Origin of the sequence: Streptomyces sp. NPDC126497, assembly GCF_040302425.1 — a bacterium.
Taxonomy (GTDB): domain Bacteria; phylum Actinomycetota; class Actinomycetes; order Streptomycetales; family Streptomycetaceae; genus Streptomyces.
This window is the reverse complement of the sequence record NZ_JBEORT010000054.1, coordinates 1-46,283: the sequence shown is the minus strand read 5'-3', so window position 1 is coordinate 46,283 and position 46,283 is coordinate 1. Positions and strand designations below refer to the sequence as shown.

Genomic DNA, 46,283 nt, shown 5'->3' with positions numbered 1-46,283 from the left:
GACAACATCACGCCCTTCCCCCGCAGCAACGTCTTCATCGTCTTCAACAGCGTGGAGAACACGGCGGTCGAACCCTTCGCGGCCCCGGTCCGACGCCCCGAGTTCATCGGAGCCCGGGACTTCACCCCGGTGAGGTGAACCGGCCCCGGCCGGGGGTCCGGGGGTCGTCCCCCGGGCGACACGGCATCGGGGCCCGGGACTTCACCCCGGTGAAGTAGCCGCGTGACACAGGCTGCGGGCCGGCGCCTCCCCGTGTGGGACAGGGAGGCGCCGGCCCGCTGCCGTGCGCTCAGCCGGACAGCGCGTCCAGCAGCCGGTCCACGTCGGCGGCCGTGTTGTAGAGGTGGAAGGACGCCCGCAGGTTGCCCGCGCGGTTCGACACCTGGATGCCCGCCTCGGCCAGCTCCGGCTGGAGGCGGCCGAGTCCCGGCACGGACACGATCGGCGAACCGGGCGCGGGCACCGGCGTGTGGCCCAGGGTGGCGAGCCCCGCGCGGAAGCGGTCGGCGAGGGCCAGGTCGTGGGCGCGGACGGCGTCCACGCCGAGCTCCTCGACGAGTTCGAGGGAGGCCCGCAGTCCCGCGTAGTCGAACAGGGCTGGGCTGGAGTCGAACCGCCGGGCCGAGTGGGCGAGTTCGGCGACGGGTCCGTAGCAGCTGTCCCACGGGACCTCCCCCGCTACCCAGCCCGCCTGCACCGGCGTCAGGTCGCCGAAGTCCTCGGGGACGACGAGGAAGGCCGCACCGTGCGGGCCGAGCAGCCACTTGAAGGTGATGGAGACGCTGTAGTCGTACGCGTCCGCCGTGACCGGGAGCCAGCCGGCCGCCTGGGAGAAGTCGACGTAGGTGCGCGCCCCGTGGCCGCGGGCCGCCTCGCTCAGCGCGGGCAGGTCGGCGATCCGGCCGTCGGCGGACTGCACGGCGCTGACCGCGACCAGCGCGGTGCCGGGCCGGACCGAGTCGGCGAGCCGCTCCAGCGGCACGGCCCGCACCTTGAGGTCGCCGCGCGCGTGGAACGGGTTCAGCACCGAGGTGAAGTCGCCCTCCACGGTGAGGACTTCGGCGCCCGGCGGCAGGGAGGCCGCGACCAGCGAGGTGTACAGGGCGACCGTGGCCCCGGCCGCCACCCGCTCGGCCGGGACGCCGGCCAGCCGGGCGTAGGCGGCCCGGCAGGCCTCGACGTCGGCGAAGAGCGGGTCCAGCGGACGGCCCTGCGCGCGCAGCCGCGCGGCGTCCTGGAGCGCGGCCAGGGTGCGGGCCGGCAGGAGAGCGTTGCTCGCGGTGTTCAGGTAGGTGTTCTCCGGGGCGAACTCGGCACGGACGAGGTTCTCGAAGGTCTCCATGGGACCACTCTGCGGCCCCGGGACCTCCCCGTCCATCGCCGAGTTCTGCGCGATACCGCGAAGGAAGGCTTATGGGTACGCGCCGACCTGCGCGTTCTACTTCCGCGGCACCGCGCATCCGTCCGGGCCGCAGGCCTCCGCGTCGCCGTCGACCGTCGTCAGCGGCGGGCGCTCGCCCCAGGCCTGCGTCAGCGCCCGGGCGAACACCTCGGCGGGCTGGGCGCCGGAGACGCCGTACGTGCGGTCCAGCACGAAGAACGGCACGCCGCTCGCGCCGAGCCGCGCGGCCTCGCGCTCGTCGGCGCGGACCTCGTCGGCGTACGCCTGCGGGTCGGCGAGGACCTCGCGCACCGCGCCGGCGTCGAGACCGGCCGCTTCGGCGAGCTCGACGAGCCGTGCGTCGTCGTTGAAGACGGACCGCTCCTCGGCGAAGTTCGCCCTGTACAGCAGATCGAGCAGCTCCACCTGGCGGCCCCGCTCGCGGGCGAAGTGCAGCAGCCGGTGCATGTCGAAGGTGCTGCCGTGGTCGCGGCCCCGGGTGCGGTAGGGCAGCCCCTCGGCGGCGGCCTGGGTGCCCAGGTTGTCCTCGCCGGCCTCGGCCTGCGCCTCGCTCATGCCGTACTTCCCGGTGAGCATCGAGATCACCGACTGGACGTCGTCCTTGGCACGGCCCGGGTCCAGCTCGAAGGAACGGTGCACGACCTCGACCTGCTCACGGTGCGGGAAGGCGGCCAGCGCCTTCTCGAAACGGGCCTTTCCGACATAGCACCAGGGGCAGGCGATATCGGACCAGATTTCGACGCGCATCGTGATCGGCACTCCAGGTCGTACGGGTACGGAGGCTCCCTCCGGCGGCTACGTGAACATTCAACCAGCAGCTTCCATTCCCTCAGCCGCCGTCCCGCAGGCCACTCGGCCAGGGGGCCGGTACTCGATGTGGTCGTACGTCACCGCACATCCCTCGCCCGTCGGCGACCGGGTCATGAAGCCGACCGGGGCGGCCCCGGTCTCCTTCTCGCCGCCGAGGGTGAAGAGGCGGACGAAGGTCCGGCGTGCGCCGTCCCGGGAGGCGTGGAAGGCGAAGGCGCGCCCGGTGCGGCTCACCCGGAGCCGGACGGAACCACCGTCGGCGGTGAAGGAGTCGGCGTCGTCGGAGTGGTCCCGGGCGACCACCGTGCAGACGGTGGGCACGTCCGGCGAGTACTCCGGGCAGGGCTTGGCCCACGCCCGCTCGCCCACGTGGACGTGGAGGACGCCGGCGTCGAAGGAGGCGGTGAAGCCGACCGTGACGCGGGCGATCAGCCGGAAGTCGCCCTCGGGCGCGCCCAGCAGGCGCGGCGCTTCGGAGGCGGGGTCCAGGGACTCGCCGATGGGCGGCACGAGACGGTCCCGCCGGGGCCCGGCCCAGCCGGTCAGCACCCCGTCCTCGTAGGACCAGTGTCCGCCGGGACCGTACGTACGCAGGGCGAAGGGCAGTGCGGGAACGTCGACGCCCATCGGCCGATGACCTCCGGGGCGGGGGCGTGGGGCACGGGGCCGCGCCGGTCGCGCCCCGCGCCCCACGACGCTACCGCTCGAGGACCCCGTTGAACCGGCGGGGCAGTCCCAGCGGGTTGTCGTCCCTGAGTTCCGCGGGCAGCAGGGCCTCGGGCGTCCCCTGGTAGACGACCGGCCGCAGCCACCGCTCGATGGCCGTGCCGCCCACCGACGTGGAGGTGGAGGTGGTCGCCGGGTACGGGCCGCCGTGGTGCTGGGCCGGGGCGACCGCGACGCCCGTCGGCCAGCCGTTGACCAGGACCCGCCCGGCCAGCGGCGTCAGCTCCTGCACCAGCTCCGCCCCGCGGCCCTCGCCCGCCGCCTCCTCGGCGGACAGCTGCACGGTCGCCGTGAGGTTGCCCGGCAGCCGCGACAGCACACTCCGCACCTCGGCGTCGTCCTCGTAGCGGGCCACGACGGTGACCGGTCCGAAGCACTCCTCGAGCAGCAGGTCGTGCTCGCCCTCCTGGGCCAGCCGGCTCGCGGGGACGGTGAGGAAGCCCGCGCTGACGGTGTGCTCGCCGCCCGCGCCCGGCGTCACCGGGGACTCCACGTCGGGCAGCTGGGCGCGCTCGGCGACCCCGGCGACGAAGTTGTCGCGCATGCGGTGGTCGAGCAGGACACCGGCGTCGGTGTCGCTGACGGCGTCCGTCAGGGACTTGACCAGCGCGTCGCCGGCCGTGCCGGCCGGCGCGAGGACCAGGCCCGGCTTCACGCAGAACTGGCCGACGCCCAGCGTCATCGAACCGGCGAGCCCGGCGCCGATCGCCTCACCGCGCTCGGCGGCGGCGGCCTCGGTGACGACGACCGGGTTCAGCGAGCCCAGCTCGCCGTGGAACGGGATCGGGACGGGCCGGGCGGCGGCCGCGTCGAAGAGGGCGCGGCCCCCTCGGACGGAACCGGTGAAACCGGCCGCCGAGACCAGCGGGTGCTTGATCAGCTCGATGCCGGCGTCGAAACCGTGCACCAGGCCGAGCACGCCCGCGGGGACGTCGTGGCGGGCGGCGGCCCGGCGCAGCACCTTGGCGACCAGCTCGGACAGTCCGGGGTGGTCCGGGTGGGCCTTGACGACGACCGGGCAGCCGGCCGCGAGCGCGCTCGCGGTGTCGCCGCCCGCCACGGAGAAGGCGAAGGGGAAGTTGGACGCCGAGTAGACGGCGACGACGCCCAGCGGGATCTTGTAGCGGCGCAGGTCCGGGACGGGCGGGGTCGCGGTGTCGTCGGGATGGTTGATGACGACGTCGAGGAAGGCGCCCTCCTCCACGATGCCGGCGAAGGCCCGCAGCTGGTAGCAGGTGCGGGCGAGTTCGCCGGTGAGCCGGACCGGGCCGAGCGCGGTCTCCGCGTCGGCGACCTCGACGAGCTGGTCCCGGGCCGCCTCGAGCTCGTCGGCGGCCGCGCGCAGGAAGGAGGCGCGGACGGTGCGGTCCGTCAGCGCTCCGCGCGCCTCGTGCGCGGCGCGGACGGCGGCGTCGACCTCCTGGGCTGTCGCCTCCACCGCGACCTGTTCACGCTGCTTCCCGGTTCGGGGGTCGACACTCCAGACTGGTGCTGCTGCCACCGCGGGTCCCTCCACTTGATTGCCGCATGCAATGCCGCAGTATGTACGTCACCCCACAGCGTTGTTCGATATGCTGAACAGCGTCTCTGTGGGTGAATGTGCTTCGGAGACTATTTCCCGGCGAACGAAGGGGTCAAGGGCGATGTCGGCTGGCGAGACGGGCGGCGGGGCGCAGGTCAAGTCCGCGGTGCGGACCGTTGAACTGCTCGAATACTTCGCCGGGCGCCCCGGCATGCACTCCCTGGCGGCGGTCCAGGAGGCCGTCGGCTACCCCAAGTCGAGCCTGTACATGCTGCTGCGCACCCTCGTGGACCTCGGCTGGGTGGAGACGGACGCGACGGGCACGCGGTACGGCATCGGCGTGCGGGCGCTGCTGGTGGGCACGTCGTACATCGACGGCGACGAGGTCGTCGCGGCGGCCCGCCCCACGCTGGACCGGCTCTCCGACGACACCACGGAGACCATCCACCTCGCCCGGCTCGACGGCACCAACGTGGTCTACCTCGCCACCCGCCAGTCGCAGCACTACCTGCGCCCGTTCACCCGGGTCGGCCGCCGGCTGCCCGCGCACTCGACGTCACTGGGCAAGGCGCTGCTGAGCACGTACCCGGACGAGCAGGTGCGCAAGATGCTCCCCGAGACGCTGCCCGCGCTGACCGAGAACACCATCACCGACCGGGAGAAGCTCATCGAGGAGCTGCGCCTGGTGCGGGAGCAGGGCTTCGCCGTGGACCGCGAGGAGAACACCCTGGGACTGCGCTGCTTCGGCGTGGCGATCCCGTACCGCACCCCCGCGCGGGACGCGATCAGCTGCTCGGTGCCGGTGGCGCGGCTCACGCCCGCGCACGAGCAGATGGTCAAGGACGCCCTGTTCGACGCCCGCGACCGGCTGACCCTGGCCACCCGGAGGCTCTGACCCGTGGACATCACCCTGCGTCCGGTGCACGACAGCGACCTGCCGGTCTTCTACCGGCAGCTGAACGACCCGGAGGCGCTGCGCATGGCGGCCTTCACCCCCGAGGACCCGGCCGACCGGGACCGCTTCGACGCCCACTGGGCGCACCTGCGCGACTCGCCGGAGAGCGTGGTGCGCACGGTACTGGGCGACGGCGACGTGGTGGGGCACGCGTCGGTGTACGGGGAGGCCGGCGAGCGCGAGGTGACGTACTGGGTCGACCGGACCCACTGGGGCAGGGGGATCGCCACGGCCGCGCTGCGCGCCCTCCTCGCGGAGGTGGGCGAACGCCCGCTGTACGCGCGCGTGGCCGCCGACAACGCGGGATCGCGGCGGGTGCTGGAGCGGTGCGGTTTCGAGCTCTCCGGACGGGCCACGGCGTACGCCCCGGCGCGGGGTGCGGAGGTCGACGAGCTGGTGCTCGCACTGGACCGCTGAGGTCCGGGCGGCACGGCCGTTCGATGAGCATCCGATGAGAAAACGGGGCGGAAGGGAACGATCCGACGCCTCCCGTTCGTCTGTCCGGACGCGATGAACAGGACGATCAGGCGTGCCTCCGTCTTCACGCTGCTCCTGGTGCTCGCCCTGCTGGTCAGGGCGACCTGGGTGCAGTTCTACGAGGGCCGGGCACTCGCGGACGACAGTGACAACCGGCGCAACGCGATCGAGACGTACGCGGAGCCGCTCGGGAACATCGTCGTGGCCGGTGAGCCGATCACCGGCTCGGCGCGGACGAAGGGGAGCGACCTCGCCCACAAGCGCACGTACGAGGACGGCCCGCTGTACGCGGCGGTGACCGGCTACGCCTCGCAGGCGTACGCGCCGACGCAGCTGGAGGGCATCTACCAGGACCTGCTCAACGGCACGGACCCGCGGCTGAAGACTGTGACGGACACCGTCACCGGCCGGCGTGCCGCCCCGGGCACGGTGGTGACGACCATCGACCCGGCGGTGCAGAAGGCCGCGTACGAGGCGCTCGGCGACAAGAAGGGCGCGGCGGTCGCGATCGACCCGAGGACCGGCCGGATCCTCGCGGTGGTGTCGACCCCGTCGTACGACCCGGCGTCGCTCACCGACGCCAACACCGCGGGCGGGGCGTGGAAGGAGCTCACCGCCGATCCGGACAAGCCGCTCGTCAACCGGGCGCTGCGCCGGCCGGTGCCCCCGGGCTCGACGTTCAAGCTGGTCGTCGCGGCGGCGGCGCTGGAGGACGGGCTGTACGCGTCGGTGGACGAGAGGACCGAGAGCCCCGATCCGTACACGCTGCCGGGCACGGTCACGGACCTCACCAACGAGAACCCGGACGCCCCCTGCGAGAACGCCTCGATCCGGGTCGGGCTCCAGTACTCCTGCAACAACGTCTTCGCCAAGATGGCCGTCGACCTGGGGCAGGACACGGTGCGGGCGATGGCCGAGCGGTTCGGCTTCGGCGACGAGACGCAGGACGTGCCGGTGCGCGCCCACACCAGCGTCTACCCCTCGGACATGGAACCGTCGCAGACCGCTCTCACCGGGATCGGCCAGTTCGACGTGACCGCGACCCCGCTGCAGATGGCGATGGTGTCGGCGGCCCTGGCCAACGACGGGAAACTGGTGTCGCCGCACATGGTCAGCCGGATCACGGACGGCGGCGGCGACGTGCTGGAGGACTACGACGAGAAGGCCGGGACGCAGCGGATCGTCAGCTCCTCGACCGCCGAGCAGCTCCGGTCGGCGATGGAGACGGTCGTCGAGGAGGGCACGGGGTCGAACGCGCGGATCTCCGGCGCCACCGTGGGCGGCAAGACGGGCACCGCGCAGCACGGCGAGAACAACAGCAAGACGCCGTACGCCTGGTTCACCTCGTACGCCGAGGCGGACCGGGGCGACGAGGAGGTCGCCGTGGCGGTCGTGGTGGAGCAGTCCGACGCGGCCCGCTCGGAGGTCAGCGGCAACGGTCTGGCGGCCCCGGTCGCCAAGGCGGCGATGGAGGCGGCGCTGGAGGACTGAGCCCTCCCCGGCCGACCGGCCGCCCGCGCGCGGACGGGCCGTCCCCTTCCTCCCGGGGGGCGGCCCGTCACCTCGTGCGGACGGCCGTTCCGCGTCGGGTGCCCGCGCGACCGGGCCCGCGGTGAACCCCGCCCCGCCGCGGTCCGTGGTACGGATGCGTACACCGGCCTGCCAGACGTCGTTCGACCCTCCGCACGGACCCATGGATGATCACTGCTACGCTCCGGAACTCACGCCGGTCGTTCCGGATTTTCACATGTCATCTACATGACACACACCGTCACCGGTGCCCGTCGGGCGCCCGACACCGCTGTGAGGGGAGGTCGCCCGTGGCCACCGTCGTCGACGACGCCGCCTCCGTGGAGTTCCACGCGTTCTTCGAACGCCACTACGCCGAACTGTCCCGGCTGGCCCATCTGCTGACGGGCGAGGCGGACGCCGCCGACGATCTGGCGGCGGACGCGCTGCTGGCGTTGTGGCACCGCTGGGACCGGGTGCGCGCCGCCGACCATCCGGTGGCGTACGCCCGGGGCGTGGTGGCCAACCTGGCCCGTACCCGGATCCGCAGCGCGGTGCGCGAACGGCGGCGGATCGCGCTGTTCTGGTCGCCGCGCGAGGAGCGGATCGAGAACCCCGACGTGCCGGGGGTGGTGGACGTGCAGGAGGCGTTGCGCCGGCTGCCGTTCCGCAAGCGGGCGTGCGTGGTGCTGCGACACGCCTTCGACCTGTCGGAGAAGGACACCGCGCTGGCTCTGGGCGTCTCGGTGGGTACGGTGAAGAGCCAGACCTCGAAGGGGATGGCCGAACTGCAGCGGCTGCTGGGCACGCGGGAGGTGCCGCGGCAGGTGCACGCGGCGGTGGCGGCGACCGCGGGCGGGGAAGCGGTCGGGAACGCGCGAGAACGCCCCCACGGGGCCAGGGGAAGGAAGCGATGACGATGCGGCGGGACGTGCACGAGGAGCTGCGCGCCCGGCTGCAGGAGGCGGCCGGGGCGCACGAGCCCGACCGGGAGCGCATGCTGGCCCGGGTGGAGCGCGGCATGGCCGGACCGGCCCGCCCCGAGCACCGGGCCGTGCGTCCGCCGGTGTTCGGCTGGTTCCGGGTGGCGGGCGCGACGGCCGCGGTGGCCGGGGTGCTGGCGGTGGGCGGCTACGCGGTCGCGTCGTCGGTGCAGGACGAGAAGCCGCCGCAGCGGCAGGTGGCCGTCTCGCCGACGCCCACGCCGTCCCCGGAGGCGACGAGCCGGCCGCCCGGGCCGTCGGCGGATCCCGCGCCGGACACCTCCGAGCGGCCCCGGAACACGGCCACCGGCCCCACGGGGACGCCGGGTCCGCCGAAGGCGTCCTCCCGGCCGCCGGCCGGGGTCGAGGACGGGCCGCTGTGGTCGGACGGCTCGGTCGACCCGCACAGCAACGAGTTCTGGGCGCAGAGCAACGTCACCCTGAAGACCACCGAGCGGCTGACCTCGCTCACCGTGGAGCTGCGGATCGCGCAGACCGGCGGGGTGACCTCCACGGGCGCCTGGCGCTCGCTGCCCGAGGACGACTTCGCGCTCTCGGTGGACGAGCGGGACGGCTTCCTCGTCTACGTCTGGACGCTCAAGGACGGCCGCACGGTCGAGCCCGGCGAATGGGTCTTCGCGGGGCAGTACGACCACGAGCGCGGCGGCCGGGACGCCGGGGACGACACCTACACGGCGAGGGCCGGCACCGGCTCAGGACAGCTCGCGGTCGGCGGCGACTTCGCGGCGCAGGACGACGAGGACGAGGCGGACGCGGCGGACGACGAGGATTCCTGAAAAAAGATCGTCCGGGCGGCAACCCTTTTCCCGGCGGCGGCGACCAGGAGACGCAAAGACCCTCTCCACGCAAGGACATGGCGCATGACTGCACGACCCGAACAGCGCGTCTCCCACCGCCGCCGGACCACCAGGCGGCGGGCCGTGATCGCCGGAGTCTCCGCGCTCGGCATCACGGGGGCGGCGGTCGTCACCACGACGATGCTGTCCACCGCGGGCGCCGCCTCGGCCTGGCCCTCCGACACCGGCGGCAAGCCGGTGTCCAAGACCGTCCCGGTCTCCGGGACGTACGACGGCGGCATGAAGAAGTTCTACGGCACCGGCGCCCTCGGCGGCGACGGCCAGGACGAGGGCCAGGACCCGATCTTCGAGCTGGCCGACGGCGCCACGCTGAAGAACGTGATCATCGGCACCCCGGCCGCCGACGGCGTGCACTGCAAGGGCAGCTGCACCCTGCAGAACGTCTGGTGGCTGGACGTCGGCGAGGACGCCGCCAGCTTCAAGGGCAAGTCGTCGTCGGCCCAGTACAAGGTGATCGGCGGCGGCGCGAAGAAGGCCGACGACAAGGTGCTGCAGTTCAACGGCGCCGGCACGCTGACCGTGAGCGGCTTCCGGGTCGAGGACTTCGGCAAGCTGGTGCGCTCCTGCGGCAACTGCAAGACGCAGTACAAGCGCACGATCGTGCTGAAGGACATCGACGTCGTCGCACCCGGCAAGTCGCTCGTCGGCATCAACACCAACTACGGCGACACCGCCACGCTGTCGCAGATCCGCATCCAGGGCGACAGCAAGAAGAAGATCAAGACCTGCACCCGCTACCAGGGCAACAACACGGGCAAGGAGCCGAAGGACCTCGGCTCCGGCGCCGACGGCAAGTACTGCAAGTTCTCGTCCTCGGACATCACCTACAAGTGATCCCTCCGGGCCCCTGACCCCGGGCCGCCGTCTCGACGTCCGGCGGCCCGGTGACCGGTGCCGTCCGAGCCCCCCTCGGACGGGCCGGAACCCCCCGGCGGTCCGGACCCCCATCCGGCCCGCCGACCAGGACGCCCCGCCGACTCACCCGGCGGGGCGTCCGCCTTGTGTCCGGGCCTCCGCGCGGCGAAAACACCCGAAACTTTCGGCGTTCCCCGCCGCGTCCGCATCGGTTGACGCCCCGCGCTCCCCTGGTGACACTCCGGGAAACAACAGAACCCCTCAGGCTCCGACAGGAAGTGTCATGCGCCGCCACACCGCACGTCGCACGCTTCTCGTCCCGTTCCTCGCCCTCCTCCTCGCCCTGCTCGCCGCCCCGCCGGGCACCACACACCCCGGAGCGCCACCCGTGAAGAAGCCCCCGTACGCCGGTTACCTCTTCGCCTACTTCACCGGCGAGGGCACCGCCGACGGCGAGCAGATCCGCTACGCCCTCAGCCGCGGCAACGACGCCCTGCACTGGCGCGGACTCAACGCCGGCAAGCCGGTGCTGACCTCCACCATCGGCGAGAAGGGGCTGCGCGACCCGTTCGTGATCCGCTCCCCCGGGGGCGACCGGTTCTACATGATCGCCACCGATCTGCGGATGTACCGCGGCAGCAGCGGAAGCTGGGACGAGGTCCAGCGGCACGGCAGCAAGTCGATCATGGTGTGGGAGTCCACCGACCTGGTCCACTGGACCGACCGGCGCCTGGTGAAGGTGTCCCCGGACAACGCGGGCAACACCTGGGCCCCGGAGGCCTACTGGGACGACGAGCTCGACGCGTACGTCGTCTTCTGGGCGTCCAAGCTGTACGCCGACGACGACCCGGACCACGCCGGCTCGACGTACAACAGGATGCTGTACGCGACCACGGAGGACTTCCGCACCTTCAGCGAGCCGAAGGTCTGGAACGACCCGGGTCACTCGGTCATCGACTCGACCGTCGTCAAGCACGAGGACACGTACTACCGCTACACCAAGGACGAGCGCGACCCGTCCTCCGGCTCGCCCTGCTCGAAGTTCGTCACCGGCGAGAAGGCGGCGTCGCTGACCGACACCTCCTACGACTTCGTCGCCGACTGCATCGGCAGCGGCGCGATGAGCCGGGGCGAGGGGCCGACGGTGTTCAAGTCGAACACCGAGGAGAAGTGGTACCTGTTCATCGACGAGTACGGCGGCCGGGGCTACCTCCCCTTCGAGACCGCCGACCTCGACTCGGGCGTGTGGACCCCGTCGACGGACTACCAGCTGCCCGCCAGCCCCCGGCACGGCACCGTCATCCCGGTGACGCGGGCCGAGTACGACCGGCTGCTGGCCGCCTACCCGGAGAGCCCCACGTCGATCGTGGACGCCACGGCCCCCGGCCAGAAGGGGTACGCCGTCGTCAGCGAGGAGACGAGCAGGGTCGTGCTGCCGATGGAGCCGGACGCGGACCTGCGGCGCCTCGCGCCGAGGCTGTGGCCGGCCGAGGGCGCGACGGTCGGCCCGGGGCCCGGTGCGCGCCGCGACTTCCGCAGGCCCCAGGCGTACACGGTGACGGCCGCCGACGGCACCCGACGCACCTGGACCGTCGAGGCGGTGCCCACCCGCAGCCCCGTGCTGCCGGGCCTGTACGCGGACCCGGACGTGCGGTACATGGACGGCCGGTACTGGATCTACCCGACCACGGACGGCTTCCCCGGCTGGGGCGGCACGCGGTTCAAGGCGTTCTCGTCGAGGGACCTGGTCCACTGGGAGGACCACGGGGTGATCCTCGACCTCGGCCCCGACGTGTCCTGGGCCGACCGCAACGCCTGGGCGCCCGCGATCGCGGAACGCGACGGGAAGTACTACCTCTACTTCTGCGCCGAACAGCAGATCGGCGTCGCGGTGGCCGACTCCCCGGCCGGCCCCTTCACGGACGCGCTCGGCAAGCCGCTGATCAGCAGGACGCAGTTCGACGGCCAGATGATCGACCCGGCCGTGTTCACCGACGACGACGGGCGGTCGTACCTGTACTGGGGCAACGGGCACGGCTACGTGGCCCCGCTCGACGACGACATGGTGTCCTTCGACGCCGCACGGGTGAAGGACATCACCCCGCGGAACTTCCGCGAGGGCTCCTTCGTAGTGAAGCGCGACGGGACCTACTACCTCATGTGGTCCGAGGACGACACCCGCAGCGAGGACTACCACGTGGCCTACGCGACCGGTCCGTCCCCGCTCGGCCCGTGGACCGGGCGCGGCACGATCCTGTCCAAGCGCCCCGAGTACGGCATCCTCGGCACCGGTCACCACTCCGTGGTCAACGCCCCCGGCACCGACGACTGGTACATCGTCTACCACCGGTTCGCGCTGAACGGCCCCGGGAAGCCCGGCGGGGACGGCACGCACCGCGAGACCACCGTCGACCGGCTGGAGTTCGCGGCCGACGGCAGCATCGAGCCGGTGGTGCCGACCCTGGAGTCGGTCAGGCCGGTGCGGCGGTGACCGACTCCAGCCAGGCGTAGGCCTCGTCCTGCATCGCGGCGTCGAAGACGTGGCCGCGCTCCGGCCACGTCTTCAGCCGCAGCCGCTCCCCGGCACCGCACGCGCGCCAGACGGCCCGCAGCCTGTCGTACGCGACCCGCACCCCGTCGGCGGGGAACAGGGCGTCGCGCCCGCCGTGGAAGAACAGCATCGGCTTCGGCGCGGCGACACTCGCCACGTCGGGGATGTCGAGGTGCCGGGCGAGCCCCGGGTGGAGCATGTGGAACGCCGACTGCCCGCGCAGGGTGTTGTTGCCCGGCACCATCATCTCCTTGAGGCCGGTCATCCAGCACACGCTCACCGCGGCGGCGACGTCGTCGCTGAGCGCGGCGGCCTGCCAGGCCCGGTAGCCGCCCAGGGAGAAGCCGACGGCGGCGATCCGGCGGGCGTCCACCCGGTCCAGGCCGGCCAGGAAGGCCGCGGCCCGCTGGTCCTCGCGGGCGTGCAGTCCGGCGAGCGAGGAGCCGAGGTGGTAGAGGTTGCTCGCCAGCGCCTGCTGCTCCTCGTAGGCCAGAGGTCCGCGCTCGCCCCAGCCGAGCGCGTCCGGGCAGAACACCACGTACCCCCGCCGGGCCAGTTCGTCCCCGACGAAACGCCCGTCGAAGCACCGGCCGGCCCACTCCTCGGCGGAGGCGAGGCGGACGTCGTCGTACCAGGGCCGGACGCCCTTCTCCTTGCCGATGTCGAACCGGGACCCGTGGTCGTGCAGCAGCAGGACCGCCGGGAACGGGCCGGCGCCCCGCGGGGTGAGCAGGGCGCCGCGGACCCGTCCGTAGCGGGTGAGGGAGAGGGTGACCAGCTCCCGCGTGTAGCCGTCGCCGTCCGCACGGGCGGTGAACTCCGGGGCGTACGGCGTCCCGTCCTGCCGGTCGACGAGGAGGTGCTCCTCGACCACCGCGCGGGCCGCGCGCCGCCACGCGTCGAAGTCCCGGAGCGGCGAGGTGCCCCAGGCGAGCGGGAAGGTCAGCTCGTCCTTGAGCACCGTGTGGAATCCGGGCAGGTCACCGGTGGCGGGCATACGGCCGCCAGTCGCCGAGGTACGTCTCCCGGGTGTGCGAGGCGGCCTGTGCGCGGGTGAGCTGGGGCCGGTTGCCGGGCACGGTGATCACCGCGCCGGGGCCGGTGTTGCGGTACTCGGCGAAGCGCTGCTCCTGCCAGGGGTGGCCGCTCGCCATGTCGGTGTACGGCGCGACCGCGTCGATGCCGGCGCCGAGCCGGGTCTCCCGGACCGTGAGCATCGGGCGGGCGGTGGGGTCGGAGCTGGGCACCCAGGGGCGGGCCAGCTTGTAGTGGCCGTCGGGGGCCTCGCTGCTGATCCTGCTGTGGGTGACCAGGTAGCCGCGCGGGTTGGCGCCGGCGGTGGACGGCGCGAAGACGAAGCCGTACGGCGCGGCCGTGAGGTCGGGGCGGACCAGGGTGCGGAAGTGGCAGTGCTCGAAGACGGCGGTGGCCCGGCCGAAGACGAAGTCGACGTCGCCCTCGGCGTAGCAGTGGGCGAAGTACTGGCGGGCGAAGGCGTCCAGGGAGCGGGAGTCGGCGTACAGGGTGTCCTGGTGGCCGAGGAAGCGGCAGTGGGTGAAGGCGCTGCGGTCCCCCTGCACCTTGAGGGCGACGGCCTGGGTGCCGCTGGTGCCGGGGAGGTCGGTGCGCAGCCAGTCGTTGGCGAAGGTGATCCAGCGGGCGGTGAAGCCGTCGGGGCGCACGGTGGTGGTGGCCGAACCGGAGGTGCCGTGGGTGCCGGAGCCGTCCGGCTTGGGGGTGCCGGCCGCGTTGTCGTAGACGATCACCACGTCGTGGGGGTCCTCGGAGGCGCCGAGCCAGGTCATGTCGGTGCGGTCGGCGTCGACGGAGACCGTCTCGCGGTAGGTGCCCGGGGCGATGACGAGGGTGCGTCCGGTGCCGGTCGCGGCGGTGACGGCGGCCTGGACGCTCGTGAAGTCGCCGGCGCCGCGCGGGTGGACGTACAGGGTCCCCGGGGTGAGCCGGGCGGACGGCGAGCCGTACCGGCCGAACGGGCGGCGGGGCCGGCGGGCGGCCTGTGCGGGGACGGCGGCCAGGGTGAGCGCGGTGGCGGCCGTGGCGCCGGTGAGCAGGAAGTTCCTTCGGGACAGGGGCGAGGGCATGCGGGTGCTCCTTGGGGGACGTCGGACGGGCCGGGGCGGTCCGCAGTGGGGGCGGACCGCCCCGGCCGGCCGTCGGGGAGGGTCAGCGGACGCGGCCGGCGCCCGCGCCGTGCTCGACCAGGAACGGCACGACCCGGGCCGGGTGGACGGCGGTGCGCAGGGTGGGCGTCCAGCCGGCGCCGGACTGGAGGGTCTCGGCCGGGATCTCCGCGTTGTGCACGGCGATCAGGTCCGTGCGCTTGCCGTTGACCACGTTGTGGGCGGCGGTGAGCGGTGCCTCGCTCCACTTCTTGAGGATCTTCGCCGGGCTGATGCCCTTCGCCAGGGTGAAGGCGTTGTGCTCGGCGACGAGCTGGGACTCCTTGCCGACGCCGAAGCTGTAGGAGTAGCCGTCCTTCGCCACGAAGTGGTTGTTGTACACGTCGACCTGTCCGAAGCGGACGCGCGGAGCGCGCTCGACCAGGCCGGAGAACAGGTTGTGGTGGAAGGTCGCCTTCAGCCTGCCCCGGTCGCCGACGGCGGTGGACTCGCTGTCGCTGTTGCCGATGAGGATCGTCTTGTCGTGCTCGGTGAAGACGTTCCAGGAGGCGGTGACGTGGTTGGCGCCCTTGACGATGTCCAGCTCTCCGTCGTGCTGCTGGTACAGCATGCCGAAGTGGGTGGGCGCCTCGCTGTCGGGGTGCTCGCCGTCGGTGAAGGTGTTGTGGTCCAGCCAGACGTGGGTGGAGCCGTGGACGACGGCGGTGTCGTACTCGGAGTTCCAGTTGCCCTTGTCGCCGTCGGTCGGGTCCCACTGCGGGAAGCAGTCGACCGGGCTCTCGAGGGTGAGGTTGCGGACGATGACGTTGTCCACGCCCTTGATCTGCAGGCTGGCGCCCTTGATGCCGGCGTTCCGGCCGACCCCGATGATCGTGGTGTTGGAGGGGACGTGCGCCTTGATGGCGGTGTCCTGGGCGGCGGCGGAGGTCCTGCGCAGCCCCTCCTGGCTGTCGTCCGGCTCGGCGCTCAGGTCCTGCTCCAGGCCCCACGTCTCCGGCGCGTACGCCTCGAGGTAGGCGTCGAAGTCGTAGCCGGGCGCGGCGAACGCCTCGCAGCCCTCGGAGACCGCGTCGATGGTCCCCTTCACCTTGATGATCTTCGGTGCGTCTCCGCCGTCCGCCAGGGCCGCCTTGAACTCGGCCCAGGTGCGCACGGTGCGGACGTGCTCGTGGTCGGCGGCGGCGCCTCCGGTGGTGCCGGTGCCGTGGGAGGCCCAGCCGTCGCCCGCGCCCAGCGTCTGCCGGGCGGGGTCGCGGTGGTGGTGCGAGGGGGAATGGGCCTGGGCGCCGGTGCCGGTCAGGGCCAGGACGAGGGCGGTGCAGCCGGCCAGCGAGGCGGCTCTCACCGTGGCATGCCCATGCCATCCGAATGTGCTCATGGTGCGGCTCTCCTTCTTCGTGGTCCAGGGGTGTTACGCGACGGCCTCCGGCCAGGTGATCCACGACTCGGGGATCTCCGCGTCCAGCCGGCGCACGTCGCGCGGCGCGAGCACCCGGGTGCGCAGCAGCTCCCGGGCGACCAGCCGCGCCACGGCGATCGCGCCCGGCGGGTTGAAGTGCGTGTTGTCCTGCTCGGACGCCGTCCAGTTGAAGTACTTCTTGGTCTCCTCGGCCCCGAGCTCCTGCCACAGCGCCAGCGACAGCGCCTGGACGTCGAGCAGCGCGACCCGCTCCTCGGCGGCCAGCGCCCGCATCGCCGCCGGGTACTCCCCGTGGCTCGGCACGGCACGCCCGTCCGCGTCGAACCGCCGCCGCTCCACGGCGGTGGCCAGCACGGGCCGCGCCCCGCGGGCCCGCGCCCCCTCGACGTACATCCGGAGGTGGTCCTGGTACGTCGACCAGGGCTCGGTGTGGCGGGTGGGGTCGGTGGTCTTCTCGTCGTTGTGCGCGAACTGGACGAGGAGGAAGTCGCCGGGCCGGATCGAGGAGAGGATCGCCTCGAGCCGTCCCTCGTCGACGAAGCTCTTGGAACTCCGCCCGTTCACGGCGTGGTTGGCGACGGTGAGATGCCGGTGCAGCAGGAAGGGCAGCGCCGTCCCCCACCCGGTCTCGGGCGCGGCGTCGGCGTACTTCTGCGCGGCGGTGGAATCACCGGCGATGTAGAGGGTGCGGGAACGCCGCCCGGGTGTTGCCCGCGCGGTCCCGCTCATGGCGAGGGCAAGAGGGACGCCGATCCCGGCAACGGCAGCCTGTCTACGCGTGAGGGACACGAGCTGTGCCTTTCGACAGGGGCGGTGGTGCGCCCCCTCGGGGGCGCGGGACTGTGTCGATGTGCGGCTTCGCCGCGTGGGTGCGACAAGCCGGGGACGGCCCGCGGCCGAAGACGGGACGGGCCGTCCCCGGTGGAACCGCCGGTCAGCCCATCTGCTCCTGCCACTCGGCCTGCGCCTCGTTCAGCTGCCCGGCCATCGTGTCCAGGAACTCCTTGGCGCTCGTCTTCCCCAGCAGGACCTTCTGGAAGTTCGGCTCGTTGTCGGCCTTGGAGATCGTGTTCCAGTCCGGCAGGTAGTACGGCAGCTGGACGATGGTCGTGGAACCGTCGTTCAGCGCCTCGGCCGCCAGCTTCGTGGGCTCCGCCTTGCTGATCCACTCGTCCTTCGCGGCGTCCGTGTGCGCCGGCACCTGCCCGGCCGACTCGTTGAACTTCGAGCTCGACTGCGCCGACGTGGCGAACTCGATGAACTTCCAGGCGGCCTCCTTGTTCTTGGAGCTCTTGAACAGGCCCAGTCCGTCGACCGGGTTGGAGACCTGGACCCGCTTGCCGCCGGGACCGGTCGGCTGCGGGATGCCCCGGAACTTCTCGGTGGTGAGCGCCTTGACGTGGTCCTGGTACGACCCCAGGTTGTGGTTCAGCATGCCGATCGTGCCGGAGTCCCACTGGGCGACCATCTTGGTGAAGTCGTTGTTCAGGTCGGCCGCGGGGGTGGCCTTCTTGAACAGGCCCGCGTACTTCTCCAGGGCCTCGACGTTCTTCGGGTCGTTGACCGTGGTCTTCTTGCCGGAGGAGTCCCAGAACGAGGTGATGCCGGACTGTCCGTACATCGCGTCCAGGGCCTGGGCGATGGAGCCGGCGCCGCCGCGGATGGTGTAGCCGAACTCGTTCTTTCCCTTGTTCGTCAGCTTCTCGGCGGCCTCGTAGAACCGGTCCCAGGTGGTCGGCTCCTCCAGGCCCGCCTTCTCGAACAGGTCGGTGCGGTAGTACAGCACGCCGTTGTTCGCCGAGGTCGGGATCGAGTACAGCTTGTCGTCCCCGCCGCCGGCGGCGCGCAGCGACTCGATCATGTCCTTGTTGAGCTTGCCGTTCAGCGGCGACTTGGCCAGCCGGAAGTCCAGTGTGTCGAGCGCGCCCTGGGCGGCGAAGCCCGCGAGCATCGAGGCGCTGACGCCGCCGACGTCCGGCAGACCGCCGCCCTGGATGGCGGTGTCGACCTTGGACTGGTACTCGGTGGAGGCGATGCCGACGTACTGGACGTCGATGTCCGGGTTCGCCTTCTCGAAGTCGGCGATGATCTCCTTCCAGATCTCGGTGCGGACACCGCCGTTGTTGTCCCAGAAGACGATCTCGCCCTTGCCGTCGCCCTCGGCGCCGCTGTCGCCCGAGCTGCCGTCGTCGCCGCAGGCGGTGGCGGTCAGGGCGAGCACGGCCCCCAGGGCGACGGCGGCCGGCGCCCGGCGCCCGCCCTTGCTGCTTCTGAGAATGCTGATCTTCATTGGTCGGCTCTCTTCTTCTGGATCCAACGGACTGTGAAGTTGTGGGGGGGGGCGGTCGGGACGTACGGCGGTCCTCAGCCGTACGCCGGGGTGCTGATCCGGAACCGCGTGAAGGTGGCGGCGCCGGCGTGTCCCTGGCCGGTGGGCGCCACGGCGACCAGGCCGAGCAGGGCGCCGACCCAGCGCCAGGGGGTGGCGGCGAAGACCTGCCCCGAGGGGCGGGGGCCGTCCCCCGTGTCGTACGAGAAGCGGCAGCGTGCCCCGGCGCCGATGTCGACGCGCAGCAGGGCCCGGCCGTCGGGAGCGGGCCTCGGGTGGTCGGCGTCGCGTTCCCTCTCGGCGACCGTCTCGGCGAACCGGTGCACCAGGTGCACCGTGCCGTCCGTGCCGCGCTGGAGCCCGATCCAGCGGTAGGCGTCCCCGAGGACGGCGAGTCCGGCGCGTGCGCCGGGTTCCTCGCTGTCGAGCCGCAGCTCCACCTCGACGGTGCACGGGGTGCCGGGCAGCCGCTGGGTCAGGACGTGGGGCAGTGCGCGCAGGTCGTGCGCGTCGGCGGAGCGGACGCAGGTCAGCCGCAGCCCGTCGGCGGAGTGCTGGGTGGTCCAGCCCTCCTTCGGGTTGGCGGTCCACTGCCACTGGCGGCCGTGGCGTCCACCGGGGAAGTCGTCGTCGGTGGCGGGCGCCGCGGGCGGCTGCGGGGGCAGGTCCGGGCGGCGGTGCTCGGTGACGGGGGCGCCGTCGTGCCCGAGCACCGGCCAGCCGTCCGGATCCCAGCCCATCGGCTGGAGGTGCACGACGCGGCCGTACGGTCCGCGTTGCTGGAAGTGCAGGAACCAGTCCTCGCCGGACGGGGTGCGCACCCAGCCGCCCTGGTGGGGGCCGTTGACGTCGGTGTCCTTCTGCTCGAGGACGACCTTCTCCTCGTACGGCCCGAAGAACGCGCGGGAGCGGAAGGCGCCCTGCCAGCCGGTCTCCACTCCCCCGGCGGGGGCGAGGATCCAGAACCAGCCGTCGTGCCGGTAGAGCTTGGGGCCCTCCAGGGTGAACCAGCCGGGGATGCGGTCGCCGTCGACGATCACCTTGCCCTCGTCGAGGAGTTCGGTGCCGTGCGGGTGCATCCGGTGGCCGGTGAGGCGGTTCTTGACGCCGGAGCGGGACTTGGCCCAGGCGTGCACGAGGTAGGCCTCGCCGGTCCCGTCGTCCCACAGGGGGCACGGGTCGATCAGCCCCTTGCCGGCCTTCACCAGGTGCGGCCGGGTCCAGGGGCCGCGGATCCCGGGGGCGTTGACCTGGAAGATGCCCTGGTCGGGGTCGCCCCAGAAGATCCAGAACCGGTCGTCGTGGTGGCGCAGGGACGGGGCCCAGACCCCGCAGTCGTGCCGGGGCGTCGTGAACTCGCTCTCCGGCTCCAGCCGTTCGAGGGCGTGGCCGACGAGGGTCCAGTTCACCAGGTCGCGGGAGTGCAGCAGGGGCAGTCCGGGGACGCGGCCGAAGCTGGAGGCGGTCAGGTAGAAGTCGTCGCCGACGCGGATCACGTCCGGATCGGACCAGTCGGCGTCCAGGACCGGGTTGCGGTAGGTGGGGTCGGTCCGCTCCGCGGTCATGGGCCCACCGCCTTGCGGACCAGGGCGGCGGCGGCGCTCCGGTCGAGGCGGCCGTCGGCGACGACGGTGACGATCCGGCGGACCACGGTCTCGCCGGGCGGCAGGGGCAGCCGGTCGGCGTGGGCGAGGGAGGAGCCGACGCCCGGGTACTCGGCGGTGCGGACGAACCAGGGGTCCTCCCGGGTCCGTTCGGTCGCCCCGGCGAAGACCAGGGTCCAGGCGGACCCGGCGAGCGCGATCCAGTCGGCCGGCCGGCCGTGCACCCCGCTCTCGCCCTCGGCGCGGTCGGTGAAGACGTCCGGTGCCGTCTCCTCCTTGCGGGCCCGCCAGAAGAAGCCCCCGTACGCGGCTCCGGGGCGGCCGTTGGTGGCGGGGCTGCCGACGGAGAGCGGCGCACTCGTGACGTTGGTGAGGGAGAAGGTGAAGTCCAGCGCCCAGGCGGCGTCGGTGAGTCCGGTGGCGGCGACCGTACGGCGCTCGCGCAGCAGCTCGCCCGGCGCGGCCACCCAGCGCAGCTCCTCGACGAACCCGTCGGGGTCGCGCAGCTGGTAGGCGGAGTGCCGCTGGGAACCGTGGTTGTCCAGCTCGGTCGGCCCCCGGTCGCGGACGTAGGTGCGCCCGCCCCAGAAGTTGAACCCCTCGACGTCGGGAACGGCGACACCGACGCCGAGGTGGTGTGCGTGGTCGGCGGGGCTCAGCTCGGTGACCGCCGCGCCGGCCAGGGTGGTGACGGGGTGCAGGTACGGCCGCGGGGAGAGCCGGGCCGGCAGCTCGGGCCGGGTGACGTACCGGCCGACGGGCCGGCCCGCGACGCGCAGCACCACGGAGTCGTTGCCGGTCATCGGGTGCTCACCTCTTTCGGCAGGTGGTGGGCGGGCAGGGCCCAGGAGGCGCCCAGCTCGGAGTAGAGGGAGAGGGTGTCGGCGGCGGCGGCGACCAGGTCGTCGACGCCGGGCACGACCCGGCGGTTCTCACCGGGGACGCGGTGCCAGGCACCGGCGGGCAGCGGGGCCGGGTCCGGGGCCGTGCGGATCGCCTCGACGACCTGCATGAAGGCGCCCGTCCCGTCCGGGGTGACCAGCAGGGGGGTGCCGTCGGTGAGGTGGGCGGCGAGGTTCTCCAGCAGGTCGGTGCGGTCGAACCGCAGCTCCTCGGGTCCGTGGCCCGCGCGCTGGAGCAGGACGCGGTCCTGCTTGTACCAGAAGGTGATCCGGCCGCTGGTGCCGTGCACCATGACGTACGGCTCGTCGGCCCGCTCGGCGCACAGGGTCGCGGCGACGGTGACCGAACCGCCCCGCGCGGTGGTGATCCGTACGCAGGAGGTGTCGTCGGACTCGATGTCGTTGGCGCGCAGCAGTTCGGTCTCGATGCCGGCGACGTCCTCGGCGCGGGTGCTGCCGGCCAGCGCGAGGGCGGTGGCGACGGCGTGGGCGAGCGGGTTGGTGAGCGCCCCGTCGATCACGTCGACGCCGTTCAGCCGGCGCCGGCCGGCCCAGGGCGCCCGCCGGAAGTACTCCTCGGGCCGCACCCAGGCGCCGGCTCCGCCGATCCCCACCACCCGGCCGACGGCGCCCCCGTCGACCAGGTCGCGGATCGCGGGCACGGCGTGCGAGCCGAGCGACTGGAAGCCGATCTGGCAGGCCACCCCGGCCGCGGCGACCCCGTCGGCCATCCTCCGGTACTCGGCGTACGACGGCGCCGGCGGCTTCTCCAGCAGGAGGTGCACGCCCCGTTCGGCCGCCGCGAGGGCGAGGTCGGTGTGGGTGTGGATCGGGGTGCAGATCACTGCGATCCGGGCCCCGGTGGACTCCAGCAGTGCGCCAAAGTCGGCGGACTGCTCGGGGAGTTCACCGCCGAATTCCTCCTCCGTGAGCGGAGTGAGCTCGCAGATCCCGGCGAGCCGTACGACGCCCCGCTCCTGGAGGCGGCGGATGTTCGCCACGTGCCAGCGGCCGTGACCGCGGGCGCCGGCGAGGACGACGGGCAGCGGGGCGCCGGGCGCGGTCCGAGGTGCGGTCATCCCTTCACCGCCCCCGCGCTGAAGCCGGTGATCAGCCACTTCTGGATGAAGGCGAACACGATCACCACGGGGACGGCCGCGATGATGCCGCCCGCGGCGAGGGCGCCGAGGTCGACGCTGTCCGCGCTCATCAGGGTGTTGAGGCCGACCGGGATGGTCTGCTTCTCCTGGTTGTTGAGGAACATCAGGGCGAACAGGAAGTGGTTCCAGGAGTGGACGAAGGCGAAGGAGCCGACGGCGATCAGACCGGGCCGCAGCAGGGGCAGGACGACCACCCGGAAGGCCTTGAACCGGTTGCAGCCGTCGACCCAGGCGGCCTCCTCCAGGGAGTACGGCACGTTCTTGATGAAGTTGCTGATCAGGATGATCGACAGCGGCAGCTGGAAGACCGTCTCGGCGATGATGACGCTGCCGAGGGAGTTGATCATCTGCAGTTCGGCGAAGATCTCGAACAGCGGGACCAGGAGCAGCGCGCCGGGCACGAACTGGGAGCAGAGCAGGGCGAGCATGAAGGCCCGCTTGATCTTGAAGTCGAACCGGGCGAGGGCGTAGCCGCCGGCCAGGGCGACCAGCGTCGTCATGATCAGGGTGGCGACGCCGACCAGCACGCTGTTGTAGAAGAAGGTGCCGAAGCTGCGGTCCGTCCAGACCTTCTCGAAGTGGTCGAAGGTCATCGGCCAGGGCACCAGGGAGGTCGAGCCGGCCGGGCGGAGGGCGAACAGCAGGATCCAGTAGAAGGGGATGAGGGTGAAGACGAGGTAGATGCCCAGCGGCAGGTAGATCTGCCAGCGGGGGGCCTCGTCCCAGGCGCGGTGCTTCTTGGCCGGGCGGGGCGGCGCGGGGGCGGTGCGCGCGGGGGCGGGGGCGGCCACGGGGGCCTCTTTGGTGATCACTTCTCGCCTCCGAACTTGCTCAGCCGCAGGTAGACCATCGAGCAGAAGAGCAGGATGAGGAACGCGACCGTGGTCAGGGCCGACGCGTAGCCGAAGTTGTGCGCGTCGACGGAGGTGTTGGCGATGTACAGCGGCAGGGTCGTGGTCTCGCCCGCGGGTCCGCCGCCGGTCAGCGTGTAGAGCAGGTCGACGTTGTTGAACTCCCACACCGCGCGCAGCAGTGTGGACAGGATGATGGCGTCCTTCAGGTGCGGCAGCGTGATGTGCCAGAACTGCTTGATGCGGCTGGCCCCGTCGACCTCGGCGGCCTCGTAGAGGTCCTTCGAGACGGACTGGAGGTCGGCGAGGATGAGGATCGCGAAGAAGGGGACACCGCGCCACAGGTCGGCGACGACCACCGCCGGGAAGACGGTGGAGGTGTCCGACAGCCAGCTGACGCCGTAGTCGCCGATGCCCATGTCCGCGAGGTAACGGGTGATGCCGGTCTGGGAGTTGTAGAGCAGCACCCAGATCGCGGAGGTCAGGACGCCGGAGACGGCCCACGGTGAGAAGACCATGGCGCGGCCCAGGGCGCGGCCGACGAAGGTCTGGTTGACGATGAGGGCGAGGGCCAGGCCGAACAGCAACTGCAGTCCGACCTCGACGAAGACCCACTTGGCGCTGAAGACCAGGGTGTCCCAGAACAGCGGGTCCTCGGTGAAGATGCGGGTGAAGTTGTCGAAGCCCGCGTAACCGTTCCGCCAGGGCTTGGTGGGGTTGTAGTTCTGCAGGCTGTAGTAGAAGACGCTGATGACCGGGTAGGCGATGAAACCCAGCATGAGCAGGGCGGCCGGCCCGATCAGCAGGTAGGGGAGCCTGCGGGGCGTGGCGGAGGCACGGCGCCGCCGGGGTGGCCTGGGCGGTTTCGCCACGGCTGCGGCATGGGCCATGACTGTTCTCCGTTTCTCGGTACGTCGTGCTGTGTGGTGCGGGTGCGGGTGAAGCGCTTTCTCCACCGGTGTGCGGGGGCCCGGACGGTACGGCCGGTCAGCCGGCGTACGGGTCCTGGACCGTGCCCGGGCGGGCGAGGAACTCGAAGTCGCAGCCGGTGTCGGCCTGCGTGATCTGCTCGTTGTAGAGCGCGCCGTAGCCGCGCTCGTAGCGCACGGGCGGCGGCGTCCACCGTTCCCGGCGGCGCTCCAGCTCCTCGTCGTCGACATTGAGCTGCAGGAGGCGGTTCTCGACGTCGAGGGTGATCGAGTCCCCGGTGCGCACCAGGGCGAGCGGTCCGCCGACGTACGACTCGGGGGCGACGTGCAGGACGCACGTGCCGTAACTCGTCCCGCTCATCCGGGCGTCGGAGATCCGCACCATGTCCCGCACGCCCTGCTTGAGCAGGTGGTCGGGCAGCGGCAGCATCCCGTACTCGGGCATGCCCGGGCCGCCCTTGGGGCCGGCGTTGCGCAGCACCAGCACGCTGTCGGCGGTGATGTCCAGCGCCGGGTCGTTGATGGTCCGCTGCATCTGCTTGTAGTCGTCGAAGACGACGGCGGTGCCGGTGTGCTTCAGCAGGTGCGGTTCGGCGGCGATGTGCTTGATGACGGCGCCGTCCGGGCAGAGGTTGCCGCGCAGTACGGCGACCCCGCCCTCGGCCGCGACCGGGTTGTCCCGGGGCCGGATGACGTCGTCGTCGTGCACCTGCGCGCCGGCGATCTGCTCGCGCATCGTGTCGTGGCAGACGGTGGGACGGTCCAGGTGGAGCAGGTCCGGGATCCGGGAGAGGAACCCGGGCAGCCCGCCCGCGAAGTGGAAGTCCTCCATCAGGTACGTCTGTCCGCCGGGCCGCACGTTGGCCAGCACCGGGACGGTGCGGGCGATGCGGTCGAAGTCGTCGAGGGTGAGCTTGACCCCCGCGCGTCCGGCCATGGCGATCAGGTGGATGACGGCGTTGGTGGAGCCGCCGAGTCCGAGGACGGTGGTGACCGCGTCCTCGAAGGCGTCCGCGGTGAGGAGGTCGCTCAGCCTGCGGTCCTTGTGGACCAGGTCGACGACGGTCATCCCCGCCCTGGCGGCCATCCGGTCGTGCCCGGAGTCGACGGCCGGGATGCTGGACGCGCCCGGGACCGTGACGCCGAGGGCCTCGGCGGCGGCGGTCAGCGTGGACGCCGTGCCCATGGTCATGCAGTGGCCGGGCGAGCGGGCCAGGCCGCTCTCCAGTTCCTGCATCTCGCAGTCGCCGATGACGCCGGCGCGCTTGTCGTCCCAGTACTTCCACATGTCGGTGCCGGAGCCGAGGACCTCGTTGCGCCAGTGCCCGGGCAGCATCGGCCCGGCGGGCACGAACACGGTGGGCAGGTCGGCGCTGGCGGCGCCCATCAGCAGGGCGGGCGTGGACTTGTCGCAGCCGCCCATCAGCACGGCGCCGTCGACCGGGTAGGAGCGCAGCAGCTCCTCGGTCTCCATGGCGAGGAGGTTGCGGTACAGCATGGGGGTCGGCTTCTGGAAGGTCTCGCTGAGGGTGGAGACCGGGAACTCCAGCGGGAAACCGCCCGCCTGCCAGACGCCCCGCTTCACGGCCTGCGCGCGGTCGCGCAGGTGGACGTGGCAGGGGTTGATGTCGGACCAGGTGTTGAGGATCGCGATGACGGGCTTGCCCAGGTGCTCCTCGGGCAGGTAGCCGAGCTGACGGGTGCGGGCGCGGTGGCTGAAGGAGCGCAGGCCGTCGGTGCCGTACCACTGGTGGCTGCGGAGCTGCTCGGGGGACTTGCGGGGGGTCATATCGACCACCCCGCGGCGATGGCGGCGACCTCGGCGCGCTCGCTCTCCGGCAGCGGCCTGCTCGGCGGGCGGACCTCGCGGCGGCACAGGCCGAGGGAGGCGAGGGCCTCCTTGACGACGGTGACGTTGTTGGCGGAGCCGTTGGCGGCGCGCAGTTCCTCGAAGCGGCGGATCTGCTCCCACACCTTCATGGCGGTCGGGTAGTCGCCGGAGCGCAGCGCCTCGATCATGTTCAGCGAGACGGACGGGGCGACGTTGACCAGGCCCGAGGTGAAGCCGGTGGCGCCGGCCGAGAAGTAGGAGGGGGCGTAGGGCTCGGCGAGCCCGGCGACCCACACGAACCGTTCGAGCCCCGCGTCCCGGGCGAAGGCGGCGAACTTCGCCGCGTCCGGCACGGCGTACTTCACGCCGATCACGTTGGGGCAGGCGTCGGCGAGTTCGGCGAGCCGGGCGCCGGTCAGTTGCGCGTTGCGGACGTAGGGGACGACGCCCAGCTCGGGCACGGCCTCGGCGATCGCACGGTGGTAGTCGACCCAGCCGCTCTGGGAGACGTAGGGGTGGACGGGCTGGTGCACCATCACCATCTGCGCGCCGAGTTCCCGGGCGTGCCGCGCGGAGTCGACGGCGGTGGGCACGTCGTGGCCCACCCCGACCAGGATCGCCGAGCGGCCGCCGGCCTCCTCGACGGTCAGCTCGGTGACCAGCCGGCGCTCGTCGGGGGTCAGGGCGTAGAACTCGCCGGTGTTGCCGTTGGGGGTGAGGGTCGTGATGCCACCGTCGAGGAGACGACGCAGCAGGGCCCGGTAGGTGCCTGGGTCGACGGAGCCGTCCTCGGCGAACGGGGTCACCGGGATCGCCACCACGTCGGCCAGGGCCGCCCGCTGGGTCTCGAACGTCGTTGTCATGCCTGACCGTCCTCTTTCTGGGCTTCCGGGGCCGCCTCGAAGTCCGCTCCGACCTCGGGGAAGGCCCGTCGCACGAACGACGCGATGTGCGAGTGCAGGGCGCGGGCCGCGCCGTCCGCGTCCCCGCCGAGCGCGAGCCGCAGGATCTCGCGGTGCTCGCTCGCCTCCCGCTCCCAGGAGGGGTCGGCGGCCCAGGCGACGGCCGAGACGAGGGCGGCCTGGTCGCGGACCTCGTCCAGCATCCGGCCGAGCAGCGGGTTGCCGCAGGGCACGTAGAGGGCGCGGTGGAACTCACGGTTGGCCAGGGACCGTTCGGCGGTGTCGTCGGCCTGGTCGGCCCGGGCCAGCGCGTCGCGTGCGGCGTCCAGGGAGGCGCCGCGGCGCACGGCGCGCTTGAGCGCCTCGGGTTCCAGGAGCAGCCGCACGTCGTAGACGGCGCGAGCCATGTCCGCGTCGACCATGCGCACCGTGACGCCCTTGTACTGGCTCATCACGACCAGACCGGTGCCGGCCAGGGTCTTGAGCGCCTCGCGCACCGGGGTCTTGGACACCCCGAACTGCGCGGCGAGGTCGGTCTCGACCAGGGCCTGCCCCGGCGTGAACCGACCGGTCAGTATGCGGCGTTTGATCTCCTCCAGCACGTACTGCGTGCGGGAGGGGATCGGCGTGGGCACAGAGGTCATGCGCGCCTCTCGGATCTCGCGTCGGATCTCGCGTATCGGATCTCGCGTATCGCGTCTCATATATGACGTACGAAGTACGACGCGATGACCGTAGGAGTGGCCCAGAGTTTCGTCAATGCTTCTGACACAGAAAGTTTCTGTTGCCTCACACGACGTGTGTGCGGCCCTCCCGGGCGGCGGCGGTGGGTCCGCCGAAGGCGGAGACGGCCCGGGCGGTCGCGGCCTCGGCGGTGAGCGTGGGGCCGACGTGGGTGACGAGGAGTGCGCGCAGGCCCGCCCGCCGGGCGGTGTCACCGGCGTCCTCGGGGGACGGATGGACCCGTTCGCTTCCGCGATGCTCGCCGATGTCCGCCTCGCAGAGGAACAGGCCGGCGTCACGGGCGGGACCGGTGGGGGCGGGGCACGGTCCGCTGTCCCCGGCGCAGGCGAGGACCCGCTCCGCGCACGCGGCGCGCAGCCCGTGGGCCCCGACGTCCCGGCGTGCAGGTGGGAGACCCATATGGCGTCGAGCCGCGCCGGGTCCGTGTGCCGCCGCAACTCGGCGAACGTCCCGAACCCGGCGCCGACCCACACCTCGGCGCCCCCGCCGCGCAGGAGGCACCCGGAGCCGGGGCGGTGCGGGCCGGGGTGCGGGGAGGCGGCGCCGAGGACGGTGGGGGTGAGGGTCGTGCGGGGAGGCTACGAGGCGCTTTCCGGCCCTCGCGCGCGCTTTTGTGCGGGCCCCGTGGTCATACGGGCCCCGTGGTCATGCCGGGCTCGTGGTCATGCGGGCCCCGTCTTCGGTGGGTCTCGTCGTCACGTCGGCCGCGTCCAGCCCGGGTCCCGGCCGCTCAGCCCGATCGTCCGGTCCAGGAGCGGGGCGTCGGGCGGGACGGGGACGACGGGGCCGAAGATGCCGCCGCCCCTGTCGGGGTCCGCGGCGGCGGCCAGGAGGAAGTCGTACGACGCCCGCAGCGGGGCGGGGTCGGGCGCGTAGACCTGACCGGTCGCGCGGGCCAGGTCCCAGCCGTGGATCACCAGTTCGTCGGTGACGACGGCACCGGCGACCGCGCCCGGCAGGTCGACGCCGCCCGCGCGGGTCATGCCGGTCCAGGCCGCCGGGTCCCGCCAGACCTCGGCGAGCTCGTCGAGCACCTTGGGCAGTTCCTCGCGCCAACCGGGCCCGATGTCCGGCAGGGCGGCCTCCGGGCCGGTGTCGGTGGTGACGCCCAGTTCCTTGCGGCCCGCGTCCCGGAAGGCGACGGCCAGCCCGAGGAGGTGGCCCAGCACGTTCCGTACCGCGTACCGCGGACAGGGCGTCCCGTCCGCCAGTTGCTCGTCCGTGACGGCCTCGGCGAGGCGCGCCACGATCCGGGTCTGCGGTCCGAGGTCGAGGGTGGTGTCGGTCATCGGGCTGCTCCTCTTGACGGTGCCCCTGGAAGACAGACCGATCCCGACCACGGAACTCATCGTTCGGCCGTCCTGCTTCCAAGGCATCTGCCCGATCCTCACGGCGGGGCCTTAGCCCCACGATGAGCAGGCATGACGACGACATGGACGGCGGCCCGCGTGGTGCGGGACCGCAACGCCGGGCCCTACCTCGCCGGAGTGGTGGTCTCCGGCTTCGGCACCTCCGCGCTGTGGCTGGCCTCGAGCGTGTGGGTCAAGGACCTCACCGGCTCGGACGGCCTCGCGGCCCTGTGCCTGCTGGCGATGTGGGCGCCCACCCTCGCCGGCCCGTTGCTGGGCACGCTCGCCGACCGGTTCCGCCGCCGGCCGCTGCTGATCGCCGCGAGCCTGCTCATGGCGGTGCTCCTGCTCACCCTGTGCGCCGTCGACTCACCGCGCGGGCTGTGGCTGCTGTACGCGGTGCTGTTCGTGTACGGCGCGGCGGGCGTCGTCCACGACGCGGCCGAGTCGGCGCTGATCGCCACCGTCGTGGACCGCTCCCTGCTCGGCGACTTCAACGGTCTGCGGACGACCGCCGGCGAGGGCATGAAGCTGCTGGCCCCGCTGGCGGGCGCGGGCCTCTACGCGGCCTGTGGCGGGGCGGCCGTCGCCGTCCTGGACTCGGTCACCTTCCTGCTCGCCACAGTGGTGTACGCGTTCCTGCGGGTACGGGAGGACCGGCCGGCGCCCCCGACGGGCAGCCGCCGGGAGCGGGCGGCCGAGGGTGCCCGCCGTCTGTGGGCGCATCCGGTACTCCGCCCGCTGGTGCTGGCGGGCGGTGCCACGATGCTGTGCGCGGGCCTGAGCGGGGCCCTGGTCCACGCCGTGGTCGACGCCCTCGGCCACTCCCCCGCGTACGCCGGTGTGCTCTACGCCGTCCAGGGCGCGGGGTCGGTGGCGGTCGGCCTGCTCTCCGGTCCGGCCCTGCGCCGCCTCGGCGAACGGCGCTTCGCGGCGTACGGCATCGCCGTGCTGGCCGTCGCGGTGGCGCTGCGCGCGGTGCCGCACGACCCACTGGCGTGGATGTGCAGCGCGGCGATCGGCGCGGGCCTGCCCGCCGTACTGATCGCCACGCTGACCGCCGTGCAGCACCGGACCCCGGCCCCCCTGCTGGGCCGGGTCACCGCCACCGCCAACACCCTGGTGTACACGCCGAACGTGCTCGGCCTGGCGGCGGGCGCGGCCCTGGTCGAATTCTTCGACCACCGCCTGCGCCTGGCCGCCCTCGGCTGCGCCCTGACGGCGACGGCGGCAACACTCCTCACCCGCCGGCCGAACCCCACCCCGGCATGACACGACTGCGACCAACCGCGCCGGCGCAGCTGCGGGCAGTCGCGCCGCTGGGGCGGCACGGGTGGGCGCAGCGGCACTCCGCAGACGCCGGGCTGCGCAACACATCCCCGGGCCCAGCCCCCGCGCCGTCACGCCCCCGGCGCCTCAGAGCCCGGCCAGTGCCGACCGCACCGCTTCCAGGTCCCCGTCCGACGCCAGCCCCGCGTGGTACAGGCGCAGCTCCGTCGCCCCCAGGCGGCGGGCCTCCGCGGCGTCCGCCGCGAGGGTGGCGGGGCTGCCGCCCATGCCGGAGACGATGGTGAGGTTGGCGGCGAGGACGGTGTCCGCGCCGGCCTCCCGGGCGAACGGGGTCAGCAGGCCGGCGCCGCCGGTGCAGGGCACGACCACTCCGTCGGCGACGGAGAGGATGTGGGCCGGGTCGACGCCGGCGTTGGCGCCGCAGTGGTAGGAGACGGGGTCCGCGTGCAGCAGGACCTGGAAGCCCTCGGGAGCGGCCTGCCGTACGGCGGTGACCGCGGCCTCCTGGAGCGTGCGGGCCGTCTCGTCGCGCCAGGCGCGGGTGGCGTCCGCCGTCTCCTCGCCGAGGAGCTTCCCGACGCCCGCCCAGCCCCCGTCGGAGGGCGCCCCCCGCCACACCGGCTCCAGCGCGGCACGCACGGCGGCGGCGAGCTCGTCGGCGTCCAGCCCCCGGGCCCCGTAGCCCTCGCGGCAGGAGGCGCAGAAGCACAGGGACATCAGGTACTGCCCGGCGTCCCCGAGCCCGACCCCGGCGGTCTTGTCGTGGGCGTGCAGGTGGGCCAGCCCGTACCAGCCGAGGGACTCCAGCTCGGTGCCGCGCGCCCCGGGCCGGACCGCCGCCTCCGCCGCCAGGTCGGTCAGGTACGCGCGCGTGGCGGGCTGCGCGACGCACGGCGCCCAGGGGTAGCGGTCGCCGTAGGCGTTGACCACGGAGGTGTCCGGATGCTCCGCGCCGAGGCGGGAGTTGTGCGCCAGCACCACCCAGGTGTGCACCTCCAGGCCCGCGTCCGCGAGCGCTGCGGCCGCCTCGCCGAAGGCGTCACCGGGCGCCCAGTCCCCGGCCGGGTACGGGCGCGGGGTGCGGTCCGCCCAGCGCGCCCCCGGCGGGTAGAGCACGGCCGCGTGTTCGGCGGTGACGACGCGGTGGCGCGGGTGGCGCGGGGTCAGCGCGCGGGTGGAGTGGTAGGCGGAGGCGAGTGTCACCTGCGCCGTGCCGAGCGCGGCGATCCGCGCGGGTGCCTCCGGGTCCCCGTTGACGTCCCAGGGGTAGACGAACGCCGACGCCTTCACTTGTCCTCCTCAAGCAGCGCGTGTCCCCGCTCGATCAGCTGAGCGAGCTGCTTGACATGATCCCCGGCCGGTTCGTGCAGTGGTGGCCGCACCTCCCCCACGTCCAGGCCGCGCAGGCGCACGCCGGCCTTGACCAGGGAGACGGCGTAGCCGTGGCCCTGGGCGCGCAGTTCGACGAACGGCCGGTAGAAGCCGTCGATCAGGCGGTGCGCGGTGGCCGTGTCGCCGGTGCGGAAGGCGGTGTGGCAGGCGAGGGCGATCTCGGGGGCGAAGCAGAACACCGCGGACGAGTAGAGGGTGATGCCGATGCCGCCGTAGGCGGGCTGGGTCAGTTCGGCGGTGGGCAGCCCGTTGAAGTACAGGAAGTCGCCGGATCCTCCGGCGCGTACGGCGCTGACCGTCCGCTGCATCAGGTCGAGGTCGCCGAGGCCGTCCTTGAGGCCGATGATCCCCTCCGTGCGGGCCAGTTCCACGACGGCCTCGGGGGTGAGGACGGCGTTGTCGCGCTGGTAGACGATCACCGGCAGGGAGGTCGCGGCGGCCAGCTCCCGGTAGTGCCGCAGCAGTCCCTCCTGCGCGGCCCTGACCAGGTACGGCGGCATCGCGAGCAGCCCGTCGGCCCCCGCGCGCCCGGCGAGCCGGGCGTAGCGGACCGCGAGCGCGGTGCCGTAGCCGACGCCCGCGACGACCGGGACGCGCCCGTCGGCGGCCTCCACCGCGGCCGTCACGCACAGCTCGAACTCCTCCGGCGTCAGCGCGTGGAACTCACCGGTGCCGCAGCAGGCGAACACGGCGGCGGCGCCGGCCTCCACCCCGCGCCGCACATGGAGCCGGTAGGTGTCGAGGTCGACGGCGCCGTCGGGTCCGTAGGCGGTGACCGGGAAGAACAGCGGCCCGCTGGGGATGCCGAGTCGGGCGGCGAGAGGGGCTGAGGTCACAAGCTCTCCCTGGTCCATATTCCTGATTCACGTCCATATCCCTGAACATGCTCACGCTAAGACGCCCCGGGGACCGCGGTCAAGCGCCGCACGCCGCCACGTACCAGCGGATTCTTCCGTTCCACAGGAAGTCGCGGAATACTTGACGCGCCGCGCCCCGCCTCCTTAGCGTGTCCACGAATATGAATGCCGTGCGTCCATCTGTACGGGTGACACGGCCGGCGCTGCAAGGAGACCCGAGGATGCCCGCTCCCCGCACCGTTCTGCTCACCGGCGCCGCCGGCGGCCTCGGCACGCTGATGCGGGGCCTGCTCCCGGACTACGGCTACGACCTGCGCCTGCTCGACCTGCGCCCCGTCGACGGCGCGCCGGACGCGATCGTCGCGGACCTCGCCGACAAGGACGCGGTACGCGAGGCGGTCCGCGGAGTCGACGCGATCATCCACCTCGCGGGCATCTCCCTGGAGTCCTCGTTCGAGAAGATCCTCCGCGCCAACATCGAGGGCACGTACCACCTGTACGAGGCCGCCCGCGAGGAGGGCGTCGGCCGCGTCGTCTTCGCCTCCTCCAACCACGCCGTCGGCTACACCCCGCGCCCCCGGGGCGACGACCCCCTCATCCCGGTCGACACCCCGCGCCGCCCGGACACCTTCTACGGCCTGTCCAAGTGCTTCGGCGAGGACCTCGCCCAGCTCTACTGGGACAAGCACGGCCTGGAGACCGTCTCCGTGCGCATCGGCTCCTGCTTCCCCGAGCCGACCAGCGTGCGCATGCTCTCGGTGTGGATGAGCCCCGCCGACGGCGCCCGCCTCTTCCACGCCGCCCTGACCGCCGAGAACGTCGGCCACACCGTCGTCCACGGCTCCTCCGCCAACACCCGGCTGTGGTGGGACCTCACCTCCGCGCGGGCACTCGGCTACGACCCGCAGGACGACTCCGAGCCGTACGCCGCGAAGCTGATCGCCGAGCAGGGCGAGCTGGACCCGGACGACCCGGCACACGCCCGCCTGGGCGGACACTTCGTCACCGACCCGCCCGTCTGGCCGTACTGACGACACGGGTCCGGCGGAAAACCGACGCGTCCCACGGCGGGCGGGCACCGAACGGGCCCGCCCGCCGCCGCATACGGGCATCCGCGCTGCCCGCTCCCACCCGTTCCCCCGCGCCCTCCCAGGTCCGCGCCGGGTACGACGCGCGCCGAACGGGCACAACCGGGCAGGAACGGGCCCGCAACAGACCTGGTCAGCGGCGAAAGCCCGTTGTAGAACTTCCTGCACGGGCCCCACCGGGCCCGAACGGGCAGCGAGATCAGGAAGCGGGTGTCCGGCCATGGGCCACAGGACGGCCGAAGAGCGCCGGCGGGAGATCATACGGGTGGCGCGCACCACCGGCGCGGTCGACGTCAGCGCGCTCGCCGCCGAACTGGGCGTGGCCAAGGAGACCGTGCGGCGGGATCTGCGCGCCCTGGAGGACCACGGTCTGGTGCGCCGCACCCACGGCGGCGCCTACCCCGTGGAGAGCGCCGGCTTCGAGACGACGCTCGCCTTCCGCTCCACCAGCCACGTCCCCGAGAAGCGCAGGGTCGCGGCCGCCGCGGCCGGACTGCTCGGGGACGCCGAGACGGTCTTCGTCGACGAGGGCTTCACCCCGCAGCTCATCGCCGAGGCCCTGCCCGCCGGCCGGCCGCTCACCGTGGTCACCGCCTCCCTGCCGGTCGCGGGCGCGCTCGCGGAGACCGGCGCCGCGTCCGTCCTGCTGCTCGGCGGCCGGGTCCGCTCCGGGACCCTCGCCACCGTCGACCACTGGACGACGAAGATGCTCTCCGGTTTCGTCATCGACCTGGCGTTCATCGGCGCCAACGGGATCTCCCGCGAACACGGCCTGACCACGCCCGACCCCGCCGTCGGCGAGGTCAAGGCACAGGCCGTCCGGGCCGCCCGCCGGGTGGTGTTCGCCGGTGTCCACACCAAGTTCGGGGCGGTCGGCTTCTGCCGGTTCGCCGAGATCGGCGCGCTGGAGGCGATCGTCACGAGCACCCTGCTCCCGGCCGCCGAGGCCCATCGCTACTCCCTGCTCGGACCGCAGGTCATCCGGGTCTGAAGAAGGCCGTACCGGCACATCGGCACACCGCTCCACGCCGTTTCACCTCCCCCTCGGGCCGCGCCGTGCCGAGCGACGCCCGCAATCTCCCCATACGAGTGTCTTGTCGAGGAGTGATCCATGCGAACCCAGAGCCGACGGAGGCCGCCGCGAGCCGCACTCGCCGCGGTCACCGCAGGGACGCTGCTCGCCCCGCTGCTCTCCGGCTGCTGGGTCGGAGCGGGCGGGGCCGGATCCGGCGGTGACTCCGTCAGCGTCCTGATGGTCAACAACCCGCAGATGGTCGAGCTGCAGAAACTGACCGCCGACCACTTCACCAAGGACACCGGCATCAAGGTCAACTTCACCGTGCTGCCGGAGAACGACGTCCGCGACAAGATCAGCCAGGACTTCGCCAACCAGGCCGGCCAGTACGACGTGGCCACCCTGTCCAACTACGAGATCCCCATCTACGCCCGCAACGGCTGGCTGAAGGAGATGGACTCCTACGTCGCCGAGGACCCGGACTACGACCAGCAGGACGTCCTCGAACCGATGCGCCGGTCCCTCACCGGCGACGACGGCAAGCTCTACGGCCAGCCCTTCTACGGCGAGTCGTCCTTCCTGATGTACCGCAAGGACGTCTTCGACCGGGAGGGCCTGGAGATGCCCGCGAACCCCACCTGGCGGCAGGTCGCCGGCCTCGCCGCCGAACTCGACGGGGCCGAACCGGGCATGAAGGGCATCTGCCTGCGCGGACTGCCCGGCTGGGGCGAGGTCATGGCCCCGCTGACCACCGTGGTCAACACCTTCGGCGGCACCTGGTTCGACGAGGACTGGAACGCCGGGCTCGACTCCCCCGAGTGGCACGAGGCGACGAAGTTCTACGTCGACCTGGTCCGCGAGCACGGCGAGTCCGGCGCCCCGCAGGCCGGCTTCGCCGAGTGCCTCAACAACATGACCCAGGGCAAGGTCGCCATGTGGTACGACGCCACCTCCGCGGCCGGCTCCCTGGAGGCCGCCGGCTCCCCCGTCAAGGGCAAGGTCGGCTACGCCCCCGCCCCCGTCGAGAAGACCGAGTCCTCCGGCTGGCTCTACACCTGGGCCTGGGGCATCCAGCACGCCTCCCGCAACCCCGACAACGCCTGGAAGTTCGTCTCCTGGGCCTCCAGCAAGGAGTACGAACAGCTCGTCGGCGACGAGATCGGCTGGTCCAACATCCCGGCCGGCAAGCGCGCCTCCACCTACGACAACCCCGACTACCGCGCGGAGGCCGCCGCCTTCCAGGAGATGACCAAGAAGGCCATCGCCCGGGCCCGGCCCGACGACCCCGGCGTCCAGCCCCGCCCGGCGCCCGGCATCCAGTTCGTCGGCATCCCCGAGTTCACCGATCTCGGCACCAAGGTCTCCCAGGAGATCAGCGCGGCCATCGCCGGACGCCAGTCCGTCGAGTCGGCCCTGAGGAAGTCCCAGCAGCTCGCAGAAGAGATCGCCGAGGAGTACGAGGGACGATGACCGCCACGACCACGGCCCCCGTGGCCGCACCCGAGACACGCTCCGTGCCCCGCCGGCCCTCCCCCCGGCTCCGCGCCTGGGCCACCCGCGCCCCGCTGCTGCCCGCCCTGATCTTCATGATCGCGGTGACCCAGCTGCCCTTCGTGGCGACCCTGGTGATCTCCTTCTTCGACTGGAACTCCCTCTACCCCGACGCCCGCCACTTCGCCGGCTTCGAGAACTACCGGGAGGTGCTCACCGACGCCGCCCTGCGCAAGTCCGTCTGGACGACGATCCTGCTGACCGTGGCGGTCGTCCTGGCCAGCCTGGTCCTCGGACTGCTCCTCGCCCTCCTGCTGGACCGGAGGTTCCGCGGCCGGGGCATCGTGCGCACCCTGCTCATCGCCCCGTTCCTGGTGGTCCCGGTGGCGGCGGCCCTGCTGTGGAAGCACGTCCTCTACAACCCCGAGTACGGCCTCCTCAACGGCCTGCTGCACTACGTCGGCGGCCCCCAGCCCGACTGGATCTCGGGCACCCCGCTGCTCGCCGTCGAGGCCGCACTGGTGTGGCAGTGGACCCCGTTCATGATGCTGATCCTGCTCGCCGGACTGCAGAGCCGGGACCAGCAGCAGATCGAGGCCGCCCGCGTCGACGGGGCGGGCGACTGGCAGATCTTCGTCCACCTCACCCTGCCCCACCTGCGTCGCTACCTCGAACTGGGCGCCCTGCTCGGCTCGATCTACATCGTGCAGAACTTCGACGCGGTCTTCACCATCACCTCCGGCGGCCTGGGCACCGCCAACCTCCCCTACACCGTCTACCAGACCTTCTACCAGGCCCACGAGAACGGCCTCGCCTCGGCCGCCGGCGTCCTGGTCGTCATCGGCTCCCTCATCATCGCGACCTTCGCCCTGCGCGTGGTGTCGTCCCTGTTCCGCGAGGAGGTGTCCCGCGCATGAGCAGCATCGCCGTACGCACCCGCGGCCGGTCCCGCGGCGGAGCGGGTCTCGGCCTGGTCGCCTGGCTGGCCGGCATCGTGTTCTTCCTGCCCATCGCCTGGATGGCGCTGACGTCCTTCCACTCCGAGACGGACGCGGCCACCAACCCGCCGTCCTTCACCGCCGCCCTCACCCTCGACGGCTACCGCGAGTTCTTCGGGGCGGGCGGCGGCGCCGGCCCCTGGCCGGCGCTGGTCAACTCGGCGGTGGCGTCGATCGTGTCGACCCTGTTCGTCCTGGTCCTGGCGCTGCCCGCCGCGTACGCCCTCTCCATCCGCCCGGTGCGGAAGTGGACGGACGTCCTGTTCTTCTTCCTCTCCACCAAGATGCTGCCCGTGGTGGCCGGCCTGCTGCCGATCTACCTGTTCGCCAGGAACACCGGGATGCTCGACAACATCTGGCTGCTGGTCGTCCTCTACACCTCCATGAACCTGCCGATCGCGGTGTGGATGATGCAGTCCTTCCTGGCCGAGGTCCCGGTCGCGATCATCGAGGCGGCCCGGGTGGACGGCGCGAAACTGCCCACGATCCTGGCCCGGGTGGTCGCCCCGATCGCCCTCCCCGGCATCGCCGCCACCTCCCTCATCTGCTTCATCTTCAGCTGGAACGAACTGCTCTTCGCCCGGGTCCTGACGGGCGTGGTCGCCGAGACCGCCCCCGTCTTCCTGACCGGCTTCATCACCAGCCAGGGCCTTTTCCTGGCCAAGGTGTGCGCCGCGTCGCTCGTCATCTCCCTGCCGGTGCTCGCCGCGGGGTTCGCCGCCCAGGACAAACTCGTCCAGGGCCTGTCGTTGGGAGCCGTGAAATGAAGGCCGCCGTCATCGAGTCCGTGGGCAGGGCCGTCGTCGCCGAGGTCCCGGACCCGACGCCAGGGCCGCGCGACGTCGTCGTCGAGGTCGCCGCGTGCGGGCTGTGCGGCACGGACCTGCACATCCTCCAGGGCGAGTTCGCCCCGAAGCTGCCGATCGTGCCGGGGCACGAGTTCGCCGGCGAGGTGGTCGGCGTCGGCGCCCAGGTCACGGAGGTGTCGCCCGGCGACCGCGTCGCGGTGGACCCCTCCCTGTACTGCCACGAGTGCCGCCAGTGCCGTACCGGCCACAACAACCTCTGCGAACGCTGGGCGGCGATCGGCGTCACCACGGCGGGCGGCGCGGCCCAGTACGCGGTGGCCCCGGTGGCGAACTGCGTGAAGCTGCCGGAGCACGTGCGGACCCAGGACGCGGCGCTGATCGAGCCGCTGTCCTGCGCGGTGCGCGGCTACGACGTGCTCCGGTCGCGGCTCGGCGCCCACGTCCTGATCTACGGGTCGGGGACCATGGGCCTGATGATGCTGGAGCTGGCGAAGCGGACCGGTGCGGCGAGCGTGGACGTGGTGGACCCGAACCCGGCACGGCTGGAGACGGCACGGGGGCTGGGCGTCTCCGCGTCGGCGGCCACGCCGGACGAGCTGGACCGGCCCCAGGGGTGGGACCTCGTCATCGACGCGACGGGGAACGCGGCGGCGATCCAGGACGGGCTGGGGCGGGTGGCGAAGGCGGGGACGTTCCTGCAGTTCGGGGTCGCGGACTACGCGACGCGGGTGCAGATCGATCCGTACCGGATCTACAACCAGGAGATCACGATCACGGGGTCGATGGCCGTGCTGCACAGTTACGAGCGGGCGGCGGAGCTGTTCGCCGGGGGCGTCCTGGACCCGGACGTCTTCATCAGCGACCGCCTGCCCCTCGATCAGTACCCGCAGGCGCTGGAGCAGTTCGCGTCCGGCATCGGCAGGAAGATCGTGGTGGTGCCGTAGGGGTTCTCGCCCCCGCCGCCCCTTCCCCTCCCGAACCCGGGGGCGCTGCCCCCGGGGAAGGGGCGGCGGGGCGAGTGAGGCCCACCGGTCCGATCGGGCCGAGGTAAGGGAACGGCAAAACGCCCTCGCTCGTTCACCCGGCATGACCGCAATGACCCCCGGCTCGAACATCCCCCTCCCCGTCGCCCGCGTGACGGTGGACGTCTCCGCGCCCGTGCGGCTCGACGTTTCGGGCCTGCTGCTCACCGCCGACGGCAAGGTGCGCTCCGACGACGACTTCATCTTCTACAACCAGCCCGCCGGCCCCGGCGTGACCTACCGCTCCGGCGGCGGCACCGCCCCCGACGCCGTCACGGTCGACACCGCGGCCGTACCGCCCGGCATCGAGAAGATCGTCGTCACCGCGAGCCCCGACGCCGCCGGCCAGACCTTCCAGGGCATCGAGCCCACCGCCACCCTCCGCAACGCGGACGACGACGCGGTCCTGGCCACCTTCACCCCGCCGGGCCTCGGCTCCGAGACGGCGTTGGTGGTCGTCGAGATCTACCGGCGCAACGGCGCTTGGAAGGCCCGCGCCGTCGGCCAGGGCTACGCCAACGGCCTGGCCGGCATCGCCACCGACTTCGGCGTCACGGTCGAGGAGCCCACCGCCCCCGCCGCCCAGCCGGTCACTGCGCCGCCCGCCCCGCCGGTGTCCGCCCCGCAGGCGCCCCCCGTGCCCGCCGCCGCTCCCGCCGCGCCCCCGGCCCCGCCCGCCGCCGCCCCCGGCACCGGGAAGATCAACCTCGACAAGGGCCGGGTCAGCCTCCAGAAGAACCAGACCGTCTCCCTGATCAAGGGCGGCCGGCCGCTGCTCTCCCAGGTCAAGATGGGTCTCGGCTGGGAGCCGGCCTACCGCGGCAAGGACATCGACCTGGACGCCTCGGTCATCGCCTACGGCCCGCAGCGCAACCACATCGACAGCTGCTACTTCGGCAAGCTGCAGATCGTGAACGGCGCGATCCGCCACTCCGGCGACAACCTCACCGGCGAGGGCGGCGGGGACGACGAGGTGATCACCGTCGACCTCGGACGCCTGCCCCAGGAGGTCACCGGTCTGGTCTTCACCGTCAACTCCTTCTCCGGCCAGAAGTTCACCGAGGTGGCCAAGGCGTACTGCCGTCTGCTGGACGGCGCCACGGGCGAGGAACTGGTCCGCTTCGACCTCACGAGCGCCGAACCGCAGACGGGCGTGATGATGGCGAAGCTGATCCGCCAGTACTCCGGCGAGTGGGAGATGACCGCGATGGGCGACTTCGTGAAGTCCCGCACGGTACGGGGGATGGTGAAGCCGGCCGCCCAGGCGCTGTAGCCGCTCGGGCGGATCGCCGGGCGCCCCCGCCGCCGGGGGCGCCCGGACGACGGCTACGCCCGCAGCCCCTCCATCAACAGCCCGAGGTAGCGGCGGATCTGCGTGCCCTCCCCGCCCGCCAGCTCCGACGCCGTCGCGACGCCGTGGGCCAGCCGCAGCAGGTCGACGGCCTCGACGTCGCGCCGCAGCGCACCCGCCTCCCGCGCCGCCCCGGCCAGCCGGTCCACCGCGCCCTTCAGCGGATCGCAGCACTCCGTGCCGCCGTCCCCGACGGCGGCGCCCAGCAGGACCCGCAGCCCCCGGATCCGGAGCATCCCGGCGCCCAGTTCGTTCAGCCACTCCACCAGCGCCTCGCCCGGCGGCAGCCGCCCGGCCAGTTCGCCGGCCCGCTCCGCGATCGACTCGATGCGGTCGACGTAGGCGGCCTCCAGCAGCGCCTGGCGCGTCGGGAAGTGCCGGTAGAGCGTGCCGGAGCCGACGCCCGCCCGCTTGGCGATGTCGTCGAGCGAGGCACCCTCGCCGTGCGCGGCGAACGCCTCCACCGCGGCCTCGATCAGCAGCCCGCGATTGCGGCGGGCGTCCGCGCGCATGGACCTGACCTGCGCCATCAGCCACTCCTCACCCCCGGGAACCCTCCCCCACCCTATCGAGCGGGAGGCGGGGAGAGCCCCGGTTCCGGACAGCCCCTCACGCGGCCCACGGCCAGTCGGCGTCCCGGCCGGCCTCCAGCAGCGGAACCATCCGGAAGGCCGCGTCGGAGGGACCGCCGAAGGTGTGCCGGTTCGCGGTGCCCGACGGGCCGTGGCCCGCGCGGTGTCCGGCGAGGTTCCAGGTGTGGACCGGTACCTCGGCCGGGACCTGCTCGGTCAGGTCGCCGTGGTGGCTGTGGGCGTACTGCTCGTCGGTGACGATCAGCACGCGGTCGTGCCGCGCGCAGTGGCGGCGCACCGCCCTGGTGGTGGGGGAACTGCCGCGACCGCGTAATCAGCGGCGCTTCTGCCGCTTCCAGGGCCCGGTGATGGCGAGCATGATGCCGGGTTCCTGGATGTTGGCGTAGAGGGTCCTGCCGTCGGGCGAGAAGGTCACGCCGGTGAATTCGCTGAACTCCGGCTCGTCCTCGGTGCCGATGTTCAGTTCGTTGCGGGCGATGGGGTAGGTGCGTCCGCTGTCGGTGGCGCCGAACAGGTGCTGGGCGCCCTCGCCGTCCTCGGCGATGATCAGGCCGCCGTACGGGGAGACGGTGATGTTGTCGGGGCCGTCGAAGGCGCCGTCCCCCGCCGGGTCCCGGTCGGCGCCGAGCAGGACCTTCAGGGTCAGCGTGCGGCGCCGGGGGTCGTAGAACCAGACCTGGCCGTCGTGCCGCACGGGGCTCCCCTCGCGGGCGTACGAGGAGACGATGTACGCCCCGCCGTCCCCCCACCACATGCCCTCCAGCTTGCGGGCGCGGGTGACCTCGCCGGCCCCGAACTGCTCGCGCACGTCGACGGTCCGCGCGTCGCGGTCGGGCACGTCCACCCAGTCGACGCCGTACACCGTGCCGGTCCTCGTGGCGCGGGAGAGGTCGTCGACGTACCGGCCGCCGGAGTCGTAGCACCTGGGCGCCTGGAGGACGCCGGCGTCGTCGGCGAGGGTGCGGAACCTGCCGGGGCCGTGGCGGAAGCCCTCCGGCGGGGTCCAGCGGTAGAACAGGCCGTTGGGCTCGTCGGCGTCCTCGGTGAGGTAGGCGTGGCCGCGCCTGGAGTCGATGACGACGGCCTCGTGGTCGTACCGCCCGAAGAACTTCAGCGGCCTGGGGTCGCGGTTGGCTCGCCGGTCGGCGGGGTCGACCTCGAAGACGTAGCCGTGGTCCTTGGTCATGCCGTTCTGGCCGGCCCGGTCGGAGTTCTCCTCGCAGGTGAGCCAGGTGCCCCAGGGCGTGCTGCCGCCCGCGCAGTTGTTGGCGGTGCCGGCGATGCCGACCCATTCGGCGACGCTGCCGTCGCGGCGCACCTCGACGACCGTGCAGCCACCGGGCGCGGCCGGGTCGTAGACCAGGCCCTCGGTGAGCGGGACCGGGAACTCGACCTCGTCGCGCGGGCCGTCCATCTCGTGGTTGTTGACCAGGAGGGTGCTGCCGCGAGGTCCGGGGAAGGCGGCGGTGCCGTCGTGGTCGGCGGGCGTGAACTCCCCCGACTCCAGCCGGGTCCTGCCGGCGTGGGTGAGCACGCGGTAGGTGAACCCGGCGGGCAGGGCGAGGAGTCCGGCCGGGTCCGCGACGAGCGGCCCGTACCCGACCCCGCCGTGCCGCCCGGCCGCTTCCCCGGCCCCTTCGTCCGCGCTCTCGGTGTCGGTGGCCGCGAGGGCGTGGGGCGCGGAGGCGAGGGCGGTCACACTGCCCGCCAGCGCGACACCGGCGATCGCGGACGTCCTGGTGAAGTCCCTGCGGGTGAGCGACATGCTGTCTCCTGTGACGTGGCTGGACCGTGGAGGGTGGCGAACGCCGTGCACCCGCCACGCTCCCGCCCATGCCTGAACGCCGGTTGAACACCGGGGGTCACGGTGGTTCTCTCTTCCGTGAGCCGCCCGGACCCCGCACGGCACCGGGCGCGGGGCCCGCCCCGCGTCAGGCGTCCCGCGCGGCCACCGACGCGCTCGGGTTCCCTCGTCCCCCGCCGCGGGTCACGCGCGCACGAGAGGGACGGCGCTCAGCTCCCGTGCTGCGAACGCGCCTTGAACGCCGCCTTCCGCGCTTCCTTGGCGACCTTCTTGTCGGGGTGCAGCCGCCCCATGGCCTCCAGGACGTCCGCGGTGGCCGGGTGCTCCACCCGCCAGGCCGTGTCGAAGAATCCGCTGTGCTGCCGTGCGAGTCCCTCCACCAGGGAGCGCAGTTCCTCGGAGTTGCCCTCGGCGGCGAGCTGGGCGGCGACCGTGTCGATGGTCAGCCAGAAGATCAGGGCCTCGGACGGCGGCGGCACGTCGGTCGCGCCGTGCTCGGCCAGCCACACCCGGGCCAGCCCGCCGAGTTCGGGATCGTCCAGCACCTCCCGCAGCGCGGGCTCCGCCGCCGCGCCGACCAGCGACAGTGCCTGCTGGCACCGCAGCCGCCGCAGCGGCGCGCCCTCGTCGGCCCCGCGCGCCGCCGCCAGCAGCTCGCGTGCGGCCTCCAGCGGATCGCGCCGGCCCAGCCACTGCTCGGTCTCCGCGTGGGCGGCGGCCGGCGGGAAGACGGCCGTGCCGTCGAGCAGCGCGTCCGCGCCCTTGTCCACGAGGTCGCCCACGGCCGGCGCCCCGAACCCGGCCTCCAGCAGCCGGGCGCGCAGTCCGTACAGCCCGAGCGGGGTCAGCCGCACCATGCCGTACCGGGAGACGTCGGTCTCGTCGACCGGTGCGGCGGGTTCCTCGTCGGTGTCGGCCATCAGCGCCTCGTCCACCGGCCGGTACTCCACGAGTCCGACCGGCTCCAGCATCCGGAACTGGTCGTCCAGCCGCATCATGGCGTCGGACACCTGCTCCAGGACGTCGTTGGTGGGCTCGGTCATGTCACCGGGCACGATCACCGACGCGGCCAGCGCGGGCAGCGGCACCATCGCCCCGTCGGCGTCCTCCCCGCCCACGGTCAGCAGGTAGAGGTTGCCGAGCACCCCGTCCAGGAACTCCGCCTCGGCCTCCGGATCCCAGTCCAGCGCGTCGAGGTCGATCTCCCCGGACCCCTCGCCCCCGGCGATGGCGTCGACCAGCCCGTCCAGGTCGGGCACGCTCGCGTCGCCGAGCACCGTCTCCAGGGCCGCGAGCCACACCCCGAGCACGTCCTGCGGCGAACCGCCGGTGAGCAGCGCCAGACCGTCCCCCGCGGCGACGGTCCCCTGCGCCTCGTCCACCACCTCGACGAGCCCGGCGTCCACGGCGACGCGCCAGGCCTCACTGGCGTCGGCCGCGGCGTCCTCCCCGGTCAGGCCCAACTCCGCGGCGGCCGCCGGAAGCTGCTCGTCGACGAGCCCGGCACCGGCGTCGACCCTGGTGTCCGGCCCCGCCCAGCGGGCGAGCCGGGCGGCCCGGGAGAGCAGGGGGGTGGACAGGGCGTCGCGCGCCAGCTCCGCTTCGGGACGCAGCCGCGCAGGCGGCAGGATGGAGCTGTCTGACATCGGCTGTTTCTCTCCTAGGGCCGTTGACCACTCGGCCGCTCAGCCTAGACGGATTTCCACCCATGCCGCCCGCTTCATCTCCCCTTCAGCGGCCGTACATGGCCGAAACCTTGACAAGGGACCGGGCCTGACAGGAGATTGACGCGCGTAGAAGAGGGTGGGTCACACGTCCCCGGAGGGAATCCGTTGCCGAGAAAGTCCGCGCGTCTCGCCGCGCTCACCGTCGCCGCCGCATGTTCCGCGGCGTCCACCGTCGTCCTCACCGCGCCCGCGCACGCCGACACGGTGCGCATCCACGACGTCCAGGGCGACACCCGCACCTCGCCGCTGGCCGGCCGGCAGGTCACCGACGTGACGGGCATCGTCACCGGCGTCCGCGCCTACGGCTCGTCCCGCGGCTTCTGGATCCAGGACCCCGCCCCGGACGCCGATCCGGCCACCAGCGAGGGCGTCTTCGTCTTCACGAGCTCCACCCCCAAGGGCGTCGCGGTGGGCGACGCCGTCACGGTCTCCGGCACCGTCTCGGAGTACGTCCCGGGAGGCACCTCCTCGGGCAACCAGTCCCTGACGCAGATAACCCGCCCCGCCTTCACGGTCACCTCGAGCGGCAATCCGCTCCCGGCCGCCACCACCCTCGACGCGCGTTCCGTCCCCGCCGCGTACGCCCCCGCGGGCGACCCGGCGGCGAACGGCTCGATCAATGCGCTGCCCCTGCGCCCCGCGAAGTACGCCCTGGACCTGTACGAGTCCCTGGAGGGCATGAACGTCCGGGTCCGCGACACCCGGGTGGTGGGCGCCACCGACCCGTACACCGAGCTGTGGGTGACGGTGGAACCGCACGAGCACCCCAGCCGGCGGGGCGGCACGGTCTACGGCTCCTACGACGCCCAGAACACCGGCCGCCTGCAGATCCAGTCGCTGGGCAAGGCGTCCGACTTCCCCGACGCGAACGTCGGCGACACCCTCGCCGGCACCACCGAGGGCCCGCTGGACTACAACCAGTTCGGCGGCTACACCCTGGTGGCCAACGAGCTGGGCACCCTGGAGTCCGCGGACCTCCGGCGCGAGGCGACCCGCGGACAGCGCTCCGCCGAGCTGGCCGTCGCCACCTACAACGTCGAGAACCTCGACCCCTCCGACGACACCTTCGCCGCGCACGCCGCCGCGATCGTGAACCACCTCAGGTCCCCCGACATCGTGTCCCTGGAGGAGATCCAGGACAACAACGGCGCCACCGACGACGGCACGGTCGCCGCCGACCTGACGATGGCCAAGCTGATCGACGCCATCGAGGCGGCGGGCGGCCCCCGCTACGACTGGCGCGCCGTCGACCCCGCCGACAAGCAGGACGGCGGCGAACCGGGCGGCAACATCCGCCAGGCCTTCCTGTTCAACCCGGCCCGGGTCTCGTTCACCGACCGGCCGGGCGGCGACGCCACCACCGCCACCGGCGTCACGAAGATCCGCGGCAAGGCGGCCCTGACGCTCTCCCCCGGCCGGATCGACCCGGCCTCCGAGGCCTTCGCCAACAGCCGCAAGCCGCTCGCCGGCGAGTTCACCTTCCGGGGCCGTACGGTCATCGTCATCGCCAACCACTTCGCCTCGAAGGGCGGTGACCAGGGCCTGACCTCCCACTACCAGCCACCGTCCCGCGGCTCGGAGACCCAGCGCCACCTCCAGGCCGAGGCGGTCCACGACTTCGCGGCGAGGATCCTCAAGACCGAGAAGAACGCCGACGTGGTGGCCCTGGGCGACCTGAACGACTTCGAGTTCTCCAGGACCGCCGAGATCCTCGAGGGCGGGGGCACCCTCTGGTCGGCGATCAAGTCCCTTCCCCGGTCCGAGCGCTACTCCTACGTCTACCAGGGCAACAGCCAGGCCCTGGACCACATCCTGATCAGCCCGTCCATCCGCCGCCACGGCCGGTTCGACTACGACAGCGTGCACATCAACGCGGAGTTCCACGACCAGATCAGCGACCACGACCCGCAGGTGCTGCGCTTCCGGCCGTAGCACCGCGGCGAGGCCGCCCGAGGCGGTGAGGGGGCGGGGCGGTCACCCGCCCCGCCCCCGCACCGCGACGCGGCCCGGGCGCCC

Annotated in this window: 38 protein-coding genes and 4 pseudogenes; 17 read left to right on the top strand and 25 right to left on the bottom strand. The window is 72.7% G+C overall.

What is annotated here, in order from left to right; all coding sequences use genetic code 11:
- Nucleotides 1-138 (top strand): annotated as a pseudogene (locus ABTY20_RS22005) (ectoine hydroxylase); the annotation flags it as partial.
- Nucleotides 139-289: 151 nt separating this feature from the next.
- Here the strand turns inward: ABTY20_RS22005 and ABTY20_RS22000 are convergent.
- The 4 genes and pseudogenes from ABTY20_RS22000 to ABTY20_RS21985 form a co-directional block, all read right to left on the bottom strand.
- Entirely contained in the window at nucleotides 290-1,342 is a 1,053-nt protein-coding gene (locus ABTY20_RS22000; protein WP_351998710.1) for an aminotransferase class V-fold PLP-dependent enzyme, read from the bottom strand.
- Between the two features lie 96 nt (nucleotides 1,343-1,438).
- Complete coding sequence (locus ABTY20_RS21995) at nucleotides 1,439-2,149, bottom strand: DsbA family oxidoreductase (protein ID WP_351998709.1); 711 nt, start codon at nucleotides 2,147-2,149, stop codon at nucleotides 1,439-1,441.
- An 82-nt stretch (nucleotides 2,150-2,231) separates the two neighbouring features.
- A pseudogene (locus ABTY20_RS21990) lies at nucleotides 2,232-2,839 on the bottom strand (DUF1349 domain-containing protein).
- A 70-nt stretch (nucleotides 2,840-2,909) separates the two neighbouring features.
- Nucleotides 2,910-4,439 carry an aldehyde dehydrogenase (NADP(+)) gene (locus ABTY20_RS21985; RefSeq protein ID WP_351998708.1) on the bottom strand — a complete coding sequence of 510 codons (1,530 nt, stop codon included), beginning with the start codon at nucleotides 4,437-4,439 and terminating at the stop codon, nucleotides 2,910-2,912.
- A gap of 142 nt (nucleotides 4,440-4,581) precedes the next feature.
- Here ABTY20_RS21985 and ABTY20_RS21980 point away from each other — a divergent pair, with 142 nt between their 5' ends.
- From ABTY20_RS21980 to ABTY20_RS21950, 7 genes are all read left to right on the top strand, one after another.
- A complete protein-coding gene (locus ABTY20_RS21980; protein ID WP_030821044.1) occupies nucleotides 4,582-5,355 on the top strand; it encodes an IclR family transcriptional regulator in 774 nt (257 codons plus the stop codon).
- A gap of 3 nt (nucleotides 5,356-5,358) precedes the next feature.
- Nucleotides 5,359-5,832, top strand: a complete 474-nt coding sequence (locus ABTY20_RS21975; RefSeq protein WP_351998707.1) for a GNAT family N-acetyltransferase — start codon at nucleotides 5,359-5,361, stop codon at nucleotides 5,830-5,832.
- A 93-nt stretch (nucleotides 5,833-5,925) separates the two neighbouring features.
- The gene (locus tag ABTY20_RS21970) at nucleotides 5,926-7,383 is read left to right on the top strand and encodes a peptidoglycan D,D-transpeptidase FtsI family protein (RefSeq protein ID WP_351998706.1); all 1,458 of its coding nucleotides are present in this window, start codon (nucleotides 5,926-5,928) and stop codon (nucleotides 7,381-7,383) included.
- Nucleotides 7,384-7,712: 329 nt separating this feature from the next.
- Nucleotides 7,713-8,318, top strand: coding sequence for a SigE family RNA polymerase sigma factor (locus ABTY20_RS21965; protein WP_351998705.1), 606 nt, complete (start codon nucleotides 7,713-7,715; stop codon nucleotides 8,316-8,318).
- Nucleotides 8,315-9,181, top strand: a complete 867-nt coding sequence (locus ABTY20_RS21960; protein WP_351998704.1) for a hypothetical protein — start codon at nucleotides 8,315-8,317, stop codon at nucleotides 9,179-9,181. The genes ABTY20_RS21965 and ABTY20_RS21960 overlap by 4 nt, the downstream gene beginning before the upstream one ends.
- A gap of 84 nt (nucleotides 9,182-9,265) precedes the next feature.
- Entirely contained in the window at nucleotides 9,266-10,096 is an 831-nt protein-coding gene (locus tag ABTY20_RS21955; RefSeq protein WP_351998703.1) for a pectate lyase, read from the top strand.
- A 304-nt stretch (nucleotides 10,097-10,400) separates the two neighbouring features.
- Nucleotides 10,401-12,608, top strand: a complete 2,208-nt coding sequence (locus tag ABTY20_RS21950) for a glycoside hydrolase family 43 protein (RefSeq protein ID WP_351998702.1) — start codon at nucleotides 10,401-10,403, stop codon at nucleotides 12,606-12,608.
- On the opposite strand, the gene ABTY20_RS21945 is transcribed toward ABTY20_RS21950, so the two are convergent.
- The 15 genes and pseudogenes from ABTY20_RS21945 to ABTY20_RS21875 form a co-directional block, all read right to left on the bottom strand.
- Nucleotides 12,589-13,665 (bottom strand): dienelactone hydrolase family protein, encoded by a 1,077-nt coding sequence (locus tag ABTY20_RS21945; RefSeq protein ID WP_351998701.1) that lies wholly within the window; start codon nucleotides 13,663-13,665, stop codon nucleotides 12,589-12,591. The genes ABTY20_RS21950 and ABTY20_RS21945 overlap by 20 nt on opposite strands.
- Nucleotides 13,649-14,770, bottom strand: a complete 1,122-nt coding sequence (locus ABTY20_RS21940) for a pectinesterase family protein (RefSeq protein ID WP_351998700.1) — start codon at nucleotides 14,768-14,770, stop codon at nucleotides 13,649-13,651. The genes ABTY20_RS21945 and ABTY20_RS21940 overlap by 17 nt, the downstream gene beginning before the upstream one ends.
- Before the next feature lie 82 nt (nucleotides 14,771-14,852).
- Nucleotides 14,853-16,187: a pectate lyase family protein gene (locus ABTY20_RS21935; protein ID WP_351998699.1), complete on the bottom strand. Its 1,335-nt coding sequence runs from the start codon at nucleotides 16,185-16,187 to the stop codon at nucleotides 14,853-14,855.
- A 33-nt stretch (nucleotides 16,188-16,220) separates the two neighbouring features.
- The gene (locus ABTY20_RS21930) at nucleotides 16,221-17,018 is read right to left on the bottom strand and encodes a rhamnogalacturonan acetylesterase (protein ID WP_351998698.1); all 798 of its coding nucleotides are present in this window, start codon (nucleotides 17,016-17,018) and stop codon (nucleotides 16,221-16,223) included.
- Between the two features lie 145 nt (nucleotides 17,019-17,163).
- Nucleotides 17,164-18,519, bottom strand: coding sequence for an ABC transporter substrate-binding protein (locus ABTY20_RS21925; protein ID WP_351998697.1), 1,356 nt, complete (start codon nucleotides 18,517-18,519; stop codon nucleotides 17,164-17,166).
- 74 nt (nucleotides 18,520-18,593) lie between these two features.
- The gene (locus ABTY20_RS21920) at nucleotides 18,594-20,123 is read right to left on the bottom strand and encodes a glycoside hydrolase family 43 protein (protein WP_351998696.1); all 1,530 of its coding nucleotides are present in this window, start codon (nucleotides 20,121-20,123) and stop codon (nucleotides 18,594-18,596) included.
- Nucleotides 20,120-20,965, bottom strand: coding sequence for a DUF6807 domain-containing protein (locus ABTY20_RS21915; RefSeq protein ID WP_351998695.1), 846 nt, complete (start codon nucleotides 20,963-20,965; stop codon nucleotides 20,120-20,122). Before ABTY20_RS21915 ends, ABTY20_RS21920 begins: the two co-directional genes overlap by 4 nt.
- Nucleotides 20,962-22,143: a Gfo/Idh/MocA family protein gene (locus tag ABTY20_RS21910; RefSeq protein ID WP_351998694.1), complete on the bottom strand. Its 1,182-nt coding sequence runs from the start codon at nucleotides 22,141-22,143 to the stop codon at nucleotides 20,962-20,964. The genes ABTY20_RS21915 and ABTY20_RS21910 overlap by 4 nt, the downstream gene beginning before the upstream one ends.
- Nucleotides 22,140-23,036, bottom strand: coding sequence for a carbohydrate ABC transporter permease (locus ABTY20_RS21905; RefSeq protein ID WP_351998693.1), 897 nt, complete (start codon nucleotides 23,034-23,036; stop codon nucleotides 22,140-22,142). The genes ABTY20_RS21910 and ABTY20_RS21905 overlap by 4 nt, the downstream gene beginning before the upstream one ends.
- Nucleotides 23,033-23,965: a carbohydrate ABC transporter permease gene (locus tag ABTY20_RS21900; RefSeq protein WP_351998692.1), complete on the bottom strand. Its 933-nt coding sequence runs from the start codon at nucleotides 23,963-23,965 to the stop codon at nucleotides 23,033-23,035. The genes ABTY20_RS21905 and ABTY20_RS21900 overlap by 4 nt, the downstream gene beginning before the upstream one ends.
- A 97-nt stretch (nucleotides 23,966-24,062) precedes the next feature.
- Nucleotides 24,063-25,793, bottom strand: a complete 1,731-nt coding sequence (gene araD, locus ABTY20_RS21895) for an L-arabinonate dehydratase (protein WP_351998691.1) — start codon at nucleotides 25,791-25,793, stop codon at nucleotides 24,063-24,065.
- Nucleotides 25,790-26,698, bottom strand: coding sequence for a dihydrodipicolinate synthase family protein (locus ABTY20_RS21890; protein WP_351998690.1), 909 nt, complete (start codon nucleotides 26,696-26,698; stop codon nucleotides 25,790-25,792). The genes araD and ABTY20_RS21890 overlap by 4 nt, the downstream gene beginning before the upstream one ends.
- Entirely contained in the window at nucleotides 26,695-27,381 is a 687-nt protein-coding gene (locus tag ABTY20_RS21885; protein ID WP_351998689.1) for a GntR family transcriptional regulator, read from the bottom strand. The genes ABTY20_RS21890 and ABTY20_RS21885 overlap by 4 nt, the downstream gene beginning before the upstream one ends.
- Before the next feature lie 145 nt (nucleotides 27,382-27,526).
- Nucleotides 27,527-28,044 (bottom strand): annotated as a pseudogene (locus ABTY20_RS21880) (MBL fold metallo-hydrolase); the annotation flags it as partial.
- Nucleotides 28,045-28,176: 132 nt separating this feature from the next.
- Nucleotides 28,177-28,770 (bottom strand): TIGR03086 family metal-binding protein, encoded by a 594-nt coding sequence (locus tag ABTY20_RS21875; RefSeq protein WP_351998688.1) that lies wholly within the window; start codon nucleotides 28,768-28,770, stop codon nucleotides 28,177-28,179.
- 132 nt (nucleotides 28,771-28,902) lie between these two features.
- Between ABTY20_RS21875 and ABTY20_RS21870 the strand changes: the two genes are divergently transcribed.
- The gene (locus tag ABTY20_RS21870) at nucleotides 28,903-30,102 is read left to right on the top strand and encodes an MFS transporter (RefSeq protein WP_351998687.1); all 1,200 of its coding nucleotides are present in this window, start codon (nucleotides 28,903-28,905) and stop codon (nucleotides 30,100-30,102) included.
- A 144-nt stretch (nucleotides 30,103-30,246) separates the two neighbouring features.
- Here the strand turns inward: ABTY20_RS21870 and ABTY20_RS21865 are convergent, their stop codons facing one another.
- Nucleotides 30,247-31,410 carry a hypothetical protein gene (locus tag ABTY20_RS21865; protein ID WP_351998686.1) on the bottom strand — a complete coding sequence of 388 codons (1,164 nt, stop codon included), beginning with the start codon at nucleotides 31,408-31,410 and terminating at the stop codon, nucleotides 30,247-30,249.
- Nucleotides 31,407-32,366 (bottom strand): 5-dehydro-4-deoxyglucarate dehydratase, encoded by a 960-nt coding sequence (locus ABTY20_RS21860; RefSeq protein WP_351998685.1) that lies wholly within the window; start codon nucleotides 32,364-32,366, stop codon nucleotides 31,407-31,409. The genes ABTY20_RS21865 and ABTY20_RS21860 overlap by 4 nt, the downstream gene beginning before the upstream one ends.
- 224 nt (nucleotides 32,367-32,590) lie before the next feature.
- Here ABTY20_RS21860 and ABTY20_RS21855 point away from each other — a divergent pair, with 224 nt between their 5' ends.
- The 7 genes from ABTY20_RS21855 to ABTY20_RS21825 all read left to right on the top strand — a co-directional run bounded on the left by ABTY20_RS21855 (nucleotide 32,591) and on the right by ABTY20_RS21825 (nucleotide 40,065).
- Complete coding sequence (locus ABTY20_RS21855) at nucleotides 32,591-33,400, top strand: NAD-dependent epimerase/dehydratase family protein (RefSeq protein WP_351998684.1); 810 nt, start codon at nucleotides 32,591-32,593, stop codon at nucleotides 33,398-33,400.
- A 277-nt stretch (nucleotides 33,401-33,677) separates the two neighbouring features.
- Nucleotides 33,678-34,448: a DeoR/GlpR family DNA-binding transcription regulator gene (locus tag ABTY20_RS21850; RefSeq protein ID WP_351998683.1), complete on the top strand. Its 771-nt coding sequence runs from the start codon at nucleotides 33,678-33,680 to the stop codon at nucleotides 34,446-34,448.
- A 120-nt stretch (nucleotides 34,449-34,568) separates the two neighbouring features.
- Entirely contained in the window at nucleotides 34,569-35,942 is a 1,374-nt protein-coding gene (locus tag ABTY20_RS21845) for an ABC transporter substrate-binding protein (RefSeq protein WP_351998682.1), read from the top strand.
- Nucleotides 35,939-36,880 (top strand): carbohydrate ABC transporter permease, encoded by a 942-nt coding sequence (locus tag ABTY20_RS21840; RefSeq protein WP_351998681.1) that lies wholly within the window; start codon nucleotides 35,939-35,941, stop codon nucleotides 36,878-36,880. The genes ABTY20_RS21845 and ABTY20_RS21840 overlap by 4 nt, the downstream gene beginning before the upstream one ends.
- Nucleotides 36,877-37,728: a carbohydrate ABC transporter permease gene (locus tag ABTY20_RS21835; protein WP_351998680.1), complete on the top strand. Its 852-nt coding sequence runs from the start codon at nucleotides 36,877-36,879 to the stop codon at nucleotides 37,726-37,728. The genes ABTY20_RS21840 and ABTY20_RS21835 overlap by 4 nt, the downstream gene beginning before the upstream one ends.
- Nucleotides 37,725-38,714, top strand: coding sequence for a zinc-dependent alcohol dehydrogenase family protein (locus ABTY20_RS21830; protein WP_351998679.1), 990 nt, complete (start codon nucleotides 37,725-37,727; stop codon nucleotides 38,712-38,714). The genes ABTY20_RS21835 and ABTY20_RS21830 overlap by 4 nt, the downstream gene beginning before the upstream one ends.
- Nucleotides 38,715-38,865: 151 nt before the next feature.
- Nucleotides 38,866-40,065, top strand: a complete 1,200-nt coding sequence (locus ABTY20_RS21825; RefSeq protein ID WP_351998711.1) for a TerD family protein — start codon at nucleotides 38,866-38,868, stop codon at nucleotides 40,063-40,065.
- Between the two features lie 53 nt (nucleotides 40,066-40,118).
- Here ABTY20_RS21825 and ABTY20_RS21820 read toward each other — a convergent pair whose 3' ends face one another.
- From ABTY20_RS21820 to ABTY20_RS21805, 4 genes and pseudogenes are all read right to left on the bottom strand, one after another.
- Nucleotides 40,119-40,673, bottom strand: coding sequence for a TetR/AcrR family transcriptional regulator (locus ABTY20_RS21820; protein ID WP_351998678.1), 555 nt, complete (start codon nucleotides 40,671-40,673; stop codon nucleotides 40,119-40,121).
- A gap of 79 nt (nucleotides 40,674-40,752) precedes the next feature.
- Nucleotides 40,753-41,037: pseudogene (locus ABTY20_RS21815) on the bottom strand (TROVE domain-containing protein); the annotation flags it as partial.
- 12 nt (nucleotides 41,038-41,049) lie between these two features.
- Nucleotides 41,050-42,501, bottom strand: a complete 1,452-nt coding sequence (locus ABTY20_RS21810; protein ID WP_351998677.1) for an alkaline phosphatase PhoX — start codon at nucleotides 42,499-42,501, stop codon at nucleotides 41,050-41,052.
- Between the two features lie 248 nt (nucleotides 42,502-42,749).
- Nucleotides 42,750-44,186, bottom strand: a complete 1,437-nt coding sequence (locus ABTY20_RS21805; RefSeq protein WP_351998676.1) for a hypothetical protein — start codon at nucleotides 44,184-44,186, stop codon at nucleotides 42,750-42,752.
- 186 nt (nucleotides 44,187-44,372) lie between these two features.
- Here ABTY20_RS21805 and ABTY20_RS21800 point away from each other — a divergent pair, with 186 nt between their 5' ends.
- Entirely contained in the window at nucleotides 44,373-46,199 is a 1,827-nt protein-coding gene (locus ABTY20_RS21800; protein WP_351998675.1) for a DUF8508 domain-containing protein, read from the top strand.
- Nucleotides 46,200-46,283: the final 84 nt, after the last annotated feature.

What these genes read in the sequence shown, in the direction of transcription:
- ABTY20_RS21850 (WP_351998683.1), top strand. Translation starts at nt 33,678, where the DNA reads ATGGGCCACAGGACGGCCGAAGAGCGCCGGCGGGAGATCATACGGGTG.
- ABTY20_RS21960 (WP_351998704.1), top strand. Translation starts at nt 8,315, where the DNA reads ATGACGATGCGGCGGGACGTGCACGAGGAGCTGCGCGCCCGGCTGCAG.
- ABTY20_RS21860 (WP_351998685.1), bottom strand. Translation starts at nt 32,366, where the DNA reads ATGGACCAGGGAGAGCTTGTGACCTCAGCCCCTCTCGCCGCCCGACTC.
- ABTY20_RS21890 (WP_351998690.1), bottom strand. Translation starts at nt 26,698, where the DNA reads ATGACAACGACGTTCGAGACCCAGCGGGCGGCCCTGGCCGACGTGGTG.
- ABTY20_RS21955 (WP_351998703.1), top strand. Translation starts at nt 9,266, where the DNA reads ATGACTGCACGACCCGAACAGCGCGTCTCCCACCGCCGCCGGACCACC.
- ABTY20_RS21920 (WP_351998696.1), bottom strand. Translation starts at nt 20,123, where the DNA reads ATGACCGCGGAGCGGACCGACCCCACCTACCGCAACCCGGTCCTGGAC.
- ABTY20_RS21830 (WP_351998679.1), top strand. Translation starts at nt 37,725, where the DNA reads ATGAAGGCCGCCGTCATCGAGTCCGTGGGCAGGGCCGTCGTCGCCGAG.
- ABTY20_RS21870 (WP_351998687.1), top strand. Translation starts at nt 28,903, where the DNA reads ATGACGACGACATGGACGGCGGCCCGCGTGGTGCGGGACCGCAACGCC.
- ABTY20_RS21995 (WP_351998709.1), bottom strand. Translation starts at nt 2,149, where the DNA reads ATGCGCGTCGAAATCTGGTCCGATATCGCCTGCCCCTGGTGCTATGTC.
- ABTY20_RS21835 (WP_351998680.1), top strand. Translation starts at nt 36,877, where the DNA reads ATGAGCAGCATCGCCGTACGCACCCGCGGCCGGTCCCGCGGCGGAGCG.
- ABTY20_RS21935 (WP_351998699.1), bottom strand. Translation starts at nt 16,187, where the DNA reads ATGAGCACATTCGGATGGCATGGGCATGCCACGGTGAGAGCCGCCTCG.
- ABTY20_RS21855 (WP_351998684.1), top strand. Translation starts at nt 32,591, where the DNA reads ATGCCCGCTCCCCGCACCGTTCTGCTCACCGGCGCCGCCGGCGGCCTC.
- ABTY20_RS21805 (WP_351998676.1), bottom strand. Translation starts at nt 44,186, where the DNA reads ATGTCAGACAGCTCCATCCTGCCGCCTGCGCGGCTGCGTCCCGAAGCG.
- ABTY20_RS21970 (WP_351998706.1), top strand. Translation starts at nt 5,926, where the DNA reads ATGAACAGGACGATCAGGCGTGCCTCCGTCTTCACGCTGCTCCTGGTG.
- araD (WP_351998691.1), bottom strand. Translation starts at nt 25,793, where the DNA reads ATGACCCCCCGCAAGTCCCCCGAGCAGCTCCGCAGCCACCAGTGGTAC.
- ABTY20_RS21825 (WP_351998711.1), top strand. Translation starts at nt 38,866, where the DNA reads ATGACCCCCGGCTCGAACATCCCCCTCCCCGTCGCCCGCGTGACGGTG.
- ABTY20_RS21925 (WP_351998697.1), bottom strand. Translation starts at nt 18,519, where the DNA reads ATGAAGATCAGCATTCTCAGAAGCAGCAAGGGCGGGCGCCGGGCGCCG.
- ABTY20_RS21950 (WP_351998702.1), top strand. Translation starts at nt 10,401, where the DNA reads ATGCGCCGCCACACCGCACGTCGCACGCTTCTCGTCCCGTTCCTCGCC.
- ABTY20_RS21940 (WP_351998700.1), bottom strand. Translation starts at nt 14,770, where the DNA reads ATGCCCTCGCCCCTGTCCCGAAGGAACTTCCTGCTCACCGGCGCCACG.
- ABTY20_RS21915 (WP_351998695.1), bottom strand. Translation starts at nt 20,965, where the DNA reads ATGACCGGCAACGACTCCGTGGTGCTGCGCGTCGCGGGCCGGCCCGTC.
- ABTY20_RS21980 (WP_030821044.1), top strand. Translation starts at nt 4,582, where the DNA reads ATGTCGGCTGGCGAGACGGGCGGCGGGGCGCAGGTCAAGTCCGCGGTG.
- ABTY20_RS21900 (WP_351998692.1), bottom strand. Translation starts at nt 23,965, where the DNA reads ATGGCCCATGCCGCAGCCGTGGCGAAACCGCCCAGGCCACCCCGGCGG.
- ABTY20_RS21845 (WP_351998682.1), top strand. Translation starts at nt 34,569, where the DNA reads ATGCGAACCCAGAGCCGACGGAGGCCGCCGCGAGCCGCACTCGCCGCG.
- ABTY20_RS21810 (WP_351998677.1), bottom strand. Translation starts at nt 42,501, where the DNA reads ATGTCGCTCACCCGCAGGGACTTCACCAGGACGTCCGCGATCGCCGGT.
- ABTY20_RS21840 (WP_351998681.1), top strand. Translation starts at nt 35,939, where the DNA reads ATGACCGCCACGACCACGGCCCCCGTGGCCGCACCCGAGACACGCTCC.
- ABTY20_RS21910 (WP_351998694.1), bottom strand. Translation starts at nt 22,143, where the DNA reads ATGACCGCACCTCGGACCGCGCCCGGCGCCCCGCTGCCCGTCGTCCTC.
- ABTY20_RS21885 (WP_351998689.1), bottom strand. Translation starts at nt 27,381, where the DNA reads ATGACCTCTGTGCCCACGCCGATCCCCTCCCGCACGCAGTACGTGCTG.
- ABTY20_RS21945 (WP_351998701.1), bottom strand. Translation starts at nt 13,665, where the DNA reads ATGCCCGCCACCGGTGACCTGCCCGGATTCCACACGGTGCTCAAGGAC.
- ABTY20_RS21875 (WP_351998688.1), bottom strand. Translation starts at nt 28,770, where the DNA reads ATGACCGACACCACCCTCGACCTCGGACCGCAGACCCGGATCGTGGCG.
- ABTY20_RS22000 (WP_351998710.1), bottom strand. Translation starts at nt 1,342, where the DNA reads ATGGAGACCTTCGAGAACCTCGTCCGTGCCGAGTTCGCCCCGGAGAAC.
- ABTY20_RS21820 (WP_351998678.1), bottom strand. Translation starts at nt 40,673, where the DNA reads ATGGCGCAGGTCAGGTCCATGCGCGCGGACGCCCGCCGCAATCGCGGG.